Source organism: Campylobacter sp. IFREMER_LSEM_CL1846 (assembly GCF_025772105.1).
In the GTDB taxonomy this organism is placed as follows: domain Bacteria; phylum Campylobacterota; class Campylobacteria; order Campylobacterales; family Campylobacteraceae; genus Campylobacter_D; species Campylobacter_D lari_D.
This window is the reverse complement of sequence record NZ_JAKMRM010000003.1, coordinates 1-57671: the sequence shown is the minus strand read 5'-3', so window position 1 is coordinate 57671 and position 57671 is coordinate 1. Positions and strand designations below refer to the sequence as shown.

Sequence of the window (57671 nt, the reverse complement as noted above, 5' to 3'; positions counted from 1 at the left end):
ATGCTAAAATTTTCTTAACACCAGGTGGAGCTGTGCCAAATATTTGGGTTGATAGCAAAGATAATAAAAGAACAAGTTCAGTAGCAAATTAAAAAATAAAGAAGTGATAATGAATGTTCAACATATCCGAGAGCAAATGATCTTTTATACAGCTCATTTGCACTTGATCGATTTTTTGTTAATGGCTTTAGTTGTATTCTTTTTCATTGTCACTTTATTTATTGCTTTGATTGTTAGAAACAAACCTACTTTTGCTTTTATTATAATTTTTTTAGGAATTTTATGTTCACTTAGTATTGCGTATTTGGGATATTTTTTAATTGATACTAAAGTTAGATCCAGAATAGCCAGCTTAGATAATGCTCAATTTTTTGTATATGATAATTCTTTAAGTGTTGATTATAGCTTGACAAATACTTCTAAAAAAAGTTTTAAATTTTGCAAAATAAAAGTAGAAGTATTTAGAAAAAGCGATGAAAATAATACTTTTAAAAATTTAATACATTTATTAAAACCATTAAGAAGCAAATCTACCACTATCGAAAAAACAATAAGTCCCAACCAAACTATTAATCTAAAAACCAAATTTTCCGATTTTAATGAAGGTCAAGATTTTGATATTAAAATTAATTCAAAGTGTTTTTAATGGGATATTTTACTTTTTTTCATATTCTTATCATTTTTATTATGCTAGCTTCAACTTTCCTTACTTGGATTTTATTCTATTTAAAAATACAAAACAAAAAATATATGATAATTTTTTGCATAATAAGTTTTATATTAGCCTCAATCTTAACTATTTCTTTATTATTAACTATAGATCAATACACAAAAAAAGCTAGTTTGAGTAATTTTTCAACCTACAGACGCTTAGCTACAGAAAGTATTATTATAAAAGGTAGAGTAACCAACGATACTAATTTTAAAATTTCAGAATGCTTTTTAGAACTTAGAATTATTGATAATAATAAAAAGCATGAAATCAGTGGAGAAATTTTTAATCAACAAAATTTTGATAGCATAAAAAAAGCAAATCAACAACAAAGAGATGTTTCGTATAATATTAACATTGCAAATCAATTATCAGGTCATACCTACAAAGACTTTTCTTTTGAAGTGGGATTGCCACCTCATTTTCAAAGTTATAAAATTTTTAAACAATTAAAATGCAGATAAGGATTATTTAATAAAATAATCCCCATCAAAACTAATCAAAGAATATTTTCTTTCATTGCCTATGCTTGAAACTAACTCATTAATATCTAAAAAAGTCAAACTATCTGCACCTGTATATTCTCTAACCTCTTCAATACTCTTATTAGCTGAAATTAACTCTTCAAAAGTTGGAGTGTCTATACCATAAATATCAGGAAATTTGATTTCTGGACAAGCTATAGCCAAATGAATTTTTCTAGCACCTGCTTGTCTTAAAAGTGTGATGATTTTTTTAGAAGTTGTTCCTCTTACTACACTATCATCAATCACCACTATATCTTTACCTTCTAAAACTTTCTTCATAGGATTTAATTTCAGTTTTACTTTTAAATTTCTCATTTCTTGAGTTGGCTCTATGAAAGTTCTTCCAACATAGTGATTTCTAACTATGGCCATTTCAAGTGGAATTTTTAAATATTGCGCAAAACCTATAGCAGCACTTACTCCACTATCAGGAACAGGCACTACAAAATCTACTTTTTCTTTAAATTTTTTAGCCAAGGCTTCACCCATTTTTTTACGCACTTCATATACACTTTTACCTTCTATAATACTATCAGGTCTAGCAAAATAAATATATTCAAATGCACAAATTCTTGGATCTGTTTTATCAAAAACTTGAATGCTTTCAAACTCATCACTACCTTGAGTAAAAACTAGCATTTCACCGGGCTTTATATCGCGGATAAATTCAGCTTCTATCAAATCAAAAGCACAAGTTTCACTCGCTACAATATATCCACCATCTTTTAATTTTCCCAAAGATAAAGGTCTAACCCCATAAGGATCTCTTACCACAAAAAGTTGATTTTTACTGGCCAACATAAAGCAATATGCACCCTTACTTTGCATTAGACTTTCTATAAACCTATCTTTTAAAGTTTCTTTTTTGCTTTTTGCTATTAAATGTACAACATTTTCTGTGTCCATATTAGAATGAAAAATAGCCCCATTGTCAATTAACTCTTTTCTAACTTCTTCTTTATTAATCAAATTTCCATTATGCACTAAAGAAATATCACCCAAAGAACAAGTAGCTGCAACAGGCTGTGCATCATGCAAAGAAGAATTTCCGGCGGTAGAATAACGATTATGCCCTATAGCTATACTACCTTTTAAATCTGCTAAAATTTGAGTATTAAAAATTTGTCCTACTTCACCTTTAGCTTTATGAGTTTTGATATTTAAACCATCACTTACACTAATTCCACTTGCTTCTTGGCCACGATGTTGCATAGCAAATAAAGCATAATAAGCCACCGTGCTTGCATTTTTTGAATTAATTACTCCAACTACCGCACACATTTAAATTCCTAAACAATCGTCTATATCATATAAGCCATTTTCTTGAGAAACCAGCCATTTAGCACATCTAATAGCCCCCATAGCAAAAGTAGCTCTTGAAGTAGCACTATGATTTAATTCTATAAATTCACCATCATTATAAAATCCAACTCTATGAGAACCCACTATATCACCACCTCTTAAGCTCATCACTGCGATTTCATCTTTACTTCTTTGACCAATAATCCCATCTCTACCACTTACTCTAACCTTTTCCAAATCTAAATTCCTAGCCTTAGCGACATTTTGTGCTAAAGTCATCGCAGTACCACTTGGGGCATCTTTTTTCTTATTATGGTGCATTTCAAGTATTTCTATATCAAAATCCCTCAAAGCTTCACTAGCTAAATAAGAAAGTTTTTTTAAAATCGCCACACCCAAAGACATATTAGTTGCATAAAGAATAGGCATGGTAATGCTCGCACTTTGCATCAATTCATTTTGCTTAGCATCTAAACCTGTAGTACCTATTACCAAAGGCTTGGGATTGCTTCTTGCGTATAAAAGCAAATCCTCACACCCCTTTGGAGTAGAAAAATCAATAATCACATCACATTTATTAAAAAAATCTTCATAATTTGATCCTTGATAAAAAAATGCACTTGCTTTAGCATCTTTTTGATCTTGTAAACAATTTTCAATTTGTTTACCCATACGCCCATTACTTCCATGAATTCCTATACATATCATAAATTTATCCTTTATATTTGCAGTGAGAAATTGTATCACTAAGTTAATTAATACAATATTACATACCATGAGCAAAAGTTTCCAAAAAGTTTCCAAAAAACTTTAAATTTATAACACATTTTTAAAAGGAGTTTTATGAAAAGAAGAACATTTTTGAAAGGCTCAGCTTTGGGTTCTATGGTAGCATTTTTTGCTAGCTCAAATTTAAATGCGAGTTTATTAAAAGATAAAGATTTGCTAAATTTTAAGAAATACCTGCTAGTGCAGAAGATAAAGTTATCGTACCAGATGGCTACAAAGCAGATATTTTAATCTCATGGGGCGATCCTCTTTTTAGCAAAGCATCTATTTATGATGAAGAAAAAAATATCGATAAAAAAGCTGTGGAAAATGCTAAATTAACTTTTGGAGACAATAACGATGGTATGAGTTTTTTTCCTCTTTCAAAAGATAGGGCTATACTAGCTATTAATAATGAATATATAAATCCTGAAATTATGTTTAAACATCAAGGTAAAAATCTTAGCTTAGAAGATATTTTATATGAACAAGCAAATTTAGGAGTGAGCATTTTTGAAATAAAAAAAGAAAAAGATCAATGGTCTGTGGTGCTTGATTCTAAATACAACCGCAGAATCGATGCAAATACAAAAATGAGCATTAGTGGTCCAGCAAAACAACAAGTACTTCAAAATGAAAATTTTATATATGGAACTTTAAATAATTGTGCCAATGGAAAAACACCTTGGGGGACTTATCTTACTTGCGAAGAAAATATAAATGATTTTTTTGGAAGTTTAGATGAAAAAATTAAATTTTCAAAAGAGCAACTTAGATTTGGATTTAAAGCTCAAAGTCAATATGGGTGGGAAAAATTTGATGAAAGATTTGATTTAAGTAAATATCCAAACGAGGCAAATAAATTTGGATGGGTTGTAGAAATTGATCCATTTGATCCAAACAGCATACCTATAAAAAGAACAGCTCTTGGAAGATTTAAACACGAAAATGCAGAATTAATTGTAGAAGATGATGGAACCGTTGTAATTTATATGGGAGATGATGAAGCCAATGAATTTATTTATAAATTTATAAGCAAACATAAATATAAAAAAGGTCTAGATACTAGCAAAATTTTAGATGAAGGAACCTTATATGTAGCACAATTTAATGGAAAAATAGGAGATTTTAGAGGGAGTGGAAAATGGATTGAGTTAGAATATGGTAAAAATAACCTTAATAAAGAAAATGGTTTTAACTCTCAAGCAGATGTATTAATCAATGCTAGAATTGCTGGATCTATTGTAAATGCAACTCCTATGGATAGATGCGAATGGATAGCAAGCCATAAAGAAAGTGGCTCAAAAGAAGTATTTGCTACCTTAACAAACAATAAAAAAAATAATAACCCAAATCCAGCAAACCCAAGAACAAAAAATATTTACGGACAAATAATTAAATGGGAGCATAAAAATTCTCATAAAGATGATGAATTTACTTGGGAAATTTTTGCACTTGCAGGAAACCCTGATAATCAAACAAGTTTAAATAAAGGCTCAAACAACATTACAAGTAATAATAAATTTAATTCCCCCGATGGATTAAGTTTTGATAGAGATGGTCGCCTTTGGATACAAACTGATGGAAACTATTCTAATCAAGAAGAATTTGAAGGCATGGGAAATAATTGTATGTTAGCAGCTAATCCAAAAACAGGGGAAATAAAAAGATTTTTAACAGGACCAATAGCTTGCGAAATAACAGGAATTGCTTTTAGTCAAGATTATAAAACTATGTTTGTTGGAATTCAACATCCAGGAGAGAAATTAAAAGGCAGTCAATTTCCTTATGGCAAAACACCAAGATCAAGTATAATAGCAATAAGTAAAATTGATGGCGGAGTTATTGGAAGTTAATCAATTTACACTAGAAATTCTAGTGTAAATTTTCAATATAAGCTAAAGCGCTAAGCGCTGCAACCGCTCCATCGCCTGCTGCACATATTACTTGTTTTGGAGCATCTTTTCTTAAATCACCTGCTGCAAATAACCCTGCTATGTTAGTTTGCATTTTAAGATCAACACTAACTTGACCACCTTCTTCCATAGCACATAAAAATTCACCATTATCTTGTTTTAAAATTTCATTTCTTACATTTAATCCAACAAAGGTAAATATTCCAGGCACATCAAGCTCTCTTTTAGAACCATCATTAAATGCTATTTTAATTTTATTAACACCCATATTATCACCGCAAACCTCATCAACAACCGCATTTGTGATTAATTCTATTTTGTCATTATTTTTTACTTTTTCAACTGTTGAAGGTGCTGCTCTAAACTCATCTCTTCTGTGGATTAAATACACTTTTGAACAAATATTAGCTAGATACAAAGCTTCTTCTAAAGCAGTATCTCCCCCACCTAAAACAGCCACTTCTTTATTTTTATAAAAAAAGCCATCGCAAGTCGCACAAGTACTCACACCTTTACCAAAAAACTCATCTTCACCTTTAAAATCAGCACGACGCGGAGTAGAGCCTGTGCAAACAATAACTGCTTTTGCTTGTTCGTTTTTACCGCCTTCCAATTTTATATTAAAACTTCCATCAGAATTTTTACTAATTTGCTCAACACCTACCATCTCATGTTTTAAACCAAAACGCATACATTGTTCATTCCAAGGAGCCATAAAAGAAATTCCATCTAAAACTTGAGCAACTCCAGGATAATTTTCTATCTCTGAACTCGAAGTAATCTGCCCACCAGGCATACCTTTTTCAAACATTACAACATTTTTTAATCCACCTCTTGTAGCATATAAACCTGCGCTCAAACCTGCAGGTCCACCACCTATAATAGCTAAATCTAACATGATATTTTCCTTATAGTTTTATTTACAAGTATTATACAAATTTTTCTTTAATTATAAATAATAAAAATTATTAAATAGTAAAAAATATGAAGAAAAGCCACAAAAAGTGGCTTAAGATTATAAAAGTGAGTTTAGTTTATCTGCTAAAGCTTGTTTTGATTGAGCACCAACTAGCTGATCAACCACTTCACCATCTTTAAAAAAAATGATAGTTGGGATAGATCTTACACCAAATTGTGCAGCCAAATCACCTTGCTCATCTGTATTTACTTTACAAATTTTAGCTTTACCATCAAAATCATTTGCAAGCTCATCAATTACCGGTGCAAGCATTCTGCAAGGTCCGCACCATGGAGCCCAAAAATCTACTAAAGCTACACCTTCTTTTGCTTGTGCAAAATTTTCTGTAGTTAAATCAATATATTTTCCCATTTTTTCTCCTTTGTTTTTTCAAATTCTATTAAAATAGAATAAACATTCCCTTAATAACTAATGTTCTCTAAAAGTTTTATATCATCTTTATATACGCAAAGTAAATCTAGTTGATAATTTTCATCATTTTTATGTTTCATAAAGTAATATTCTATAGTCTTAATAATTTTATTATATTTTTTATTATCTAATCTATATTCTACCTCATAATCACCTTGCGTGCTTTTAACTTCAATAAAATGTAAAATTTTATCTTTTTTAGCAATAATATCAATTTCTCCAAATTTAGAATAAAAATTCCTTTTTAAAATTTCAAATCCTTGTGTTTTTAAAAATTCACACGCTAACTCTTCTCCTTTTTTACCAAAAAGATATTCAAATAATGCCATTACTCTTCTATTCTCATCATAAAAACATCATCTTTTACAAATTCTTGTTCTCTAAGCTTTTGAGTTAAAATTTGTATATTTTTTTCATAAGTTTGATGAGTGATGAAAAATAAAGTGCTATAATCTTGCTTTTCTTTTTTAGGCTTTTGCAAGAAAGTATCGATTGAAATTTGATGTTCACTCATTAATTGTGTGATTTTTGATAAAACTCCTATTTTATCTAATACCTTTAATCTTAAATAATATCTTGTATAAATTTCATCTTTACTTAAAAGTTTATAAGAAGTATCATTTAAATACCCAAAAATAGCACTATTTTTTTCTTTTCTTGCTATATCGATTAAATCAGCTATAACAGCACTTGCAGTTGCCCTGCCACCTGCTCCTGGGCCATAATATAAACTTTCACCCAATACATCTCCATCAATACTAATAGCATTCATTACCCCATCAACTTTTGCTAGTATTTTATCTTTGCTAAGCATGGTAGGATGAACTCTTAATTCTATTTTTTCATCTTTAATCTTAGCAATACCCAAGTGTTTTATGGTATATTCAAATTCTTTTGCAAAATAAATATCCTCATTACTTACTTTGCTAATACCCTCAATCAAAATATCTTCAGGTTTCACTCTTAATCCATAGGCAATATTTGCTAAAATCAAAAGTTTATGCGCTGCATCAAAACCCTCTATATCAAAAGTGGGATTAGCTTCAGCATATCCTAAATCTTGTGCTTTTTTTAACACCTCTTGGAATTTGGTATTATCTTCGGTCATTTTACTTAAAATATAATTGCTTGTGCCATTTAAAATGCCTTTAATAGAAACAATATTATTAGCACTCAAGCCCTCTTTTAAAATTTTAATAATAGGAATTCCACCCGCCACACTCGCCTCATAACCAAAAGCTGTATCTTGTGCTAATTTTTCAAGCTCATAACGATGATAAGCAAGCAAAGCTTTATTAGCAGTTACCACTGCTTTTTTTCTTTTTAAAATTTTTGAAATTATCTCAAAGGGTAAATCAATACCACCCATTAACTCCACAAATACATCAATATCTTCACGCTCTAAAACCTCATCAATATCATTTACCACAGGAATTAACGCATTTGTTTTTGGATTTCTTGCCAAAGCAATTACTGGAATAATTTCTTCATCACATCTTGCTTTGATTAAATCTTGATTTTTTAGCAAAGTTTCTACAACAGCACTTCCTACCGTACCATATCCCAAAATTGCGATTTTCATTTTATTCTCTTAAATATTTTTTTATATTTCTTGCTGCTTGACGAATGCGGTTTTCATTTTCTATTAAAGCTATTCTAACATACTCATTACCCGCTTCACCAAAACCAACTCCAGGACTTACCGCTACATTTGCTTTTTGCAAAAGCTGTTTAGAAAATTCCATACTTCCAAGGTGAGCTTTACCTTGAGGGAGTTTTGCCCAAACAAACATACTTGCATTAGGTTTTTTCAGCTCCCATCCTGCCTGAAAAAATGAATCAAGCAAGACTTCTAATCTTTTTGCATAAGTTGCCTTAATCTCTTCAACACAAGTTTGATCTCCATCTAAAGCTATAGTAGCAGCAACTTGTATAGGAGTATACATACCATAATCAAACCAAGACTTGATTTTTTTCAAAGCCGCAATTAAGCGTTTATTACCCACTACAAAACCTACACGCCAACCTGCCATATTGTAAGACTTTGAAAGTGTATAAGTTTCTACCGCTACATCTTTAGCACCTTCTACTTCAAAAATAGAAGGGGTTTTATAAGAACCAAAAGTCAAATCTGCATAAGCAATATCAGAAATAATATAAAATCTTTCTTTTTTTGCCATTGCAACTAATCTCTCATAAAAACTTCTTTCCACAGTGACTGTTGTAGGATTGTGCGGAAAATTTACTACTACATATTTTGGACGCGGAATACTTTCATGTAGTGTTTTTTGTAAATTTTCAAAAAAAGTATTTTCATTTAATTCATAATTTTCATTAAAATCAAAATTCATAGTTGCTACATTACCACCTGCTATGATAAAAGCTTGAGTGTGTATAGGGTAAGCGGGTGTAGGTACAATAGCTACATCTCCTGGGTTAATAACGGCTCTTGCTAAATTTACAAAGCCTTCTTTAGAACCCATCGTTGCAACTACTTCACTTTCAGGATCTAAACCAACATCGTATTTTCTTTTATACCAATTACAAATTGCAAGTCTTAGTTTATAAATTCCACTCGAAGCAGAATAACCAGAAGTTTTTTCTTTATTTGCACTTTCGCAAAGTTTATCTATAATGTGTTGAGGAGTTTTACCATCAGGATTTCCCATAGAAAAATCTATTATATCCTCCCCTGCTCTTCTTGCTGCCATTTTAATCGCATTAACTTCAGCAAAAACATAATTTGGAAGTCTTTCTATGGTATTAAAATGAATTTCTTCAAACATTTTCCATCCTTTTTAGCGTCTTAAGTAAATTTTTAAACCCCTTTTTATGTTATCAAGGCTAAACATATCGCCAATGATAGCATATTTTGCACCCAATGGGATATTTATATTAATTTCATTTTGTTTGTGTGTGTTTTCTATACCTTGAATAAAATTTAAATTTTTATCTAAAAATTGAATTTTACAAAACCAAGAATCAAGATTGTGCGCACTAAGCTCCATGCTTTTTGCTCCTTGTAAATCAACAATATACTCTCTTAAAGGCTTATTTAATTGAGTGATGGTATTTAGTGGAATTTGAGTATTAACTTTAGGTTTTGCTTTTGAAAAATCTAGCTCATACCCATAATTTAATTCTGAAATTTTAGAAATATCTTTAATAAAAACAGAGCTTGATAACAAGGCTTTATAGAAAACTCCTGGATCAAGCATATATTGAGAATCTACAGCTAACTTATAGGTGATATAATTTTCCCTTAAAGTTAATTCAGTTGGTATAAAATACACATAGCCTAATTCGTTTAAAGTATCATTAATAGTTTTAAAAAATAAAACAGAATCAGCTTGAGCTTTAAAACTAAAAGTTAGAGTTTTTGGCTCATTTAATATAAAATTTGCCAAAGAATTAGTTTTTAAAATTTGAGAAATAGTGTAAATATCTACATTTCCGCGTTCATCTTTATAATCATTCCTTGCAAACAAAAGCTCTAATTTTGCATCTTTAGAATTATCATTAACAATATGTTTTGCAACTTCTAAAGCACTTAGTGCAAAAGCATTAAGAGTAAAAAAAATGGAAAATATTAAAATTCTTACCATAATTTTCCTCTATTTTCTTTGATAAATTCAGCTTTTGTAATTTGTTTGATTTTACCATCTTTAATCATTAAAAATTTAGACACACCGTTTTTAAACTCTAAAGTATTATTATTTTCATCGTTTAAGCTAAAAGCAGCGTGGCCTGTGGTAATTAACATATCTTTATCCAAAGGTAAAACATAATCATTTTTAATAGTTAAAGAGCTCTTTCTAAAAGTTTTTAAATCCACCATACCAAGCCAAAGCTCTGCACTTGGTTTTATAATGCTTTCATTGAGTAAAATGATATTTTCTTCAGGCATATTTGAGCTAGCATTATCTTCTAATGTTTTTTCTGTATTATTGTTCTCGCTTATTGGTTCTAAAATAGTCGCGTTTGTTTCATTATTTTCCATAGCATCATCAGCAAAAAAATTAAGAACTGGTGTTTCATTTTCATCAACTTTTTCTTCTAAAACAACCTGCTCTTGATTTAATACATTGGTAGTATTTTCATCTAAAGTAGAACTTTGAAAAAATCTTGAAACACCCCAGGCCAAAGCTACTATCAAAAGTACTACTACTATAATCACAATATACCATACACTTGAGCTTTCTTTGGTATATGAGTTCATTCTAGGTGAAATATGCACATGATTTTTTTTCTCAATACCATTTTCTTCTAAATAGACATGATATTCTTCTAAAAAATTAGAAAAGTCAAGCTCATACTCTCTTTGTAAAATTTTAATAAAGCCATTTACATTAAAGCGGGATAAAGACTTAAAATCTTTCTTAATGATATATTCAAGACAAGCTATTTCTATTTGTGTTCTTTTTTGAACTTCTAACAAATTTAAATCTTCTAATTTTTTCCAACTATCCATTTTTCATCCTATCGCAAAGTATTGCAAATGCTGCACTAACATTTAAGCTATCAAAATCATTGTGCATTTTTATACCTACGCACTCATCGCATTTTTTAAGCACCTTTGGCGCTATACCAAAACCTTCACTTCCCATAATCAAAACTTTTTTATCTTTAGCCTTGATAGTATGTATATCACTACCTCCGCTTGCACTAGCATAGATATAAAAACCTTTTTGTTTTAACTCATTTATCATGCTTAAAATATCATCATTTAAGACTATTTTCATATCTAAAGCTGCTCCACTACTTGCACGAACAACTCCATCCATAGCCACGCTTTTAGCTACCAAAATAACCCCATCAGCACCTAAAGCATAAGCACTACGCACGATAGCACCTATATTTCCAACATCGCTAATATTATATAAAATAACTATAAAATCTTTTTCTTTTAAACTCTCAAAAGAGCTAAATTCAAATTCATCAATTTCCATTAAAAAACCTTGATGATTTCCACCTCTTGCCAAGCTTTGTGCGGCTTTAAAATCGAGTTTTTTAATTTTTTTTGATGCCCTTGTTATTTTTGAAAAATCAGCTTTTTCACATTCTTTCGCTAAATAAATTTCTTTAATTTTTTCTTCATGCTTTTCTAAGATATAAAAAAACACTTGCTTACCATAAACTATCATTTTTAAATAATAACCAAATTCAACTTAAAAGCAGTTTTTGATAATTTTCTTTTGGGGATTTTGCATTGATTTTCGAAAGAAGTTTTGCCTTTGCCTTTAAAGATAAATCAAGTTCATAAATATCTTGCTCACACAAGGTATTTTGATGAAATTGCTTTTCTTTAGCATTTACCACTACACACCACTCACCGCGTAAATCCATTGTTTTTAATTTTTCCAAAACCTCTAAAGCTTCTGCTCTAAATTTAGTTTCAAATTTCTTTGTTGCTTCTTTTATGATAAAAATTTCTCTTAAAGGATCAATTTTACTAATTTCTTCTACTAAATTAAGTATTCTAGTGGGTGCTTCATAAACTATACTAGGATAAGGATTAAGCATTAAATTTTCAATATCTTTTTGTCTTTGAGGATTTTTATTGGCCAAAAAACCCATAAAAATAAATTCTTTTTTACAAAATGCACTTGAAACCAATGCAAGCAAAGCAGCATTTGATCCTGCTAAGACTTCATAGTCAATATTGTTTTTAATAGCATATTCGATTAAAAATTGTCCCGGATCGCTAATACCTGGCATACCTGCATCACTTAAATATGCAATATCTTGTTTAAAAAAATCCTCATTTATTTTTGCTAAAAAATCTTTTTCATTATGAGTATGCAAAGCTATATATTTATCAGGCTTTATTTCTAAATTAAATTTTTCATTAAGAAGATGAATTAAATATTTGCAAACTCTTGTATCTTCACATAAAAAGAGCTTGCATTTTTGTAAAATTTCTAAAGAATGAAAAGAAATATCGTTTAAATTTCCTATGGGCGTAGGAATAAAATATAACATTATTGCATTGCGTATTTTTTCTTAAATTTCTCTACACGACCCGCAGCATCTACGATTTTTTCACTGCCTGTAAAGAATGGGTGGCAGCTTGAACAAATATCAACTTTAATTTCTGATTTATTTGACTTAGTAGTAAAAGAATTTCCACAAGCACAACTAACTTTACACTCTACATATTCTGGGTGAATTTCTTTCTTCATTGTTTATCCTTTTTCAAAACATTAAGGCGTAATTATATAGATTTTTATATAAAAAATAGCTAAATTTAAGCATGCTTTTAAATTATAAATTTTGAAGCAACCCCTATAAGTGCTGTTTGTGCTTTAAGTATATAGTTGGCTTGTAATTTTGCTCTTTTTATATTTATTTCTCTTTCTTTTTGCGAAAATCCGCCTTCAGCCCCAACCAAAAATACATATCTATCGGGATCAAAATTCATCAAATCTTCACCTTCAAAATCTATCAAAACAATATTTTCATAAGCTTGCTGAAATTTTTTAAAGTCATCAAAACTTTCAAGTTCCATTAAAGAAGCACGACCGCATTGCTGGGATGATTCTATAAGAATTTTTTCCATTCTTTTAAAATCTAATTTAAAATTTTTTTGCGAGTATTCCATATACACAAAAGAAAGTTTTGCTACTCCAAGTTCATTTAAAAAAGGTAAAGTTTTTTCTATAACCTTTGGATCAATCACCGCCAAAGCTAAATGTATATATGTTTTTAATTCTTGTTTTTCTTCTTTTTTGTCAAGTAAATTTAATACGCAAGAGCGTCTAGAAAGCTCTATGCATTCATAAGTGTAAGTATAAAAATCTTTCAAATTCTTTAATATAATTTTATCACTCACTTTAATTCTTCGAGCCTTTAAGTGTAAAAAGGCTTCATTTTCTAGCTCTAAACTTGCAGTACCACTTTGTGGGTGATATAAAAATTGCATTAAAAATAAAACCTCTTAAGTAAATAAGGTACAAAAAGTAAGAATATACCTAAACACAAAATAAAAAAACTTAAAAATCTAAATTTAGCATAGCGTTTAAACAATCTTGCTTTTTTAAATAAAACAAATTGATAAATAGCCAAAGCAAAAATCAAAATCCAACAAAACCACATAGAAAGCACATAGAAATTAAATTCAAAATGCTTTAAAGCCCATAACAAACTTCCAGTAAAAAGTGTAATTGCTAAAAACAAATAATAAATTGGTAAAAATAGACGAATTCTTTTTATAAAGATAAATTCTTGTGAGAAGTTACTTTGAGTCAAATACAAATAAAACAACATTAAAAAACCATTTGTATATAAACTATACACATGCAATGCTAAAAAAAATTCATAACTTTGATCCATTATTGTCCTTGTGTATTATTTTCATCTTGTATATCATCATCAACAGGTATAGGAAGTGTTTCATCATCTATAATGACATTAGAATCACTTTGTTCAATCTGAACTTGCTCGGTTTGTATTTCTTTTTTTATATTTTTATTCTCTTGATTTGAACAAGCCATAAAAAGCGATATTGGCACAATCAATAAAATCTTTTTCATTACACCTCCTTTTGATTGATAAAAACAAAATTTACATCTTGAAGTTTTTCAAAAAAATCTTTATCTTTCCATTCATCTCTTATAGCTTGCGAAAAGTCAATATCTGCCAAATCAATCTTTGGTAAAAATTCACTATAAGCATCTTCTCTAAAACCTTGTGCATAACCCGTTCTTGTTTCATGTACAATAATGCTTTTTAAACTAACACCTTGCTCACCATTGACCATCTTAGTCTTTAAAAGCAAAGTATCAATCAGTACAAAAAATATGCGTACAAAATTTTCCGCACTTACATTCACAGGTAAACTCACCCATCTTTGCGAGTGCTTTTTCATATCTTCCAAATAAGCTTTATCATCATCTTTAAAAAGCGTAATAGCATGATCAAAACTATCAATAATTTGTTTTATCTCATCTTTTAACAAACCAAAATCATACACCATTCCAGCATTATCAAGGTATTTACTCTCAAGTAAAATTTCTACTTTATAAGAGTGGCCATGTATGCTTGTTTTACATCGCTTGGAGCTACAAAATCTAACAATATGAGCATTTTCAAATTCAAATATTTTTCTAATAATCATACGCCTTCTTTATCTCCCCAAATTCTAATATGCAATCTATCGGAGTAATTATATCCATTTTTTATACAAAATTCAGCAACACTTAAGGCGTTTTTGGAAATTTCTTCTTCATTTGACCCCATAGGCATACAAAAAACATCATTTTTACAAACTTGTAAAATTTCATTGATTTCTTCTAAGGCTTTATTTTCTTGTAAAAAATCCTTATCCAAAACAAATTTATAAAAACTTTCCTTAGCATAATTTTTAAAAGCTTTCAAAGCTTTTTCATTAATTCTTTTTTCTTTTTTTACACCACTATTACTAAGCTTTACCCCTAAAGCAAAATAACATTTTTTATACAAAGGATATTTTTCAAAATCAATTTCAATACTTGCATTCGTTTCAAAATGCACCATAAAATCATTTTCTAAAAGTAAATTAATAAAACACAAAAAATCTTTATTTTGATAATTTAACAAAGGCTCACCGCCCGTAATTACAACTATAACTTTGCGTGAATTTGCTAGCTTCAAAACCTCATCAAAAAGCTTTGTTGAAGTATATGTTTTATAACAAGTTTTAAATTCTTTAGTAAAAACAGCTCTTATAGTATCACAGCCCAAAAGTATTTTAGAATCTTTTTCTTTTTTTACTCCAAAGCCTGCGCAGTTAAAATTACACCCGGCAAATCTTACAAATATAGCCAAATTTCCACTATATTTTCCCTCACCTTGCAAGCTTAAAAAAGTTTCAACAACTTCCATTATCCACCTGTTTGATAAAAGGCTCTTGTAGAACTTTGATTGGCTTCATTTTCTGCCCATCTATTTTTTTCTGATTTATTTTTTATCACGGTTTTTAAAACTTCACAAGCACCTGCTATGTCTTTATTGCGTATAGCTTTTTTAATGCTTAAAGCCTCATCATAATATAAACAAGGTATTAAAAGCCCTTCGGCTGAAAGCCTTATACGGTTACAACTATCACAAAAATCATGGCTATGTGGATCAATAATGCCAAACTCATATCCATCTTCAAGTTCATAAATAGTCGCAGGTGCATTTGGACTTTTTTGTCCTTGTTTAAAAGAATACTTTTGAGCAATGATATTTAAAATTTCTGTTGATTTTAAGCCTTTTAAATCTCCATAAGCATGATAATTTTCCATAAATTCTATAAAGCGAATTTGGCTTTTGCGTGCTTTGGCAAATTCTAAAAGATCGATAAATTCACTATCATTAATTCCTTTAAGCGCTACGGTGTTAAATTTAATATTAAAACCTAATTCTAAAGCCTCATTAATACCATTTAACACATCTTTGAGTATGTTTTTTTGAGCTAATTTAAAGGCCACTTCTTCTTTTAAAGTATCCAAAGAGATGTTAATTCTTTTTAAGCCCGCTTGTTTTAAATCCTTTGCTTGTTGTTTTAATAAAGAAGCATTAGTAGTAAGCGCTAGATCTATATCTTGCTTATACTCACTAATCATAGTAATAAATTTATGCAAATCTTTTCTTACTAAAGGCTCACCACCTGTAATACGAATTTTTTTAACTCCTTCATCAATACAAACCTTAACAAACATAAAAAGTTCTTCAAATGATAAAAGATTTTCCTTAGCACTCCATTCAAATGGAGTTTTTGGCATACAATAAAGGCAACGGAAATTACATCTTTGTGTTACTGAAATTCTTAAATAATCAATCACTCTTCCATAGCTATCTACTAACATCAAAGGCCTTTATAATAATTTATTAAATTTTAAAATAAGCTCAACCCTGCCCATGCCTATACGCAAATCTTTTGCAATTTGCTCAATGGATTTTTTTTGATTAAAAAGTTCGATAACTTTTTGCTCTTCATTATCATAGCTTGGGCTTAATTTTGTAATACTTTGGGTTTTTTGTTCTAAATTTAATAAACGATTTTTTTGCTCACTTTGAAATTCTTCAATTACTTCCTCTACTTCTTTTAAAGCACTTAAAATAGGAATAATATTTTGATTGATTTTTTGTTCTAGCACCTGCAAAAGTTCTTCTTTTAATTCTTCTCTTATGGCTTCAGTGTCTATTTCTTCTTTTTCTTGCTCTTGCTCATCTAAACTTTCTTTTTTTAAATAATGATATTGTTTATTTAAATCTTCTATCATTTTACCAAGCTCATTAATCTTAACAATACTTTCTTTTTCTTTAATCATCATATAAGCAAACATAGCAAAAATTAATAAAGCTACAACTAGCCACAATAATAAATCACTATCCATTTTCTTGCTCCTTTAAAATTTTAATCATTGCTCTTTGCATATTTGCTACAAAATTATCATACACAAGCTCATCTTCTGCTTTTATTTGCGTGATTTTTGCTTCATTCTCATTTAATGCTTTAAAAAAAATACTAATTTTTTGACCATTTAAATTAAATCTAGCATAATAATCTTCATCTTGCATTAAACACCTATCTTTAAATTGAATATGTGTAAAATTTACCCCAATCACAAAAGATTTATATTTTAAATTAACAAATAATTTTGTTTTATTAATATCATTTTTTATCAAATACAATTCTTGCTTTAAATCCATAAGCAAATCAAAAATCAACTGCTCACCCTCGCTAAATTCTACCCTTGAAGCAAGCTTTTTCCATTTGCTTAAATTGACATAATTATTACTTGAAACATATTCTTGCAAAAACTCTTCATATCTTTCTTTGCTCTCTTCAAATTCTAATTCCAAAGAGCTTTTAAAAAATTTCATCTCCATAAAAGATCAACCCATATAAAAATAAAAAACACTATACTTAAATACCCATTTAAAGTAAAAAATACTTTGTCAATTTTTGCAAAATTCTTTCTAACAATGCGGTGCTCAAAAAATAAAATAACAGCACTAACAATCACACCTAAAAATGCAATATTTCCTGTTGGAGCTACCCAAACAAATAAAAACCAAAAAAGCACTGCTAAAACATGACAAAATGCTGAGATGAACAAGGTTGCTTCAAGCCCAAATTTAGCAGGTATAGAGTGCAAGCCTGTCTTTTTATCATACTCCATATCTTGCAAAGCATAAAGTAAATCAAAACCAGCTGTCCAAAAAGTAACACCCAAACACAAAATAACACTATAAATTTCAATACTTCCCAAAACCACAATACTGCCTGCAATAGGAGCAAGTCCTAAGCAAAATCCTAATACTAAATGCGCTAGGGATGAAAATCTTTTAAAGGCTGAATAAATAGCTAAAATAAACAATACCGGCAAAGAAAGAGCAAAGGCTAGTTTGTTGATAAAATAACTTGCCAAAACAAAAATAATAGCATTTAAAATAATAAAAAGTAAAATGCTAGTTTTACCTATACGACCATCGATATTAGGTCTATTTGCACATCTTGGATTGTTTTTATCAATGTCTTCATCCATCAAACGATTGATTGCCATTGCAAAATTTCTTGCACTTACCGCGCAAATAACACCCAAAAACAAAGCTTTAAAACCAAACCAAGTGCTATCATTTAAAATAACAGAAGCTACAATCATAGAAACAAACAAAAATGGTAAAGCAAAAATAGAATGCTTAAAAACAATCAAGTCCAAAATATCTTTTAATTTTTCTTTTAATAAAGGCATTTTTTCTCTTTATAATATATTTTTGTTATGATTTTACTAAAATAATTTTAAATTTAGGATATTTTTACGATGTTTTTTGAATTTGCTCTTATTGGAACTACTGCAAGTGGCAAAACAGAACTTGCTAACAAACTAGCTTATGAATTTAATGCAAGCATTTTAAGCCTTGATAGTCTTTGCGTGTATAAACAAATCAACATCGCTTCAGCCAAAACAGAGCAAAAAACCTTAGATGAGCTTGATTATTTTGGCATAAATTTATTAAATATCAATGAGCATTTTAACATTGCTTTATTTTTTGAAGAATACAAAAAAGCAAAAGCCTTTGCTCAAAAAAACAATCAAATGCTTATCATCACAGGTGGAACTAGTTTTTATTTAAAAGCTTTAATGGATGGCTTGAGTGAAAATTTCAAAGAAAGTCAAAGCACGCTAAGTAATGATGAAATTTATTATTTAATGATAAAAATTGATCCACATACCAAAATAGAAAAAAACGACACCTATCGCTTAAAAAAATGGCTTGGAATTTATGAGCAAACTAATAAAATCCCAAGCGAAGTTTTAAAAGAAACAAAACAAGAAGCTTTAATTAAAAAACTTGATATTTTTGAAATTTCTTGGCAAAAAGATCTTTTGGAAAAACGCATTATTAAACGCACTAAAAATATGCTTGATGAGGGTTTAATAGATGAAGCTAAAATGCTATATAGTAACTACGATCATCATTTAAAAGCACTAAATTCCATAGGCTTAAAAGAATGTAAAGATTTTTTAGATAAAAAAATAAATTTAAACGAGCTTGAAGAACTCATCATCATTCACACAAGACAACTTGCCAAAAGACAAAGAACTTTTAATAAAAAATTCAACAAAGAAATTTTAGATTTTCAAAACGCTTATGAAAATTTAAAAGCTTATATTTTAAAAAAACATCAAGGCTGAGTGTTTAAGACATTTAATTTATCTTTACATAAATTTTGCCAATTGCTTGTTGTGTTAATATCTATACAATTTTGCAAACTTTGCTTTTGATTTTGCATATCTTTTAAATCTTCATAAATATTACTTTGCATATAAAAAGCTCTTGCGCGCTCATCGTCTTTTAAAGGATTAGCAAGCAAATCTTTAAACAAAGTTAAGGCTTGTTGAGCTTGATTGTTTTGTTTTAAGGCTTTGATATAGATAAATTCTAAATCCGGACTAAAAAGATTTACTCCTTTTAAATTTTGATAATCAATAGCCTTTGGAGCATAAGTTAAAATACTTGTTAGAAAATTATTTTTTTCACAATAACGCAAAAACTCATAATATAATTCCACCATACGATAATTCATAGGAAATTGCTCTAGTTTTTGCAAAGTTCTTATCATGGCATTATAATCTTGCAATTTAAGTTCAGCAAAAAATTTAATATAATTTGCTTCAAATTTTTCATCATCGCTAATAATAGTTCTTGTATTTAAAATATCATTAATTGTTTTTACAACAAAACGATAACGCTTATCTTTAAGCGCCAAATCTGCACTTTGGAGTTTATAAAAAATAATATCATCATTTTCATTTTCAACTATATATTTTTTAGCTTCTTCTATACGAGTAGTACGCTTAAAGCATTCAAGCATTTGTTTTTTATTTTGTATTTTATTTCCCACATCATATACCTTAAAATCATCATATATTTTAACAGCAGCTAAGCACTCATCATTTTTTAAATTTTGTTCTAAAACTAAGATAGCAGCTTGTTCTAAAAGATTTTTGATTTCTTTGTTGGAATATTTTTCTATGTCTTTTTGATAACTTACAACTTTTTCATAATTTTTTTCTTGAAAATATAATCTCACATTATCAAATAAAGCCATACTAGAAATTTCTCCAGCATACTTTTGCATGATCTCTTCATATCTTTGATGTAAAAAACTTGCATTATTATCTTTTAAATATAAGAAATTTTTATCTTGAGCTTCTTTTATTAAACTCACATATTCACCCAAAGGAAAATCTTCTGTGTAAAGATCTAAATACTTTTGAGCTTTAGTATGTTCATTTGCATTTAACAAAGCCAAAGAAAGATCTTTTAATACTCTTTCATATTCTTTATCGACTTTAGTCAAATGCGTAAAAATATACTCATAAATTTTAGAACTTAAATCATAAATTCTATGATTACTAAAAGCCTTAGCTAAAGATAAAGAATTTTCTAAATCACTCATAAAAAATTCAGGATTTGATTCTAAAATTTTACTTGCTAACTCCTTGGCTTCTTTTGTATTTTGCGCTTCTAAATAATTTTTAGACAAAAATAAAGCAGCTCTACTAGCTAAATCTGCATTCGGAGTAGAATAGTATACATCTTGATAAATATTATTTGCTATATTTTTTTTACCCAAATGATATAAATAATCTGCATAATCAAGTAAAGCAATTATGGTATATTTATCATCTTTATGCTCAGTACTTAAAGTATCAATAATATAATCAACATTAGACCTTTGAGATAAGCCCATATAAACTCTCATCATGATATACATTACTTCCGTATAATCTTTATCATTAATATAAGTTCTCACCCATCTTTTAGCATCATCTAGCATTTGCTCTAAAATTTGCTGATCTTTATCAAGCTCATAAGTGTAAAGCTTATTTTGCGCTCTTAATTTATAAAGCTCAAATTCATTCATAAATACACTACCTTGATAACGCTTAATAGCATTAACAGCATCTCGTAAAACTTGATCGTATTTTTTGGCTTCATATTCTTGTTTGATATTAAAATATGCATTAAAATCTGCACTTTTTGAAGTTTCCATAGGATTAGAATTTAAATCCAATGCTCCAATATAAGGCATTAATGCATCATCGAAATAAATATCAAAATCAAGTCCATCGCTAGGTTTATAATACCTTAAATCCTTAGTAAAAATAAACACAAAATGTTTAGAAGTATCTCCATTTTGACTTTGAATTTCTTTAGCATTAAAAATATCTTGAGAATAATTAAACATTTTAGCTAAAATTTTAGGATATATTTTAATTGTCAAAAAAGTTTGGTGTTTTTCAAAATAAATTGTAAAATCATCAAATTCTTTATTTTGAAATTGCATATTACTAACGCCCAAAACATTACACTCAAAATGAGTTTTTTCAAATTCAAAAATACTCTTGCAAGTAAAATCTTTATTATCTTTTAAATGCAAAAGTGTAAAGGGACGATTTTGTTCTTCCCCTTTATTAACAATAACCTCAAAAGAAAATATATAATTTATGCTTAATAATAATAAAAATAAAATCCTTATCATGAGCGTGATTATAGCAATATTATTTCACAAAAGCAAAAACGCACATGATAAGCTTCCGATAAAACATAAACTTAAAATAATCTTTTGCTTAATATCTAAATTTATACTCTTTATAGATTGACTTTTTTTAAAAAAGATATAAATTAAAATTTTCAAATAAGCATAAAGCATGATCATGGAACTTAAAGCTATAGCAAATATAAGCACATAATAGCCCGAATTTAAAATAGAAGCTAAAATTAAAATTTTACCCCAAAAAATCCCAAAAGGTGGAATTCCTGCTATACATAAAATAAACATAGCTAATATTATAGATAATACGGGTCTTTGATCAAATAAGCCAGAAAAACTTTCAAATGAGCTTTTTTGAAATAAACTTAAGATTAAAAAAATTCCATAGTTTGCAAAAGCAAAAGAAACCCAATAAACGAACAAGGCAAAAATTGAAAGCAGGTAAGAAGTTCCATCTCCTTGAGAACTCACACTCATACTAGAAACAATAACAGCCAATATAAAAGAAGAATGAGTAATAGAGCTATATGCAAGCATTTTTTTTGCATCTTTTTGAATTAAAGCTACTATGCTTACAGCAAGCATAGAAAAAATTGCTAACGATGCGACTATGTATTCAAATTTTACTCCACCGCCTAAAGCAGAAAAAATTCTTAAAACTACTATTATCATAGCAATTTTTGGAACAATAGATATGAAAGCTATAAAATTTGTATGAACTCCACAATATACATCTTTTAGCCAAAAATGAAAAGGAGCGATAGAAAGTTTTACTCCAACAATAACCAAAAACATTACTCCAGCACATAATAATATAGGATCTGAAATATATTCAGAATGCAATAAATTATCCAAATCCAAAGACTTTGTTTTTAAATACACAAAAGCACAAGCAAAAACAAAAAATCCAGCCCCTACTGCAGCTAAGGCAAAATATTTTATGCTAGAACTAATAGCATTATGAGTTCCTCTTAATGCTATTAATGTATAAAGAGCTAAAGAAGATCCTTCTAAAGCTAGGAAAATCACAATCAAATTAGTACTTGAAACCATTAATATTAAGGAAGCAACCATAAACAAAAATAAAGAAAAAAATTCTGCTCTTTGCTCATCTTTGTCTATAAGCAAATAAAGCATAGAAAAAAACAAAATAATTATTTGTGCAAAAATTGCATAATTATCGCTTACAAATAAACCAAAAAAAGCATGAGAATCATCTAAAACAAAACCATTATAAAGCAATAAAAAACACAAAGTGCTAAGCAAAGCTATAACACTTGCTCCTATATAAAAATTTCTAGAAAGTTTTTTAAACGCACTCAATAAAAGTAATGCAATAGCCCAAAAAAGCAATGACAACACAGGAAATAATAATACAAAATTTAATTTTTCTAAACTAAAACCACTCATTAAAAACCTCTTATACTATCTATGATTTTTTGATTTTCTATGGCGATATTTCTTGTTTGCATAACTTCAAGAATACTATTTACATTAGAAGCAATTTGATCTAGCATAGCACTTGGAGCTACCCCTAAATAAATCACTAATGCACTTAAAATACTTAAAACAAAAATTTCACCTTTTTTAAGCGTAAATTTACTACACACTTCTTCTTCGCAAGTAGTAAAAAACATATTTCTATAAATATTTAGCATATAAATAGCTCCTAAAACGATTACACCGCCTGCAAATAATGCATACCATAAATTTACACTTGCCACACCTTGCAAGATCAAAAACTCACCTACAAAGGAAATAGTCAAAGGTAATGAAATAGATGAAAACAACAATACTGCAAAGAAAAAGCTAAATAATGGGGCTGTTTTAGCTAAATTTTTATAAAAGTCTAAATCAAAAGTATGATATCTTTTGTAAAGCATATAAGCGGCTAAAAATAAGCCACCTGTTACTATACCATGTGCAAACATATAAAATACAGAACCACTAACCCCATTATAAGTAAAAGTTACGATACCTAAAATTACCACACCCAAATGCGAAATTGAGCTATAAGCAATTAATTCTTTTAAATCCTTGGCTTTAAAAGCAATTAAGGCTGCATATAAAATTCCAACTATACATAAAATAGCAAGTAAAGAATAATAATGATTCAAAGTATCAGGCGCTAAAGGCAAAATAAATCTTAAAAACCCAAAAGGCGCCATTTTAAAGCTTACAAGCATTACAGATACTAAAGTCGGACTTTTGGTATAAACCTTTGGAGCCCAAGTATGAAAAGGAAATAAAGGACTTTTAATCGCAAAAGCAATAAAAAATCCTACAAATATTAGATTTTGTGCATTCTCAGGTATAAAAAATTCACTCTTATACCAAGCTAACAAATCAAAACTCCAATATCCAAAACTTTGATAATACAAAAATCCCACATAAATAATAGCTAAAAGCATAAGCATAGAACCGCAAAATGCATAAATGAAAAATTTAATCCCTGCCTTATAATTATCTGAATATCTACCTATTAAATAAATAAGCGGTATAAGAGAAAACTCCCAAAATACATAAAACAATAAAGCATCTAATGAAGCAAAAAGTCCTACAATGCAAAATTGTAATAAAAATATACTTATTACAACACTTTTATCTTGAATATCCAAACATATAAAAGATAAAAAAATCATAATAGAACAAAGTAATATTAAATAAAGCGCTATAGCATCTACACCTATGTGAAAATTAACTATCAAAGAATTTAAACTAAATTCATAAGCCATGCCACCATCGTAGTTAAATAACAAAAAAACATTAAAAACTAAAATCAAAAAACTAACTAAAATAGCAAAGGACTTGCTATCTTCTTTTTGTAAAAATAAAGCTATAAAAGCCGCAAAAAATGGAAATAACATTAATAAACCGAGCATATTACACCGCCAAAGCTAAACAAAATAAACACACAAAAGCCAAAACTACAATTCTTAAAGCCAAAGAATAATCCTTACCCATACTAAGAACCCTAGCAAATGTTTTAAGGAAAAATGCAATACTATCTACCAAAGCATCTAAAATTTCTTTATCAGCTTTTCTTAAAAATTCACAAAATAAAGCATACTTACTAACAATAAATTGATGATAAAATTTTGGTATGTAGTATTCATTAAACAAAAGTTTGTAAATACTTGTTTTAGAAAGTGATGGTTTAAACCAATTTTTCCAATAAGCTATGATAGCTAAAAGCACTCCAAGTACCGCAGAAACACTTGCAAGTATCATAACTAAAGAATTTTGACCATCAATAAAAGCTAAATTTTTACTTACAAAATCCATAAAGCCATGCTCAAAAAATCCTGCTATAATAGCAAGTAAAGCCAAAGGACTCATCGCAAGCAAAGCTATTTTACTAGCTTCATGGGGATGTTCTTCATGTCTTTTTGGAGTAAAAAATACAAGCATTAAAAGTCTAAAGCTATAAAAAGCTGTCATAAAAGCTGCTATTAAAAGTACTAAAAAAATTCCATGATGATGGCTTATAAAAGAAAATCCTAAAATTAAATCTTTAGAGAAAAATCCTGCAAAAGGATAAATTCCTGCTAAAGCTAAAGAACCTATAAGCATTAAAATAGCACTAAAACGCATACTTTTATAAAGTCCACCCATTTTACTAATGTCAAGCTTATCATTCATAGCATGCATAACATTACCCGCACCTAAGAATAATAAAGATTTAAAAAATGCATGAGTTGCAAGATGAAATAAAGCTATTGCATAAGCTCCAAGACCTGCTGCTACAAACATATACCCAAGTTGAGAAAGCGTCGAATATGCAATAATTCTTTTTAAATCTTTAGCTACCATGGCCATAGAAGCAGCAAAAAGCGCTACAAAAGCTCCAAGTATAGCGATAAAATACCCTACTTCAGGAACTTGTAAATAAAGCTCCCCTGCGCGAATTACCAAATAAACTCCCGCAGTAACCATAGTAGCAGCATGGATTAGAGCTGAAACTGGCGTAGGTCCTGCCATAGCATCAGCAAGCCAAGTATGGAAAGGAAATTGTGCTGATTTACCCATAGCACCTACAAAAAGTAAAAGTGCTATTAAAATCAAAATCACATCATTTTCATGCCCTAAAGATAAAAGGGTAAAAAATTCATCATATTTTAAAGAGTTAAATTCTATATAAATTAAGAAAATTCCTAAAAGCAAAGCCAAATCTGCAATTCTATTCATGATAAATGCTTCATTAGCAGCAAAAGTGTATTTTTCATTATGATACCAAAAACCTATCAAAAGCCATGAGCAAAGTCCAACACCTTCCCAACCTATGAAAAGTCCTAAGAAATTATCACTCATAATCAAAAACATCATAGAAAAAACAAAAAGCCCCAAATAGCTAAAATAGCGATTAAACCCTTCATCATGCTCCATATAAAATATACTATATAAATGCACAAAAGTCGCTACTATACTTACCACATTCATCATAATCAAAGTAATAGAGTCTATTTTAAAACCAAAACTAACATCTACTAAAGATATCCAAGTGCCAAGTTCAAAATTAAAATGTACTCCATTATTTAATAAAACAATTGAAGCAAGAGCTGAAAAAGCTATAAATAAAGAAGCTAAATAACCTAAAATAATTTTCTTAGCACTAAAAGCAAAAATACCTAAAATAACAGCTGAAGCCAAAGGAGAAAAAAGTGCAATTAAAGCTAAATTTTCCATTTTATCTCTCCTTTTTCAGCTAAAGAGCTAAGCTCTAGTGTTCCTGTTTTTCTGTACCATAAAACACAAAGCGCTATCCCAACAGCTACTTCACAAGCTGCAACTCCCATTACAAATAAAGCAAAAATTTGACCTTCTATGTCTTTATGAGAAGCTCCTGCTGTAACTAAAGCCAAATTAGCAGCATTTAATAAAATTTCACTTGAAATAAAAAGCATAATTAAATTTTGGCGTTTTATGATACCTATTAGACCAATGATAAACATCAAAATAGCCACAATGTAGTATTTTTCTAACATCATTGTTCGTCCTTTTTTATATTTTTTTGAGTAAGTGCTATAGCACAAATTAAAGCTATTAAAAGTAAAATTGCCATAAATTCAAAAGCAAGCATATATTTTGTAAATAGAGCAAAGCCTATTTGCTGAGTAGAATCAAGACTATAAACTTCACTAGTTTCATTTAAACCAAACTCATATCCCATAATAATACTAATTAATAAAACAGCACTAAAAATCACGGCAAAAATGAAGATTCTTTTACCTTTTAAACTTTCTTTTACTTTTATAGAAGCATCAAAAAACATCATAGCAAAACTATAAAGACCTAAAATAGCTCCACTGTAAACAATTATTTGAATTGCTCCAATAAATTCAGCATTAAGTAAAAAATAAAATCCACTTAAAAAAACCATAGCCGCAGCCAAAGAACTGATAGCATAAAGCACGCTAGTGCTTAAAACACTAATTAAAAAAAATCCCAACACCAAAACACTTAATAAACAAAAAGCTATCGTTTCAAACATTTTCTTCCTTTGGAGCATCTTGCTGTCTTTGCAAATCTATCTCATAATAATTTGGAGTTTTCTTTACTAAATCATCAGCATCTTTTCTTAAACTACCACTTCCTTCAAACACTACTTGATTTTTAAGCTCATCGATAGGAGTTAAAAAATCTTCCTTTTGACCAAAATAAGATCTTTGCTCTGCGGCATTTTCATATTCTTTACCATGCACAATGGCAAGTTCAGGACAAACATCAGCACAAAATCCACAATAAATACAACGCCCTAAATTAATACTATAATTTTCGACCTTTTTGCGCCCATCTTCACTTAAACTCGTTTCCATTCTTATACAATTACTAATGCAAATTTTTTCACACAAGCCACAACCAATACAACATTCATTTTCACTTTCAATAAAACGCATCAAACGATGAACTGCACGATATCTATCATCTAAAGCAACTTTTTCCATAGGATATTTAATCGTTGCACTATTGTTTTTTTTAAACATTTCTCTTAATACGACAAATAAACCTACAAAAAGCTCCGTATTTAAAGAACGCTTGATTACTTGTATGAATTTTTCATAAGTATTTTGAGGATTTTTACGCTCAAAATCTACTTTAAAATAACCTTTTTTCATTGTTTTTTCCTATATCACAAGCACTAAAGCACTAATTAATAAATTTAAAACCGCTAAAGGTATTAAAATCAAATAACACATTCTCATTACTTGATCAGGACGCAGTTGCGGAAAAGCACCTCTAGCCCAAAAATACCAAAAGAACACAAAAGACACTTTCAAAAGCATCATAATAGCCCCTGGTATAATCCAAAAATCATTAAATCCACCCAAAAATAAAAGCGATATCATAATCGCTCCGGTAATCATGGCTGTATATTCTCCGATAAAAAACATACCCCATCTAAGTCCGCTATATTCAGTGCCATAACCTGAAACAAGTTCAGTTTCGTTTTCACTTAAACAAAGTGGAGTTCTATTAGTTTCTATAAAAATAGCTATCACAAATAAAATAAAAGCTAAAGGTTGTTTAAAAATAAGCCAAGAAAGTATGCCATCACTTTGATAGTTATTAATATCTACTAAAGACAAAGATCCAACAAGCATTACAACACACACCAAAGAAAGCCCTGCAACGCTCTCATAAGAGATAATAGAAACAAGCCCTCTTGCCCCGCCTAGCAGCGACCATTTATTATTACTTGCTAAACCTCCTAAAAAAATCGCATAAAAACTAACTCCACCCATACCTACAACAAAAAGCAAGGCTACATTAATATCAGCGATAATAGGACGAATCACTCTACCAAATAAAGTAAATTCAGGAAAAATAGGTATAGCTGCAATTGCTACAAAAGCACAAATTGCTGCAATCAATGGAGCGATTAAAAACACCACTTTTTGAGCATAAGTTGGTACTATATCCTCTTTAGTAAAAAGTTTAATCATATCAGCAACTACTTGAAGCAATCCAAAAGGACCTACCATATCAGGCCCTAAACGACGATGAAATAAAGCCAAAGCCTTTCTTTCAAGATAAGTTGCCAAGCCTGCTAAAGTAGCAAAAATAGCTATAACAAGCACGCATTTTATAATTGTTTCTACAATAAAAAAAGTAATATCACTCATATTTTAGCTCCTGCTTTTTCAAGCCAAACTTTTACATATCGAGTATTATCAAATAAAGATTTATAATCAATCTTACTATCATAATCCCCTAAATACGCACCATTTTCTAAAGATTCATCACATTTTACACTTATAGCAATTTGAGTTTTTTCATTTTTTAAAATAACACTATCATCTTGGTTTAAATCAAATTTTTGCATTAAATCAGACGATAAAAATAAAGCTCCAACCTCATTAAAAGCTCTATTACTAAGCTTTGAAAACTGATGAATGCTATTTGCATGATATAAAGTTAAATTTCCTTCATTTTGCTCTTTAACTTCTTGAACACTTAATGTTTTTTCAAACTCAAAATGGGAAAAATCGAGCTCATAACCTCTATGATTTACCCCACCATTATCATAATGATTTTCTAACTCATCAAAGTCAATTACCCTAAAGCCTTTATTTTGTGGTAAAAATTTAGTATAGTTGATCGTAAATTCTTCATCAAAACCTAAGGCATTTGCCAAATCATTTAAAAAATAACCTTTAAATTCTAAAGCCGCATTTGTAGGAACTAATCTTTTATCATAATTTACAAAGCTACCTTCTTGTTGATTTAAACTAGAACTTGCAAGATCAAAATGCCCATCATAAGAAAAAGTAAAATCGCCTTTTTCGTTATAACCTAATGTTTTTCCTGCTTGAAAATCTTGACTTAAATCACAAATTAAACTCACACCTAAGGTATTAGTGCAAGTTGGATTTAAAAAGACTTTAAAATCAGTATATTTTTGCACCAAAGCACAAAGTTTTGCTAGCTTGACACTTTGCTCATCATAGTAAAAATCACTTCCTATAATAAGTGTAAATTTTTGCTTTTTTGCGAGTAAAGTTTCTAAAATATCCTCATCTATGCCAAAATTTTTCGCATAATTTGATCTTTGCACCTCTATGCTTTTTTTAATTTTTTTAGGCACAAGTTTTTTAACTTCTTCTATAATAGTTTCGCCGTTTTCATTTTGCTTTTCTATCTTTTCAGTAACTTCTTCATTGATAGTTTCTTCTATTTCTTTTGTATCTTGATAATACGCATTTTCTAATGTGTTTTTAAAATCCTGCGGAAGCTCTTTGGCAAATTTTTGCAAGATAAATAATAAAATACTTTCATTATCTTTAATATCATGATTAATCTGCAAGAAATTTTTAGAATATTTATCCACGCCTTTATCTTTTATAGGGTGAAAATATAGCCCTGCACCTTTATTCATTACCAAAGCGTTATTAACTTTATATCCTAGCGTTGGCGCATCATAGCGTAAAAATGAACCTACGATGATTAAAAAATCACTTTGAGTGATATCGTCTGTATTTGCATTATACATTGCATTTGCATTTTGATAAAAACAAGCTAGGAAATCTTGGAATTTTTTAGCTTCATGATTTATAAGATTAAGATTAAATTTTTTACTTAAATTTTGCAAGATTAAAGCTTCTTCATTAGTAATAAAACTATTAAATAAAATATTTTTTATTTCATTATTTTTTATCATATTTACTAGTTTTTCAAAAGCTTTTTCGTCTTTACCTTGAACTTCATTTTGGGTATTAAAACCATATCTTGCAGCTTTATTTAGCGTAGCAAAAGCAAAATCATTGCTCACTCTATAAATTTTTTCTTTTTGATTATTAATACTAGTTTGTTTAATATCATAATACATCAACTCACAATCACTTGAATGTGGATTACTAGCTGGAATTTTCTTTAACTCCCAAGCATTAGATGTATATTGAAAAGCCGAACCCACCAAAGCTCCCGTTGGACATACACTTGTACATTCTCCACAAAAAGAACAGTCAAGTATATCGCCACCATTTGGCGCAATTAAACTCTTTTGAAATTTAGTCCAAATAGCTAATGCATCTTTACTCATACTTTCTTTAAAGCTTGCATCGGGCGCGCTTGCCCCTCTTGGAGTAGTTTTTAAAGCACTTTCTCCTATTTTATCTTTACAAACTGTAATACATCTTTCACACACGATACATAAAGCTGGATCATAATTAATCTCGCCCCATTTTTTATGCTCTTTATGGGTATCTTTAATCCAATAATTTTGCACATTTACTCTTGCTTTGTGTGTAAAGTTTTGAAGCTCGCACTCACCGGATTTATCACATACCCCACATTGCAAAGGATGATTAATGCAATATGCTTGCATGATAGCATTACGCTCATCCCATAAATTTGATAAATCACTCTCTACTACCATACCTTCTTTAACTTTAGTATTACAAGAATAAACCTTTTTACCATCAGCTTCTACCATACACATACGACAAGCAAGTGTTGGAGAACAACCATTTAAATAACAAATTGCAGGAATGAAAATATCATTTTTTCTTGCGACATTTAAGATATACTCACCCTCATTTGCCTCACATTCTATACCATTAATGATAACTTTCATTTTATAACCTTAACTTGAGCTTTTGAAAAAGCAAAATCAGCGCTTTCATAATCAAACAAAGCCACCGTGCCTTTCAAATCATGATTGATTTTTACTATAGTTGTAAATTCTTGAGTGTTTATTTTTAAATTAATTTTATCCTCATCCTTAACCTTAGCAATTAAAGCAAAGGAAGAAGAGCAATGCAAATTTTTGTCTCCCAAAGGTGCTTGCATGATAATAGTTCCATCAAAATTATCAAGTTCTAAAAGCTCACTAAAAGAATTTTGTATTGATAAATTTTCTTCATTTTCATTAGAGCAAATTAGCAAAAGATTAAATTTATGACAAAGTTTTTCTAAAAAATACTTAATATTTTCAAAATCTTTATGTTGATATAAATTTTCATCAAAAATAATACATTTTGCTTCTTTTAAAAACTCTAAAATCTCTAAAGCTTCTTCTTCACCAAAGCAAGATTCAGCACTTAAATACCCCTCATCAAATTCGTCAAATTCAGTCTCCAAGCTCATCTTACAAAGCAAAGCAAGCACGAAAGGCACACTTGCAATCTCACATTTATAAAAGTTTGCTTTTAAATTTTTATCCTCTAAACAAGAAATATTATAATTTTTACTTTTGTTAAGCTTAGCGCAAAGTGAAGGATTTTTTAAAGAAAGCAAATCCACAAAACACAAAGCATTTAAGCCTTCTTGATATTTTGCTAATTTCATTGTCCTACCTTTTTAAAAACTATAGTCCAATCTACTTGATTAAATTTTAAAGAATTTAAAAGTTCACAATTTTGCTCTTTTATGAAAGCAAAACTTTTTTCTACATTAGAAAAATCTCCTATTTCAAATAAAACTACTAAAACTTCACCCATGTAAGAATTTTGAATGATTTGTTCTAAATCCTTAAACAAATCTTGACTTTTTCTTAAATCCACGCGTCTCATCGGTCTATCTCGCCTAAAACTATATTAATACTTCCTAAAATTGCCACTGCATCAGCCAAATATGATCCAACAAGCATTTCTTCTAAAAATGCACAATGAAAAAAGCTTGGGGTTCTAGCTCTTAATCTATATGGCCTGCCGCTACCATCTGAGTGGATAAAAAATCCAAGTTCGCCTTTTGGACTTTCAGTTGGCACATACACCTCTCCTTTTGGTGGTTTTAGACCTTGGGTTACTAGGACAAAATGTTGCATAAGAGAATAATTTTGCGTCATGATTTGCTCTTTTGAAGCACTTACATACTCAGGATGATTGCATAAAATTTCAGGCGGAGTATCTTGATAAAGCTTAGCACATTGAACTAAAATTTTTAAACTTTCTCTAAATTCTTGCATATAAACCTTATATCTTGCATAAGAATCACCCATTTTGGCCACAGGCACGCCAAAATCTACCTCATCATAAAGCAAATAAGGCTCTTCTTTTCTAACATCATAAGCAATACCACTTCCTCTTAGCATAACCCCACTACAACCCCAACTTAGCGCTTGTTCTTTGCTTACAACTCCTACATTTTCAGTTCTTGCGCGCCAAATTCTATTATCATCAAGCAAAGCTTCATAATCTTTTATATCATTTGGAAATTTATTACAAAATACCAAAAGTTCATCTAAAAAACCTTCAGGTAAATCAAGCATTACCCCGCCTATTCTCATAGATGAATGCGTAAGTCTTGCCCCGCAATATTTTTCTATTAGATCAAGCACATACTCACGCTCTCTAAAGCAGTATAAAAATACTGTCATCGCACCAATATCAAGCGCATGTGTAGCAAGCCATAACAAATGCGAAGCAATACGGTTTAACTCAAGTAAAATCATCCTTATCACACTTGCTCTGCGTGGAATTTCCAAACCACAAAGTTTTTCCACAGCAGCTACATAGGCATAATTATTTGCACTAGCTGCGATATAATCCATTCTATCAGTAGTTGGGATAAACTCTTGATAGATCATATTTTCAGCCATTTTTTCCATACCACGATGCATATAACCTATACAAGGAGCAGCCTTGGTGATTTCTTCTCCATCAAGCTCTAAAATAAGGCGTAAATTTCCATGAGCACTTGGATGTTGAGGGCCAAGATTTACTATCATGGTGCCATCTTCACGCTCAAAGCTTATATTTTCATAATAAGGTTTTAATTTAGTAGAAATTTGCATTTTATCTTCTCTTATCTAAAATTTTTACTTGCGTTCTTTTGGCTTTTTTAACAAAAGGCACGCCACCTTCTTCTTGATATTCTTGTAGGTATTTATCCTCTCTTGGAGCTTCGCCTTTACCAACCTCATGATAAATTCTACTAAAGTTTAGCGTGTCTTTTTCATCTACAAAACCTGGATCTCTATTTTCTTCACCTACAACCTCGCGGTATTCTTTACCAAAAATTTTATCTATCTCATACCATTTAGCAAATTCATCACCATGCAAAGGATAGCTTTTTAAAAAAGGATATCCATACCAATCATCAGGCATTAAAAGTCTTTTTAAGTTCGGATGATTGATGATGAAAATTCCAAACATATCATATATTTCTCTCTCACACCAATTAGCACCCTTAAAAACGCTCATAACACTTTGAAGCCTTTCTTTTAAACCAACGAAAGTTTTTATTCTCACTCTTAAATTTTTCTCCATATTTAAAAGCTGATAATATACTTCAAAACCCTGTTTTTGAGCGACAAAATCAATCGCACTTGCGTCAGTAAAACAGCTATAACCTAAATTCTTAAGCTTATCAAGAATAGCAACATTATCATCTTTGTTTATCTCAATCACCCAAAAATCAAGCTCTATAAAAGAATTTTTTAACTCAAATTCTTGGCTTAAAATTTGATGATCACTCTCAAAAATACTGCTTTCTATGCTTAGTTTTTTAGTTGCAGGTGCATGGTAAAATCTATCCTCATAATAATTTTTTAACTGAGCATTTTTCTTATCGCTATATTTTCTCATCATATAAGCCTTTTTGGAGCTATTTTTCTGCTTGCTTTTTCTTTACGAATTCTTTTTTGCAAAATCATCAAAGCAAATTGAAAAGTTTCAGGACGCGGGGCACAGCCTGGTACATAAATATCAACAGGAATAATCCTATCCACTCCTTGGACAGTAGAATAGGTATTAAACATACCGCCGGTATTTGCACAAGAACCCATAGAAATAACCCATTTAGGATCAGGCATTTGATCATAAAGTCTTCTTGTAAATTCAGCATGTTTTTTACTTAAAGTACCCGCTATAATCATTACTTCAGATTGTCTTGGACTTGCTCTAAAAATTGTTCCAAATCTATCAAAATCATATCTTGCACCACCTGCTGCCATCATTTCAATAGCACAACAAGCAAGTCCATAAGATAGTGCCCATAAAGAATTACTTCTACCCCATTGCACTAACTTATCAACCGTAGTTAAAACAACTGGCGCATTACTCATTTTTTGATACTCTGCCATGCAAATGCTCCTTTTTTATAAGCATATAAAAAGCCTACTGCAAGTAATAAAATAAAAACAAACACTTCCACTAAGGCAAATAAAGATAAGCCATATTTTGAAAGTTCTGCGGTTAAATCTTTAAAAATCACCGCCCAAGGAAATAAAAACACCACTTCAATATCAAGCAAAATAAAAATCAAAGCAAAAACAAAAAATTGAGAATTGATTTTATTTGCTTGTTTAGAAGCCATAGGCCCGCACTCATAAATTCCTAGTCCAAGTTTTTTTCTATTATGAGAGGCTAGCTTAGAACCTATTTTAGAAGAAATATACACCAAAGTAAAAAATATAACACTTGCAATAACAAGCATTGCAAAGATGCCAAAGTATTGATGCTCTATAGTTGCGTGCGTCATAATAAACCTTTTATTTAAGCATAATTAAATTTATTTTACTTCAATTTAGCTATATAAAAACTTATTATCAAAAAAATAAATTTTTATGTATTTCAAAATGAAACAGTTTTTATCTTTATTATAAATACATTTTTTTATGGCAAATATTTTGTAAGATTTTTTCCTGATGAGAAATAAAAATATAAGTAATATCGTATTTTTTTTGAAAAACATATAAATAATTTAGAATTTTACAAGCAGTTGGTATATCAAGTGCTGCTGTGATTTCATCTAAAATAAGCAATTTTGGTTTTAAAAGCAAAGCTCTAATCAAACCTAATCTTTGGCTTTGACCGCCACTTAATTTAGAAGGTTTTAAATTTAAAATATCTTTTTCAAGCTCAAAAGCATCAAAAAGTTTAAAAAGCTCTCCAAAATCGGGCTTAAGTTTAAAATTTTCATACACATCAATCAAAAGTCTTTTGGCACTTTTGTAAGGATTTAAAGCTAACTTTTGATCTTGGAAAATATATTGAATTTTTTGGCGTAATTTTCTTTGAGCGTTAAAATCTAAATTTAATATATTTTCATTTTCAAACAAAACTTCTCCAGTATTTGCACATTCAAGCATACAAAGAATTTTAGCCAAAGTGCTTTTACCGCTACCACTTTCCCCACAAAGCAATAAATTTTCATTTTGATTTAGAGAAAAACTCACATCTTTAAAAACAAAAATTTCCTCTTCCTTTAAATACCAATGTTTTTTAAATTTATAAGATTTGCTTAAATTTTTAACTTCTAAAAACATTCTCATTCTCAAAATAATTTAACAATTCTTTAGCAAAAACACCTTTTGGATTGCTTAAAAACTCTTTCACGGGCATTTGATAAATCAAAGTTTTATCTTCTATGATAGCCACCTCATCACAAAGCTCTTTAGCTAAATTTATATCATGAGTAATGAAAATGAGATTTTTAAATTGTGTTTTTAACTCTTTTAAAATAGCGATGATTTTTTCTTCATTAGCTCTATCAAGTGAGCTTGTAATCTCATCACACAATAAATACTTAGCCTCGCTTAGTAAAGCTAGAGCTATTTGAATGCGTCTTGCCATACCACCACTTAGCTGATATATAAAAGAATGCCATAAAAGATCATGATTTTTAAGCCCTAAACACTCAAAATAATAAAAGGCCTTTTCTTTAATCTCTTTTGTGCTTAAATTAGTATGAGTTTTTAAAACTATATTAAAATAACTCCCTATATCAACAAGAGGATAAAAACTCCCATAAACATCTTGAAAAAGTAAATTTACCTTAGTTCTTAAAATATTTAGCTCTTTTTCTTTTAAAATTAAAATATCTTTTTGATCTATCCTAAATTTTTGTGCATTGAGTTTATAGTGTTTATCAAAAAGCTTAATCATGCTTTTTAAAAGCAAGCTTTTTCCCGCTCCACTTTTACCCATGATAGCCAAAGCTTTACCATCTTCTAAATTAAGATTTATATCTTTTAATAAGATCTTATCTTTAAAGCTAAGATTTAAATTTGCAATTTCTATCATGCTTTAATCTCTTCTTGTAAGTCATTACCCAAAGCAAGCAAAGGTAGGATAAGCATAAGTATAAAGGCTACTGGAAAAACTATCATCCACCAAAATCCTAAAAACACAGCCTTACTTGCTTCATTTAACATATTTCCTAAACTTGGAGTCCAAAGCTCTACACCCAAGCCAAAAAAGCTTAAAGTAGCTTCACTTGTAATAGCATGGGCGATATTTAAAACAAAAAGCACAAAAAGCAAATTCCAACAAGCAGGTAAAAGCTCACTAAATAAAGCTTTCATCTTACTAGAGCCTAGAATGATAGCATTTTGATAAAACTCAAGTTTTTGAAATTTATTAAGCTGAGTATCAAATACTTTTGCCACAAAAGCAAAATGCCCCAAAGCGATGATAAAAATCATACTCCACAAAGATCCCGCCAAAAAACTTTGAAAAAACATAATCACAAGTAAAGAAGGTAAAGCCAAAAGCATATCAAGCACTCTAGCAAAAAAAGCATAAGCAAAAAATCTTGTTAAAAACACATAAACACAAGCAAAAAGTACGCTAAAAAATGCCGCCATTACCCCTACAAATAAAGAAATACGCAAGGCATATAAAATACGCGTAAAAACATCTCTACCAAGTAAATCTGTGCCAAAAATATGACTTAAATTTGGGGCTATTTTAGCCTTGCTTAAATCCACTAAATTAGGATCATAAGAGCTTATTAAAGGTGCAAAAAGTGCTAAAATAAAACTTAGCAAAATCATCATCACGCAAAACTTACGCATTGGCAAACCTTGAATTAATCATCTTGCAAATTATCTCTACGATCAAATTTACAAGCACTACCACTAAAATGCTAAAAATTACCACAGCTAGCACCACAGGATAGTCTTTAAACAATATACTTTTAATCACTAAATTTCCAATACCCTCATAAGAAAACACACTTTCTACTATATAAGTTCCCATTAAAAAACTCACAAAGGAAGCACCAAAATACGCGAGTATAGAAGCAAAAGCATCTTTTAATACAAAATGCAAATAAATTCTTTTTTTACTAAGCCCTCTTGCAAAAGCACTTTCTATAAAGCCCTGATTTAAACTATCAATCAAACTTGTCCTTATAAAACGCACAAAAACAGCTAAATGTGAAAGCACTAAAGCACACACTGGTAAAAACAAATGCCACAAACGATTAAATATATCATCTTCAAAGCCAATATCAGCAATAGCCGAACTTGGAAAAAGCTTAAAAAATACAGTAAAAACTAAAATAAGCATTAGCGATAAAGAAAAAGTAGGCAATGCAAAAAAACTCATCGTTGAAAAGGTAATAATTTTATCCAAAAAACTATCTTTATAAAGAACGCAAAAAAGTGCCAAAACCAAAGACAACACAAAAAGCACCAAAAAAGCCAAACTTCCTAGTATGATGGTATAGGGAAGTTTTTCTTTTAAAATTTCACTAACCTTTTCTCCGCTGATTAAAGAGTAGGAAAAGTCGCCTTTCATGGCATTAAAAAGCCAATTTTCATACTGCTCTAATAAAGGCTTGTCTAAATTTAAATTATGCTCAATTTCTTCTTTTATTTTAAGGCTAGTTCCTTGAGGCACACTAGCAAAAACCACACTTCCTTTAGCATGATAAATCATCACAAAACATAAAAAACTTGCAAAAATCATCAAAAAAAACGCCCATAAAAGGCGTTTAAAAATGAGTTTTAGCACTAATTTTTGCTCCACTCATAAGCATTCCAAGTAAAACCTACCCCATGATGACCTAAAATATGAGGTTTTATACCTTGGATATTTTTAGCAAAAACTAAAGGATAATCGATATAAGCTATAAATAAAAATGCAGGATCTTTATATAAAGCGTCAATAAATTCTTTATAGTATTTTTTTCTTTCATTTACATCAAGTGAATTTCTAGCTTTTATCAAAGCTTCATCAACTTTAGCATTTTGATAATGACCAAAATTCCATCCACTAGAGTTTAAAGCACTATCTTGAGAGCTTTCAAAAACTCTAAAAGTATGAAAATCAGGATCATAAGGACTACCCCAACCTACCAAAAAGCTGTCAATCTTAGTATAGTCAAAACTTCCACTTGGCTTAGCAACCGCCTTTGCTTTAATGCCAAGCTTTAAAAACTCACTTTGTAAGATATTTACCAAAGCTATTCTTAGTGGATCTTCGCTCATAGCATACATTTCAAAGCTAAATTCTTTGCCATTTTTTTCTAAAATTCCATTTTTGTTTTTCACAAAGCCTGCTTTTGCTAAAAGCTCATTTGCTTTTTTTACATCATAAATATAAGTTGCAAATTCTTTAGGATTTGCCCATGATTTTTCCAAAGGATGATTTGCTACTTTTCCAAAAGAATGCAAAAGAGAATTCACAATAGCTTTTTTATCGATAGCATAATTTAGCGCTAAACGCACATTTTGATCTTTTAAAAACTCATGATTAAAATTAAACATCAAAGCACGATAATCAGCCGAAGGCTCTATAAGCATTTTAAAGTTTTTATCATTTGCAAAATTTGAAGCTAGAGCAAAATCAACTAAAGCTACATCAATAGAACCATTTTTAAGCTCAATAGCACTAATACTTGGATCTTTAATATGTTTTAGTATGAGTTTTGGTGTTTTTACCTTAGCTAAATGATAATTTTCATTTGCTTCTAAGATCATGTATTGACCTTTTTTCCATTGTTTTAGCTTATATGGTCCTGTTCCTATAGGCATTTGATTAAATTTAGTAGTATTTAAATTTTCTTTTTCAAGTAAATGTTTTGGTAAAATTCCCACACTCAAAGCGTCTAAAAATGCAGGAAAAGGCTTTGAAAGTGTGATAATCAAATGATAATCATCGATGATTTTTACTTCTTTAACTGCGTCAAAATTTACCTTTGAGGGTGAATTTAACTTCTCATCTTTTAAAGCATTTATACTAAATTCCACATCTTTGGCACTAAATTTAGTCCCATCATGCCACAATATATCATCTCTTAAAGTAAATTCATAAACAAGCCCATCTTTACTAACTTTCCAAGATCTAGCAAGATCAGGCGCTAAGCTCATATTTTCATCAAAGCGTGTAAGTCCTGAAAACACAAGAGCAATTGCCACATCATGATCTTCACTAAAAAGCGGATTTATACGCTCTGGCTCATTTTCCACTGCTATAACGATCGTATCTTTTGGCGTAATAGCAAAAAGATTTAAAGCACAAAAAAACATTAAAAAAAATCTCAACATAAAAGGCCTTTCTTATAAGAATAAAGTGTAATTATAACGCTTTTTAATCATAAGCTTTGGTAAAAATTTCATTTTTATCATCAAATAAAAGTTGCAAATACCTCTCATATTGCTTTAGTATATCTACGATGATTTCTTGCTCGTTTAAATACTCTATATTATAACCATTACGCGAATCAGCAAAGAAAGTTTGTGGCTCAAAGATAAATTCTTTAGAATAAGTTGGCATAAATTTATCATCGATTATGCTTTGGCTTGCTTGTTTTTTTACCACTTGCACTCCATAGATAAAATCTTTTGCAAATTCTTTTTTTATAATCAAACTTATACTTGATTTTTCTTGAACGATCTGTGTTTTCAAGCCGTAGTTTTTTAGACTTTGACTGAGTGATTCCATAGCATTTTTAACTTTGGTATTTAAGAAATTTTGTATGTCTTGTTCTTTGCTTTGTTTTAAAATTCTAGCAAGTCTTTCTTGCCAAAATTCTCCTGTAAAATACACACTGCTTTGACTAAGCTTAGTTAAAGAGTAATTCACATCTACAATTAAGCCTTTAAGCAATGAAAAACACATCAAACAAAGCAAAAATGCAAAAGGTAAAGCCACTATCATAGTGATACTTAAAATCGCCCCCAAGCCGCCTGAATACAGCAAAGAAGTAGCTAAAAGCGCAAGCACAAAACCCCAAAGGATATTTTGCCATTTGTATGGCTCATGAGCGCCACCACTACTTAAAGAATTTAACACAAATATCCCACTATCTGCTGAAGTGATGAAAAACAAAGCTAAAACCAAAAGCGCAAGCAAAGAACTAAAATAAGAAAAAGAAAAATTTTGTAAAAAATAAAAAAGCAAACTTTCAGGTGCTGAAGTAAAAGGACTTAAAATATCATTGAAATTTAAAGCACTATTGCCAAAAATGCTAAACCAAAGTATATTAAAACTAGTAGGCACTACAAGCACGCCAAAAATAAATTCCCTTATCGTTCTACCACGAGAAATCTTAGCAATGAAAAAGCCCACAAAAGGCGCCCAACTAAGCCACCAAGCCCAATAATAAATAGTCCAATTATTAAACCATTCTATATGTTCTTTTTCATAATAATAAGTCTTAAAGCTCAAAGAAATTAAATTTTGCAAATAATTTCCAATATTAGAGCTAAATTGTGAAAGAATTTGGATGGTATTTGTTGAAAAAAGCACAAAAAGCATTAAACACACTGCAAAAACTAAATTTGCTTCACTTAAAATTTTTAAACCCTTTGTTAAGCCACTAATCGATGAGAGTGTGGCTAAAGAAATAATGATGATTATAATCACGCTTTGTTCTAAAAAGCTTTGTCCGTTTAAAATACCCAAATTTGAAAAGCCCGCATTTAGTTGAGATGCACTATAACCAAGTGTAGTGCTAATGCCAAAAACCGTGACAATTAAAGCAAGCATATCAACCAAATTTCCCCAAAAACCATAAATTTTATCTTTAAGTAAAGGGTAAAAAGCACTACGCAAACTAAGAGGCATTTTATATCTAAAACCAAAATACGCCATAGCCAAAGCACACACCCCATAAATAGCCCATGGGTGAATTCCCCAGTGAAAGATAGTATGTAGCATAGCTTCTTCATCGCTTGATTGTAAGGCTTTTTTATGTATGAGGGGTTCAGCCACACCAAAATACATAAGCCCCACACCCATACCCGTAGCAAAAAGCATAGCAAGCCAAGAAGTAAATTTAAAATGAGGTTTTTCATCATCATCGCCGAGTTTAATATCGCCAAATTTTGAAAGTGCGAGTGCAAGCATAAAACACACAAAAAAACTCACGCTTAATATGTAAAACCATGAAAAATTTGCAAAAATTCCACTTTTTATATGATTGATAAAATCATTTGTAAGTTTAGGCAAGAAAATACAACTAAGGCTTAAAACAACTATAATACTAATACTTGGTAAAAATACTGCCTTTTTAAAACTTGTTTTTAACATGATTTTCCTTTTTATAGTTTTAAAATTTAAGTTAATACCTTTTTTACTATGTCAAAAAATATCTTAAATATAACTAAAATCAATAAAATAGCAAAGGTTGATAAAAATATAATTTAATTAATGTTTTAAAAACCAAGAAGTTAATTTTTGATTTGAAGGTGATTTTAGAATTTACACTAAGTGCAAATTCTAAATAAATCAATAAAGTATAATATGAACCTTTTGAGATCCATGAACTCCAAAAACAGTGATAAGTTCAATATCTGCAGTTCTTGATGGCCCTGCTATAAACAAAATATTGCTAGGTAAAATTTTATTTTCTTCTTTTACTAAATTCAATGCTTGACTAATGCTTTTTACAATATTTTCTTTTTTTAATAAAACAATACAAAGCATAGGAGCCAAAGAAAGCATTCTTGGTTGAGTTTTATCAGACAAAACTAAAGCAACGCCATGTGAGCTTACTCCAACTCTTGCTTGGATGATAGAAAAATCACTATGAAAAACTTCTTTTCGTATTTTTTCAATCTCTTGATTAAAACAAGTCTTTTTTTCGGCTTCAATTTTATTTATATCTAAATTTAAATTATCAGGATAAATAAGACTTTTATAGCCATAACTTTTAACAATTTGATTGATTTTTTCTTCTAATTCTTCTAACGAGCTTTCTTCTACTATGTATTTATTTGCACTCATTTTTTCTTTTAACTCACTATACATATCATCACTTGTTTTGATATGCTCTATAGGATCCATAGTCGGGATTTTTTCAAAAGATAAATGTGTATTTTTAATCTTATCCAAAATAGTTTTTTTGCTTTGTGAAGAAATTTCATTTATTCTACTCACACTTTACTCCTTGCATATTTTCAAGTTCTTTATAAAGATCAAGTTTTATTTGTGGAAATTCCTTATAAGCACTCCATTTTTTAACTACTGGTAAAGAATTTTTTCCTTTTTGCAAAAGCCAATTAAAATTATGTAAATTTGCTAAAGTATTTTTCCAAATAATAGGAGTTGTAGCTACTTTTTCAAAAATCTTAAATGCCATAGCTTCAGCAGTATTTGGAGTGATATTATCAAAACTTCCTTGACCTATTTTTGCTGCTCTTAATTTGCGTATTAAATCCGCAAGAGGAATTCTTACTGGACAAACTTCAGAACATCTTCCACAAAGCGAGCAAAAAGTAAGAATATCACCATTTTCTTGCATACCAAAAAGATTAGGACTTATGACTTCTCCAATCGGCCCTGGATATACACTTTGATAAGTATGGCCGCCTATTTTATCATACACAGGACAAAAATTCATACAAGCCCCACATCTTATACAACGCAAAGCTTCATAATAATCTTCATCATTTAGCATTTTGCTTCTATTATGATCAAAAAGAATAATATGCACTTCTTTTGGGCCATCTAAATCTCCATTTTTTCTAGGTCCTGTAATGATATTGTTATAAGTTGGTATAAATTGACCCGTAGCTGATGGAGTAAGTAAAGACACCATAGTGGCAGCATCTTCAAAGCTTTCCATAACTTTTTCTATACCACAAAGTGCTACATGTATATCACTTGCTGTGGTGCACATCCTACCATTTCCCTCATTTTCTATAAGCCAAAAAGCGCCTTCTTTAGACATAGCAAAATTTACTCCGCTAAGTCCCATTTTAAGCCCTTCAAATTCATCTCTTAAATGCTTTCTTGCAATAGAATTTAGCTTTTCTGGCTCACTTTCTAAATTAGAGCCTAATTTTTCTTGAAAAATTTTACCAATTTCATAGCGGTTCTTATGTACCGCTGGAACTACAATATGCACGGGAGTTTCATCATTTAACTGCAATATAAGTTCGCCTAAATCTGTTTCTATGGCTTTTAAGCCTTTGGATTCTAGGTAGTGGTTTAAACCTATTTCCTCACTAGCCATAGATTTACCTTTTAGAATTTTACCGATGTTTTTTTCTACCATTAATTCATATATAATCTCACAGGCATCCTCATCAGAACTCGCCCAATGGACATTTATGCCATTTTTAGTGGCATTTTGTTCAAATTCTAAAAGCCTATCGTGTAAAGTTGATAAAGCATTGTTTTTAGCTTGCTTAGCTTTAGATCTTAGTCCTTGCCAATCATTAAATTTCTCATCTATAACTTTTAAACGATTTTTTTGCAAAGTATGCATGGCAGATCTTAAATTCTCTCGCATTTGCTTATCATGAATTTTCACATCCACAATTTGTTCATGTGTCATTTTCATATCACAACTCCTTCAAGACGCTTGTTTAAAAAATCATACAAATGAATTCCTTTTATATCAAGCCCCATTTTACTCATCGTGCCTGCAATATTCATCAAACACCCACCATCAGAACTTAATACATATTTTACGCCTGTATTTTGGATATCTTTGATTTTTTCTTGTGCCATAGAGTTTGAAATTTGAGGCTCTTTCACAGAAAAAGTTCCTCCAAAACCACAGCATTCTTCTTCAAATTCTAGAGGAATTAATTCCACATTTTTGAGTTTTTTTAGCAGATTTTTGCTCGCTTGTATGCTTTTTTGAATTCTTAATGCATGGCAATTAGAGTGCCAAGTCACTTTTATAGGTTCGCCTTTGTCTTCATAATCAACCTTTAAAACCTCATCTAAATACTGGCTAAGATCAATCACCCTAGAGCTAAATTCCTTTACCAAGTTAAAATGCTCATCATCTTTGAAAAGCTCTAAATAATCATGACTCATCATCCCCGCACAAGAACCGCTTGGCACTACTATAGGATAATCTTGAGTAAAAAGTTTTATATTATGCAAAGCTATATTTTTACTTTCTTTAAAATACCCTGAATTAAATGAGGGTTGAGAGCAACAAGTTTGCTGCTTTTTAAATATAACCTCAACTCCCTCTCTTCTTAAAAGTCTAACCGCGTTTAAAACACTTTCTTGCATTATCGCACTACCCAAACAAGTAGCAAATAAATACACTTTTTTCATCATCAATCCTTATTTTAAAAGCACTGCTTCAGGGATGATCCCGTGGAAGAAAAATGCTATAACAAAAGTCCAAATTCCTATTAGAATTATAAAACCTATTGAGTATTTTAAAGTAAATCTAAACAATTCAGATTCTTTTCCTACAAGTCCAACTGCTGCACAAGCTACCGCTATACTTTGAGGAGATATCATTTTACCCACAACTCCACCAACAGAATTTGCTGCTAAAAATAAAGTTTCTGAAATTCCTAACTTTTGAGCACTAACTTGCTGTAATGTCCCAAAAAGCAAATTTGAACTAGTATCAGAACCTGTTAAAAACACACCTATCCATCCTATGATGGGAGAAAAAAATGCATAAGCATCGCCTGTATTTGAAAAAGCAAGTCCTAAAGTAGTACTCATACCGCTATTTTTAGCTATAAAGGCAAAAGCAACTACTAAGCCTATAGTTAAGCATGGAGTGGCCATTTCTTTTAAAGTTTCCCAAAAACACTCGGTAGCTTCGTTGATTTTTATTTTCAACACAACAATGCTCATTAAAGCAGCCACTAAAATAGCAGTTCCTGCTTGTGCTACTAAATCTATAGTATGTGATGGAATCATTGTTTTTGTGATTTGTGGATTAACTATATCAGGACTTATGATAGCTCCTAAGGCTTCATTAAATTTCAAAGTAAATTGCATAAAATTTAATATTCCATCTTTAGCAAATAAAGCCTTAAACCAAGGTTGAGTCCATATAATAATGCAAATAATCAAAAGTATAAAAGGAATCCAAGCTAAAAATACTTTTTTAAATTCTAGCTTTTGTGAGTTTTCAAAGTCTTTTACATCATCTAATCTAAAAATATTTTTTGGCTTCCAAAATTTTAAAAATATCGTAGTAACAGACAAAGAAACAACCGCTGAAATAATATCTGGAAGTTCTGCGCCTAAATGATTTGAACTCCAAAATTGTGTAGCAGTAAAAGAAACGGCTGCGACAAAAATAGCAGGAAAGGTTTCTTTAACCCCTTTTAAACCATCCATTAAAAATACTATAAAAAATGGTATAGTCAAGCTAAGAGGCACAAGCATTCTACCCACCATAGCTGAAACACCGTGCTGTTCTATACCTGCTAGATTACTCATCGCTATAATAGGAATTCCAACTGCTCCAAAAGCTACCGGAGCGGTATTGGCTATGAGACAAAGTCCTGCAGCGTATAATGGTCTAAGCCCAAGTCCTACAAGTAATGCAGCGGTAATAGCCACTGGCCCTCCAAAACCTATAGCACCTTCTAAAAAAGAACCAAAACAAAATCCAATCAAAATCACTTGAATTCTATGATCTGGAGTGATACTCATAACACTTTGTTTTATCACTTCAAACGAGCCTGATTTGATAGAAAGTTTATATAAAAATATGGCCGCGATGATGATCCAAGCTATAGGCCAAATACCATTTGCAAAACCTTGTATAAAGCTAGCACCTAATAAAGAAAACGGCATATCATAAGCAAACAATGCCACAACACTTGATAAAATAAGAGTTAAAAAGCCTGCTTGATAGCCTTTGAGTTTGAAAACTACAAGAGAAAGCAAAAAGCACAAAATAGGCAAAAAAGCCACCAAAGCACTTAAAAGTATGTTGTCAAATGGATTATATATTTGTTGCCACATATTTTTCCTTTTGATAAAAATTTCCAAATATCTAGCTTAACAAATATTTTTATTTTTGTGTATTTTTGTTAGAAAAAATTAACTATATGAGTATAAGAGTAACATTTAGTATAAAAATTCTCTTTTAATAAAAACAAAAATTTACACTTTACAAATGAAATATAAAGTATTGTTTATATTTGAAACAAAATATAAATATAATAAAAATATTTATATCAAAAGTATTTTTAAATCAAATTTTTCATCACACTTTAAAGCTAAAAGCATGATTTTGCTTTTAGCTTGGCACTATGGAGTTTTTGCGTGCGGTTTTTTGGAGTGAGAATATACAGAGTAAAAGTATTACGATATCAAAATACTAATTTTTATACTTATATTTTTTGGATAATTCTTCTAAAATATTTCTATTCTTAAAAAATACTTTAATTTTATTATCTTGATGAACTTGAGTATATATTTTGATAATATCTTTAATATCCTTTTTATTTAAAAGTTTTTCTTTTTCTAATCTAACGATAGTATCAATCACTTTTGGAAGCATTATTCCGCTTGTAACAGAAACACGCTCGATAAGAAAAAACGATTGTGCTTTTGAAGGATTTTTAATACATTTATTATAAAAATGTCCCATTGCTTGTTTTATTCCAAATACTTTTTTATCAAAACGTACAGCATTTAAATAGATTTCAATTTGCTCTTCTTTATTTAAAATTTTATTAAACCAAAAATAACTCAATAAAATTTCAGCTATCTTCCTTCTCAATACTTTTTTATCCATATCTTCAATAAACAAAGTCCTAAAAAGCTGTTGAGTAATAGTAGAACCACCAGTAAATGGAATTTTTTTAATAAAAGGTATTTTTTTAATAAAAGGTATTTTTCTACAACGAGATAACAAAGCTCTACACAATGCCCTAAAATCTACTCCTTTATGTTGATAAAATTTTTGATCTTCAATCGCAATCAGTATTTTTTTAAGACTATCTAAATCTATCTTTTGTCTTTTACACTCATAAACTGACAATTTAGCTCTATATAGAATATGCTCAAAATTATCTACAAAACTTATACCAAGAGTTGAAAACAAAAATCTTAAAATAACCAAAGATAATGTTTCATTTACATCTAAAATACAATAAATATAAAACAGGTACAACATAACAAACACTGCACAATTAAAAACAATAGTAAAAATCAAGAGATACTCTAAAAAGGACCTTATTATAATAAATAATGTTATAAAACATAAAATAGGTATAATGGAGTACAGATAACTAACATTCAATCTAATACTAAAAGGCATGTTAGCACCTTCAAACATACCCTTTTTAAACAAGAATTCTTGAGTTCCATAATCCATGCCAAGCATTCTTCTTAATATAATAATTTTTCTTTTTGCAAAAATAATGGATTTTTGCCTTTCTGCAAAATTTTTTGTCATAAAAACAAAAAACAATATCGCTAAAACAACAATGCAAAACCATAAATGATTAGGATTATCTGTTAAATTTTCAAATATTTTTTTTAATCTCTTTATTTGCTCCTGATAGAAGAGAAACAATCACTGCCCCAAATGCAAGCATATACTTAATCAAGTTATCAAAAATTCTTTCTTCACTTTCGAGAATCTTACAGCAAAATTTATACTCTTCTAGAGCAATATCTCTGTTTTTATCTTCATTAAAATGATAAGTTGGAAAATACTGTTGCCAATCCATCATATACTCCTTGTAATTTTACTCATCATTGAACCTATAATTTTCTGCACTTATATTCTTTGACTTCATAAATTTGTTATATTTTATTCAACATCTTTCAACTTGGCACTATGGAGTTTTTTCTAATCGTTTTTATAAAAGAATACACAACAAAACCAAAAATAATTGTGTAAATTCCACCAAGCACACTAAGTGGATCTAACATAACTCTTTTATCTGTAAAAATCCCCATAGCAGGAATAAGAATTTTCGGTGAAGTTACCATGATAAAGAAAGTTATCACATAAGATATAGTTATAAAAAATTTTCTTATATATTTTTCACACAAAGCAAAACCAACTAAAATCAAATAGACAAAAAGTATTATAAAATTTACAAACATTATAAACAAATGATTATTTTCTATGAGAGGTTTTATATGAAAATTATAAAAGTCTAATGAAAAATACAAATGCTCTAAAATAGGCTTATAACCAAGATAACAATTAAAACCTATAATTATCGCTAAATTTAGCACACCGAAAATTCCTATCACTAAAATAAGCGAATTTAAGCTTTGTAAAATATCTGTATGATGATCACAAAGCTTGCGATAAAAAACAAGTTGCCATTTGTCTATCCATTCTTTAGAAAATATCTTGGACTTTTTCTCTTCTAGTTCTATCTCTTTACAATAAAGCTCGTATTTATGAAACTTTGAAGCATCTAAAAGATTATTATCTTTTATTAGTATATTTTTAAAAATCCTAAAATAGTCTCTAAAGTCATTCGCTGCTTCATCCTTTAACTTGTTTATATTCTTTATAGCAATATTTAAATTTCTAAAATCAAAATTAGCTTTCACATTTACTAGATTTGTGTTATCTTTAAAAACTACTTGAGAAAAATTTGGAATTTTTTCAAATGATACTCCATAAAAGCAAGCTATTTTTTCAAATTCACATGCGCAAAAATCAACATAATCTTTAAAATGAGAATTGTTAAAAAAAGCATTTTCTTTAAAAACACCTGAAAAATAAACTTTATTGTGAAAATAGCAATTTTCCATAATTAAAAGTTTAAAATTTTTTTGAAACCAAAAATAAACTTCTTTATAAAAATTACAATTTTCAAAACTTAAATTTTCACATTCTAAATAATTCCAAAAAGTATTTTTTATTTCACACTGAAAATCACACTGAATAAAATGCAAAGGAAACTGTGAAAATAATCGTATATCTGCTTTTTCTATAACTAATCTTTCATCTGATTGTTTTTTTATAAGATTTTCTGTATCTTCATCATGGGGGAAGGATTCTTGAGGCGAGATTATTATAATATCTGTTCCGACAAAAATATATCTTTCTTTAATTCCAAACTCTCGTGATAATATTTTCTTGGATGTTATTTCATATGATATTTTTTTTGCCTCTTCTTTTAATGTGTCTTTATTGATATCTTTTTTCATTCCATATCGTTGATAGCCTTCAAATGCATTCACAACTCTATCGTAAATATCTTTTTTTAATATTTCTTTGTTTACTTGAGTGTCTAAAAATATTTCTAATGGTATTTCTTTTTCAATTTGTTGTAATAAAAAATCTTGCATATTTTTTTCTAAAACTATTTTACACATCACTTACCTTCAATGATTTTTATTTCTTCTTCGTTTAGGTTATAAAGTTTGTAAACGATAGAGTTTATTTTGTCTTCTTGGGTTTTGGTGTTTGCGTTTTTATCTTGCTCTTTTAAATTTAAAATCTCATCGACTAAGCTTATAAGCTCGTTTGCTAGTTTTTCATTTTTAGAATTTATTTTTGGTATAGGAAGTCTTTCTAAAAATGCTTTTTTGTATCTAAATCCATTTTCACCTAAGTTTCCACCGGCATAAAACATTTTAAACATAAAAGCCACAAAATCGTTGTTTAAAAAAGCAATGAGATATTTTAGATTTTCCCCTGTTAAAATAAAACTTGTTGCTTCTGCGTAAAAATTTGACTTTGTATCTAAATAAAATTGTGGTTTTCTTACTATTTCACTATACACTATCTTTTCTTTTTCAAATTCTTCCAAATAAGCACAATTTCTAAGGTTATAAGGTGTTTTTCCTTTGTCAGTTCTTTTTTCTAAAGTTTTATAATACGGCTTTAAATGCTGTTTTAAGCTAGGGTACTCATCTATGTTTATCGCTTCTATCTTTTCTCCACTTTTGCTTTTATAGCCATTGTGAGTGTTGATCACCCAAAGCCCTGCCCACTCATAACTATATCTTTTTATATCTCTACCGCGTAGCATTTTGCGTATGAGTTTGGCGGTGCGTTCTTTTTCGACCTCATCTTTGCATTTAGCTAGAATTTCATCTCTTTTTTCAGTAGTGATGATAAAGGCTTCATTATAGCCCGTTTTTATGCCATAGTTTATATTAAGCCCATGCCAGTCTTTAAGTGGAGTGCCGTGCTTTTCTATCTTTGCTTTTAGTGCATTTGTGCTTTCATCATTAAAAGTAAAGCTTTCTTTGCTTAAAGAATTTTGTGCGATTTTGTTAAAATCTAAAATGCTTTCTATATTAAAATCATTTTCTTTTAAAAGCTCGGTGTTTGGGGCTAGGTATTTGAAGCTATTATCTTTAGTTTTTGCTTTTTCAAAGCTTAGTATGGAAGTATCTACCGTAGCACTTTCAAAGACTTTTATACCATTTAAATCGATGTATTCTAAAAGTGTGGTATTTTTGAGTAAAAACTCTCTTAAAGCTTCTCCATAACCTGCTCTTGTGTATTTGTTTGAAGTGATGAAAGACAAAACACCATTTTGTTTTAGCACATTAAACCCAAGCTCATAAAAGTAAATATAAATGTCGCTTGTGCCTTTATATACTTTATAGTTTTTGGCTAAATTTGGCTTTAACTCTTTGATGTCTTCTTGTCTGATGTAAGGTGGGTTACCGATGATGAGATCAAACCCTTGAAAATTCCCGCCCTCATCAAGCACTTCGCTAAATTCAAAACGCCATTCAAAAGGATTTGCACTTTCTAAGTCAAATATACTCTCATAAAGCTTTTTAAGCTTTTTAAATTCTTTCTTAGCAGCACTTTCATCAAAGTCAAATTCAAACATATTTTTAGAGAAAAATGCTCTAAAATTCTCATCTTTTTCATCTTGTGCTAAAAAATCGCCGTATTTTTTAGAGTATTCATTAGTGCCGTTGGTAAGTTGCTTGATTTCTTTGGCAAATTTGTCTTTTAAGCAGAAATTTTTAAAAGACTCTTTGAGGTTTTTGATCTCTTTTGCGATGAGAGTTTTGTCGGTGTAAAAGCCTTCTTTGTAGTCTTTGACTATGCGTTTGTATTTATCCATGCGTTCTTTGATGTTTGGGTAGTGAGAAAGGCTTTTGTGAATTTCAAAATAACTTATAAGCGAATTCCCGCATTTTATGTTGATATCAATGTTTGGCAGGGTTTTAAGATCATGATAGTTTGTATCATCAAAGCTTTCATAAAAGCTGTGTTTTAAAAGCTCTATCCAAAGTCTTAGTTTAGTGATCTCGCATGAGTTTGGGTTGATATCTACTCCAAAAAGGTTGTTTTCTATGATGTCTTTTTTACGCTCAAAAAGTTCTTTTTGGCAAAGGTGGGTTTTGTCTTTGTCAAAATCAGGGCGTTTATACTCTAAAAACTGGCCTTTGTGATTTTGCACTAAAATTTCATCATTTTGCACGCTTAGGTAAAAGTCCTCTTCAAACAAACCAAGCTCATAATGCACCATAAGCATGGCATTTAAAACTGAAACTAAAAAATGCCCACTTCCCACCGCAGGATCGCAAATGCGTATGGAATTTAGCAAAGCTAGTTTTTGCTCTTGAGAAATTTTTTCTTGGCGTAGCTGGGTTCTTAGCTCGCTTAGCTTGGTGGCATTTAGCTTAAAAGTATGGTTAAACTTATCTAGCACGACTTTTTCTATGCTTGCTTTACACATATATGAAGTGATAAAACTTGGGGTATAAAAACTACCTTCTTTGTAGCCATTTAGTTTTTCAAAGACATTTCCTAAAACGCTTGAGTTGATGAGTTCTTTTTGCTTGATGAGTTCTTCGCTTTGCTCATCTGCTCCAAAATCAAAGCTATCTAAAAACTCAAACAAATACTCAAGCAAACCTACTTTGCCTTTTTTACTTTTGCCTTTGTCATCTTTTAACTGCGTGTGTGGGTGATACTCTAGCAAAGCATCATTTTCTAAAGTAGCGATTTCTAGTGTGGTTTTTTCGATGGCTTGTTTTTCAAAAAGTGATGAATTTAAATAAGGCAAATAGCTAAATTTACTCTGCGTCCTTGTGTGCTTTTCTTTAGCTAAGATATCAAAGAAAAGATGTGAAAGGGTAGTAAAATTTGGAATTTTTTCATAGTTTAGAAATTTAAGGGTTTTATCATCATTAAATCTAACTAAATTAGACTCGATAAGCTTTAAAAATAAAATGCGGTTTAGCCAAAGTATGATGAATTTTAACACCTCTTCAAAGTCATGCTTTGGAAGCTTGCTCGCTATGAGATGATAAAGCGTGCCTTGGGCTTGTTTGCTTTGCTCACTTTGTGTGATGATGAATTTAGAAAGTTGTTTGCTCTCGCTTAAACCTAAGATGTATAAAAGCTCTTTATAGAATGCGTTGTTTAATGAGTTTGCGTCATTTGGGCTAAATTCATTTAGCAAAAAGTCTCTATGAAAGGTTTTAAAAATGCTTGCTAGGTTTTTGAAATTTGACTTTTGCTTGTCTTTTAAAAATGCTAAATCGATAAAAAAGCCTTTTAAGCTTTCTTTGGAATTTTCTATGAGTTTGCTTGCTTCTTTGTAAAATTCATCGGTGTTGCCTTTAAAAAGTGAATTTGGGCTTTGAAATTCTTCAAAAAGCTTTTTAAAGCTTGTGTTTTTATAAAAAAGCTCTTCAAATTCACTAGCTTTGAAAATGTAGAATTTATAAAAGTCTGTGATGATGATAAATTTCAAACTAAAGCTATGCTCTCTGTTTCTAAAATAATACAAAATGGCTTCATGCAAGGCTTTGGAATTTGGCTTTGTATGGGTGATGAATTCTTTTGAGTTGGGCTTTTTAGCTTCGATGAGAACTTCTAAGTCTTTGCTAAGCTCATCTTTAGCGATGGCTAAATCAATCTCACTTTTGCCTTTTTGCTTGGTTTTGATGTGGGTTTTGAAATTTAGAGTGGTTAAAAATGGACTAAGTGTGTTAGCTACAAGATAATCTTCATTTTCACTTTGTGAGCTTTCAAGCCTTTCTAGATACTGCATTAAAGCCTTGCTAAAAGTGTCAAATTCATTTTGTGTAATTTGCTTTTTGCGGTAGTAGGGGTTGAAAAAATCTTTTTCATTTAGCAAAGTAAAGTGCATTTTTAACCTTTATAAAGAATATTTTATATTTTACTAAAATTTACTTTAAAGGATTGAAAAGACTTTATGAAAAAATAAAAACAAATAAATTAAAAATTAATAAAAAATTATTAGATAATATTTATTATTGCATTTTTTATATTTTTATACTAAGAAAATTTTAATACTAAAGTTATACAATAAGTTTATATTAAAAATATCAAGGAGGCAAAATGGGAAAAATTTTAGTTTTCTGTTTAGCGCTTGTTTCTTTTGTTTGCGCTAAAAATGAATTTTTTACAAGTGAAGTAAGCTCACTTTACTTAAGCAAAAATGACACAAAAGCTGTTGGTAGATTGCTACCCACAAATCCTTTTGAAGTATTAAAAACTGATGGAAATAAAGTTTTAATCAAGATCACAGGCTATGTTAATCCTGCTTCGCCTTCTGTGCTTTATTACAACGATAGTCAAAGAATCATAGTTGCTGCATTTTCTAAAAATACAAAACTTGATTTTAAAACTTATACTAAAAGCAAAAATGGAAAATGGGATAAAGCTACCATAGAAGTTTGGACTGACAAGAAAGATTTTGCAAAAAGCAACAAAGAAATGTTTATAAAAGCTAAAGAGCTTTATATGAATAATTGCGGAATTTGTCATAGCGTTCATAAAGAAAGTGAATTTAGTGCTAATGGCTGGCCTGCTACTTTTAGATCAATGGTAAATAGAACAGGAATTGATAAAAAAGATCATTGGCTAGTGATACAGTATTTGCAAAAAAATGCAAAAGATTTTAAGGAGGTAAAATAAAATGGGACTTGATAGAAGAAAATTTTTAAAAATCGGAGCAGGGTTAAGCGTGTTGCCTTTAGCTCCTAGTTTAGCCATGAGTAAAAATATAGAAGTTTCTCAAATAAATTCTGGTTTAGTAAAAAATGGAAGTGTGATAACAGCAGCACATTGGGGAATTTTAAAACTTACCATTAAAGATGGTGTGGTAATTAAAAGTGAGCCATGGGAAAAAGTAACACAAATTGACAATCCTTTACAACACTATACAGCAGATATGATCTATAAATCGCGCGTGAAATATCCTTATGTTAGAAAAAGCTATCTTGAAAATCCCGACAGTCCAAAACCTGAACTTAGAGGAAAAGATGAATTTGTGCGTGTAAGTTATGATGAGGCTATAAAACTTATAGCAAAAGAACTTAAAAAAACAAGAGAGCAAAAAGGAACTCAAGCTATATTTGGTGGAAGCTACGGATGGAAATCTAGTGGAAATATGCAAAATTGTAGAATATTGCTCCATAGATTTTTAAATGTCACAGGTGGTTTTGTAGGGACTACCGGAGATTACTCAACCGGAGCTTCTCAAATAATAATGCCTTATGTTGTAGGCTCTATTGAAGTATATGAACAGCAAACTTCATGGGAAAACATTTTAGAACATTCTAAAATAGTAGTTATTTGGGGTGCTAATCCTATCGCTACTTTAAGAATAGCTTGGACTTCAAACGATCAAAGAGGTCTTGCTTACTTTGAAAAATTAAAAAATAGTAAAATCAAGGTTATTTGTATAGATCCTAATAAAACCGAAACTGCTAAATTTTTAAATGCACAATGGATCTCTCCAAAACCAAATACAGATGTTGCTATGATGATAGGCATGGCTAGTCATTTGATCGAAAAAAATAAAGTCAATTATGAATTTTTAGAAAATTATACAAGTGGATTTGATAAGTTCAAAGCTTATTTAGATGGCAAGAATGATGGTATTAAAAAAGATACAAAATGGGCAAGTAAAATTTGTGGAATTGATGAAAAAATCATCAAAACACTAGCTGAAAGTTTTTATGATAACCCTACTATGATCATGAGTGGTTGGGGTATGCAAAGAGCTCATCATGGCGAGCAACCTCATTGGATGTTAATAACCCTAGCTTCAATGCTTGGTCAAATTGGCACTAAAGGTGGTGGATTTGGCTTAAGTTATCACTATAGTAATGGCGGTGTTCCATCATGCAAAGGTGGTGTTATAGGAGGTATTACAGCAGGAGCTGTGGGAATTTGGGAAAATGGTAAATTTAAAGGTATGCCAAAAAATGGAGAATCTCAAGGTGGTGCTGAATGGCTACAAAATACTGCTAGTTATTCTTTTCCTGTAGCTAGAATAGCTGATGCTTTATTAAATCCTGGGAAAGTTATAGACAATAATGGTTCTAAAATAACCTATCCTGATATTGACTTTATTTATTGGGCAGGTGGAAATCCTATAGTCCATCATCAAAATACAAACACTAACATCAAAGCATGGCAAAAACCAAGAACTATAGTTGTAAATGAAATTTATTGGACTCCAACTGCCAAAATGGCAGATATTGTAATGCCTACCACAAGTTCTTATGAACGAGATGATATTACCATGAGTGGAGATTATTCTAATATGAATATAGCTCCAATGAAACAAGCAGTATTACCAATAGGCGAGAGTAAAGATGACTATGAAATTTTTGCTGATATTTGCAAAATATATGGAAATGATGTATTTAATGCTTATACCGAAAATGGTAAAAAAGCAAAAGATTTTATTAAAGAATACTACAATAGCGCTTTAAAACAAACTCAGGCTTATGGGGATGTATTTGAGCCAAAAATGCCAAGTTTTGAAGAATTTTGGGCCAAAAATGAGCCTATAACTTTTTCTCCAACCATAGAAAGCATGGAATGGGTGAGATTTTCTGAATTTATTGAAGATCCTATCTTAAATGCTCTAGGCACTGAATCAGGCTTGATAGAAATTTACTCAAAAACTATCGAAAAGTATAACTATAAAGACTGCAAAGCACATCCAATGTGGATGGAGCCGATAGAATGGCTAGGAAATGCTACTAAGGAAACACCTTTTCATCTACTAACTAATCATCCAACAGATAGGCTTCACTCTCAAATGTGCCATACCTCATTGCGTGAAAAATATGCAGTAAATGATAGAGAACCTATCTTAATCAATCCTATTGATGCTAAAAAACTTGGAATCAAAAATGGTGATATTGTAAGAGTTTTCAATAAAAGAGGTCAAGTTCTCGCAGGTGCTGTGGTAACTAAAGATATTATGCCAAATGTTGTAAGATTATGCGAAGGTGGCTGGTATGATCCAAATGATGAAGGAATGTGCAAATACGGAAATGTAAATGTCTTAACTATTGATATGCCAACTTCTGAATTAGCAAACGGAAACATTTCTCATACAGGCTTAGTAAATATAGAAAAATATAAGGGATTACCGCCTAAAATAACAGCATTTACAGCTCCAAAAGGCGCTGTATAAACATTCTCTTTCTTAGAAGATAATTTCTTCTAAGAAACCAATTATCTACCAATACAATGACTTATTATAAACTTTATTATAAACAATATCACACATCACACTTTACAATACCATTTCAATATAAAACTAAAAAGTAAAAACAAATTTATCAAACTCACTATAAGCATTTTAAAATTAAAAACAACCAAACTAATAAATTACTAAAAATAAAGAATAGTAAAACCAAGTCAAACACCCAAACAACATAAAACTAAATAAATTTCTAAAAAGCATAAAAAATAAAAAAACTATAAATTAATTAAAAAACGCAATATAAGAAATATAAGAAATATAAGAAATATAAGAAATATAAGAAATATAAGAAATATAATCTAAAAAATTAAAACATATTTAGCAAACCACTAAAGAACAAAAATAATTTTAGCAAATTGATAAAAAAGTCAACAAACAATTAAAAATAAACCACCAATAAATTATTAGAATACTTCAACATAGATTAAAAACCAAATCTAAAAACTATACTAAAAATAAAAAAACCTAATTTATCAGATTAATAAAAAACCAAAAACATAAGCAATAAAAAACTAAAAAACAAAAATTTATCAAACTCACTATAAACATTTTAAAGTTAAAACGACTAAATCCCCAAACCATACATCCCAAACCATATAAAACTAAAAACTAAAAATTATAAATAATTAAGAACTACAAGAAAGAAATATAATCTAAAATAATAAAAAATATAAAAATAATATCACA

General features: G+C 29.8%; 56 protein-coding genes and 1 pseudogene (1 of these 57 running past the window's edge). 7 read left to right on the top strand and 50 right to left on the bottom strand.

Going from position 1 to position 57671, the window contains the following annotated elements; genetic code table 11:
- The 3 genes in view from L8W40_RS02325 to L8W40_RS02315 are tightly spaced (at most 17 nt apart) and all read left to right on the top strand, a layout consistent with a single transcriptional unit that may run on beyond the window.
- Positions 1 to 92 carry the 3' end of a prohibitin family protein gene (locus tag L8W40_RS02325; RefSeq protein WP_133319506.1) on the top strand. It extends 979 nt beyond the left edge of the window, so the window shows 92 of its 1071 coding nt (coding positions 980–1071); its start codon lies beyond the left edge, outside the window; it ends in the stop codon at positions 90 to 92.
- 17 nt (positions 93 to 109) lie between these two features.
- Positions 110 to 646 carry a DUF2393 domain-containing protein gene (locus L8W40_RS02320; RefSeq protein ID WP_263664566.1) on the top strand — a complete coding sequence of 179 codons (537 nt, stop codon included), beginning with the start codon at positions 110 to 112 and terminating at the stop codon, positions 644 to 646.
- A complete protein-coding gene (locus L8W40_RS02315) occupies positions 646 to 1176 on the top strand; it encodes a DUF2393 family protein (protein ID WP_220566554.1) in 531 nt (176 codons plus the stop codon). Before L8W40_RS02320 ends, L8W40_RS02315 begins: the two co-directional genes overlap by 1 nt.
- Positions 1177 to 1179: 3 nt before the next feature.
- Here the strand turns inward: L8W40_RS02315 and purF are convergent, their stop codons facing one another.
- Together purF and dapB are read right to left on the bottom strand one after the other, a co-directional pair.
- Positions 1180 to 2520, bottom strand: coding sequence for an amidophosphoribosyltransferase (purF, locus tag L8W40_RS02310; protein WP_220566553.1), 1341 nt, complete (start codon positions 2518 to 2520; stop codon positions 1180 to 1182).
- Positions 2521 to 3249, bottom strand: a complete 729-nt coding sequence (dapB, locus tag L8W40_RS02305) for a 4-hydroxy-tetrahydrodipicolinate reductase (protein ID WP_263664565.1) — start codon at positions 3247 to 3249, stop codon at positions 2521 to 2523. It abuts the gene before it with no gap.
- A gap of 135 nt (positions 3250 to 3384) precedes the next feature.
- Here dapB and L8W40_RS02300 point away from each other — a divergent pair.
- Positions 3385 to 5165, top strand: a pseudogene (locus L8W40_RS02300) (PhoX family protein).
- 19 nt (positions 5166 to 5184) lie between these two features.
- Here the strand turns inward: L8W40_RS02300 and trxB are convergent.
- The 19 genes from trxB to mqnP form a co-directional block, all read right to left on the bottom strand.
- Entirely contained in the window at positions 5185 to 6123 is a 939-nt protein-coding gene (gene trxB, locus L8W40_RS02295) for a thioredoxin-disulfide reductase (protein ID WP_263664564.1), read from the bottom strand.
- A 117-nt stretch (positions 6124 to 6240) separates the two neighbouring features.
- A complete protein-coding gene (trxA, locus tag L8W40_RS02290; protein WP_039619298.1) occupies positions 6241 to 6555 on the bottom strand; it encodes a thioredoxin in 315 nt (104 codons plus the stop codon).
- Between the two features lie 50 nt (positions 6556 to 6605).
- Positions 6606 to 6944, bottom strand: a complete 339-nt coding sequence (locus tag L8W40_RS02285) for a YraN family protein (RefSeq protein ID WP_133319499.1) — start codon at positions 6942 to 6944, stop codon at positions 6606 to 6608.
- Positions 6944 to 8197 carry a homoserine dehydrogenase gene (locus tag L8W40_RS02280; protein ID WP_220566551.1) on the bottom strand — a complete coding sequence of 418 codons (1254 nt, stop codon included), beginning with the start codon at positions 8195 to 8197 and terminating at the stop codon, positions 6944 to 6946. The genes L8W40_RS02285 and L8W40_RS02280 overlap by 1 nt, the downstream gene beginning before the upstream one ends.
- 1 nt (position 8198) lies before the next feature.
- The gene (locus tag L8W40_RS02275) at positions 8199 to 9401 is read right to left on the bottom strand and encodes an LL-diaminopimelate aminotransferase (RefSeq protein WP_263659524.1); all 1203 of its coding nucleotides are present in this window, start codon (positions 9399 to 9401) and stop codon (positions 8199 to 8201) included.
- 12 nt (positions 9402 to 9413) lie between these two features.
- On the bottom strand, positions 9414 to 10220 hold the full coding sequence (locus L8W40_RS02270) for a hypothetical protein (RefSeq protein ID WP_263664563.1): 807 nt from the start codon (positions 10218 to 10220) through the stop codon (positions 9414 to 9416).
- Positions 10214 to 11086 (bottom strand): hypothetical protein, encoded by an 873-nt coding sequence (locus L8W40_RS02265; protein WP_133319495.1) that lies wholly within the window; start codon positions 11084 to 11086, stop codon positions 10214 to 10216. The genes L8W40_RS02270 and L8W40_RS02265 overlap by 7 nt, the downstream gene beginning before the upstream one ends.
- Positions 11079 to 11759 carry a 23S rRNA (guanosine(2251)-2'-O)-methyltransferase RlmB gene (rlmB, locus tag L8W40_RS02260; RefSeq protein WP_263664562.1) on the bottom strand — a complete coding sequence of 227 codons (681 nt, stop codon included), beginning with the start codon at positions 11757 to 11759 and terminating at the stop codon, positions 11079 to 11081. The genes L8W40_RS02265 and rlmB overlap by 8 nt, the downstream gene beginning before the upstream one ends.
- Before the next feature lie 19 nt (positions 11760 to 11778).
- Positions 11779 to 12597 (bottom strand): 16S rRNA (cytidine(1402)-2'-O)-methyltransferase, encoded by an 819-nt coding sequence (gene rsmI / locus L8W40_RS02255; protein ID WP_263664561.1) that lies wholly within the window; start codon positions 12595 to 12597, stop codon positions 11779 to 11781.
- Positions 12597 to 12797, bottom strand: coding sequence for a 50S ribosomal protein L31 (rpmE, locus tag L8W40_RS02250; RefSeq protein WP_039664588.1), 201 nt, complete (start codon positions 12795 to 12797; stop codon positions 12597 to 12599). Before rpmE ends, rsmI begins: the two co-directional genes overlap by 1 nt.
- A gap of 77 nt (positions 12798 to 12874) precedes the next feature.
- Positions 12875 to 13537, bottom strand: a complete 663-nt coding sequence (locus L8W40_RS02245) for a 16S rRNA (uracil(1498)-N(3))-methyltransferase (protein WP_263664560.1) — start codon at positions 13535 to 13537, stop codon at positions 12875 to 12877.
- A complete protein-coding gene (locus L8W40_RS02240) occupies positions 13537 to 13947 on the bottom strand; it encodes a hypothetical protein (RefSeq protein WP_220566545.1) in 411 nt (136 codons plus the stop codon). Before L8W40_RS02240 ends, L8W40_RS02245 begins: the two co-directional genes overlap by 1 nt.
- Positions 13947 to 14147, bottom strand: coding sequence for a hypothetical protein (locus L8W40_RS02235; RefSeq protein WP_263664559.1), 201 nt, complete (start codon positions 14145 to 14147; stop codon positions 13947 to 13949). The genes L8W40_RS02240 and L8W40_RS02235 overlap by 1 nt, the downstream gene beginning before the upstream one ends.
- On the bottom strand, positions 14147 to 14731 hold the full coding sequence (locus L8W40_RS02230; RefSeq protein ID WP_263664558.1) for a 6-pyruvoyl trahydropterin synthase family protein: 585 nt from the start codon (positions 14729 to 14731) through the stop codon (positions 14147 to 14149). Before L8W40_RS02230 ends, L8W40_RS02235 begins: the two co-directional genes overlap by 1 nt.
- The gene (locus L8W40_RS02225) at positions 14728 to 15477 is read right to left on the bottom strand and encodes a 7-carboxy-7-deazaguanine synthase QueE (protein WP_263664557.1); all 750 of its coding nucleotides are present in this window, start codon (positions 15475 to 15477) and stop codon (positions 14728 to 14730) included. The genes L8W40_RS02230 and L8W40_RS02225 overlap by 4 nt, the downstream gene beginning before the upstream one ends.
- Positions 15477 to 16445, bottom strand: coding sequence for a GTP 3',8-cyclase MoaA (moaA, locus tag L8W40_RS02220; RefSeq protein WP_263664556.1), 969 nt, complete (start codon positions 16443 to 16445; stop codon positions 15477 to 15479). Before moaA ends, L8W40_RS02225 begins: the two co-directional genes overlap by 1 nt.
- Before the next feature lie 9 nt (positions 16446 to 16454).
- Positions 16455 to 16976, bottom strand: a complete 522-nt coding sequence (locus L8W40_RS02215) for a DUF6115 domain-containing protein (RefSeq protein WP_133319486.1) — start codon at positions 16974 to 16976, stop codon at positions 16455 to 16457.
- Positions 16969 to 17466, bottom strand: coding sequence for a hypothetical protein (locus L8W40_RS02210; RefSeq protein ID WP_263659526.1), 498 nt, complete (start codon positions 17464 to 17466; stop codon positions 16969 to 16971). The genes L8W40_RS02215 and L8W40_RS02210 overlap by 8 nt, the downstream gene beginning before the upstream one ends.
- Entirely contained in the window at positions 17463 to 18338 is an 876-nt protein-coding gene (gene mqnP, locus L8W40_RS02205) for a menaquinone biosynthesis prenyltransferase MqnP (RefSeq protein WP_263664555.1), read from the bottom strand. The genes L8W40_RS02210 and mqnP overlap by 4 nt, the downstream gene beginning before the upstream one ends.
- Positions 18339 to 18407: 69 nt before the next feature.
- Between mqnP and miaA the strand changes: the two genes are divergently transcribed.
- Positions 18408 to 19283 (top strand): tRNA (adenosine(37)-N6)-dimethylallyltransferase MiaA, encoded by an 876-nt coding sequence (miaA, locus tag L8W40_RS02200; RefSeq protein ID WP_263664554.1) that lies wholly within the window; start codon positions 18408 to 18410, stop codon positions 19281 to 19283.
- Here the strand turns inward: miaA and L8W40_RS02195 are convergent.
- The 29 genes from L8W40_RS02195 to L8W40_RS02055 all read right to left on the bottom strand — a co-directional run bounded on the left by L8W40_RS02195 (position 19274) and on the right by L8W40_RS02055 (position 53600).
- On the bottom strand, positions 19274 to 21637 hold the full coding sequence (locus tag L8W40_RS02195) for a tetratricopeptide repeat protein (RefSeq protein ID WP_263664553.1): 2364 nt from the start codon (positions 21635 to 21637) through the stop codon (positions 19274 to 19276). The genes miaA and L8W40_RS02195 overlap by 10 nt on opposite strands.
- Positions 21638 to 21661: 24 nt before the next feature.
- Complete coding sequence (locus tag L8W40_RS02190) at positions 21662 to 23059, bottom strand: NADH-quinone oxidoreductase subunit N (RefSeq protein ID WP_133319481.1); 1398 nt, start codon at positions 23057 to 23059, stop codon at positions 21662 to 21664.
- Positions 23059 to 24531, bottom strand: coding sequence for a complex I subunit 4 family protein (locus L8W40_RS02185; RefSeq protein WP_263659531.1), 1473 nt, complete (start codon positions 24529 to 24531; stop codon positions 23059 to 23061). The genes L8W40_RS02190 and L8W40_RS02185 overlap by 1 nt, the downstream gene beginning before the upstream one ends.
- A gap of 1 nt (position 24532) precedes the next feature.
- Positions 24533 to 26335, bottom strand: coding sequence for an NADH-quinone oxidoreductase subunit L (gene nuoL, locus L8W40_RS02180; RefSeq protein WP_263664552.1), 1803 nt, complete (start codon positions 26333 to 26335; stop codon positions 24533 to 24535).
- A complete protein-coding gene (gene nuoK / locus L8W40_RS02175; RefSeq protein WP_263664601.1) occupies positions 26323 to 26634 on the bottom strand; it encodes an NADH-quinone oxidoreductase subunit NuoK in 312 nt (103 codons plus the stop codon). Before nuoK ends, nuoL begins: the two co-directional genes overlap by 13 nt.
- Complete coding sequence (locus tag L8W40_RS02170) at positions 26634 to 27140, bottom strand: NADH-quinone oxidoreductase subunit J (protein ID WP_263660448.1); 507 nt, start codon at positions 27138 to 27140, stop codon at positions 26634 to 26636. The genes nuoK and L8W40_RS02170 overlap by 1 nt, the downstream gene beginning before the upstream one ends.
- Complete coding sequence (nuoI, locus tag L8W40_RS02165) at positions 27133 to 27765, bottom strand: NADH-quinone oxidoreductase subunit NuoI (RefSeq protein ID WP_133319477.1); 633 nt, start codon at positions 27763 to 27765, stop codon at positions 27133 to 27135. The genes L8W40_RS02170 and nuoI overlap by 8 nt, the downstream gene beginning before the upstream one ends.
- Positions 27766 to 27774: 9 nt before the next feature.
- Positions 27775 to 28773 carry an NADH-quinone oxidoreductase subunit NuoH gene (nuoH, locus tag L8W40_RS02160; protein ID WP_133319476.1) on the bottom strand — a complete coding sequence of 333 codons (999 nt, stop codon included), beginning with the start codon at positions 28771 to 28773 and terminating at the stop codon, positions 27775 to 27777.
- Entirely contained in the window at positions 28770 to 31223 is a 2454-nt protein-coding gene (locus L8W40_RS02155; RefSeq protein WP_263664551.1) for an NADH-quinone oxidoreductase subunit G, read from the bottom strand. Before L8W40_RS02155 ends, nuoH begins: the two co-directional genes overlap by 4 nt.
- Positions 31220 to 31936: a hypothetical protein gene (locus L8W40_RS02150; RefSeq protein ID WP_133319474.1), complete on the bottom strand. Its 717-nt coding sequence runs from the start codon at positions 31934 to 31936 to the stop codon at positions 31220 to 31222. Before L8W40_RS02150 ends, L8W40_RS02155 begins: the two co-directional genes overlap by 4 nt.
- Positions 31933 to 32160, bottom strand: coding sequence for an NADH-ubiquinone oxidoreductase subunit E family protein (locus L8W40_RS02145; RefSeq protein WP_133319473.1), 228 nt, complete (start codon positions 32158 to 32160; stop codon positions 31933 to 31935). Before L8W40_RS02145 ends, L8W40_RS02150 begins: the two co-directional genes overlap by 4 nt.
- On the bottom strand, positions 32157 to 33383 hold the full coding sequence (gene nuoD, locus L8W40_RS02140; RefSeq protein WP_133319472.1) for an NADH dehydrogenase (quinone) subunit D: 1227 nt from the start codon (positions 33381 to 33383) through the stop codon (positions 32157 to 32159). Before nuoD ends, L8W40_RS02145 begins: the two co-directional genes overlap by 4 nt.
- Position 33384: 1 nt before the next feature.
- On the bottom strand, positions 33385 to 34176 hold the full coding sequence (locus tag L8W40_RS02135) for an NADH-quinone oxidoreductase subunit C (RefSeq protein WP_133319471.1): 792 nt from the start codon (positions 34174 to 34176) through the stop codon (positions 33385 to 33387).
- The gene (locus L8W40_RS02130) at positions 34176 to 34673 is read right to left on the bottom strand and encodes a NuoB/complex I 20 kDa subunit family protein (RefSeq protein ID WP_039619352.1); all 498 of its coding nucleotides are present in this window, start codon (positions 34671 to 34673) and stop codon (positions 34176 to 34178) included. The genes L8W40_RS02135 and L8W40_RS02130 overlap by 1 nt, the downstream gene beginning before the upstream one ends.
- On the bottom strand, positions 34652 to 35071 hold the full coding sequence (locus L8W40_RS02125) for an NAD(P)H-quinone oxidoreductase subunit 3 (protein ID WP_220566531.1): 420 nt from the start codon (positions 35069 to 35071) through the stop codon (positions 34652 to 34654). Before L8W40_RS02125 ends, L8W40_RS02130 begins: the two co-directional genes overlap by 22 nt.
- 118 nt (positions 35072 to 35189) lie before the next feature.
- Positions 35190 to 35858 carry an ATP-binding cassette domain-containing protein gene (locus L8W40_RS02120; protein ID WP_263664550.1) on the bottom strand — a complete coding sequence of 223 codons (669 nt, stop codon included), beginning with the start codon at positions 35856 to 35858 and terminating at the stop codon, positions 35190 to 35192.
- Positions 35842 to 36615, bottom strand: a complete 774-nt coding sequence (locus tag L8W40_RS02115) for an ATP-binding cassette domain-containing protein (RefSeq protein WP_133319468.1) — start codon at positions 36613 to 36615, stop codon at positions 35842 to 35844. The genes L8W40_RS02120 and L8W40_RS02115 overlap by 17 nt, the downstream gene beginning before the upstream one ends.
- Positions 36612 to 37388, bottom strand: a complete 777-nt coding sequence (locus L8W40_RS02110) for an ABC transporter permease (RefSeq protein WP_263664549.1) — start codon at positions 37386 to 37388, stop codon at positions 36612 to 36614. Before L8W40_RS02110 ends, L8W40_RS02115 begins: the two co-directional genes overlap by 4 nt.
- Positions 37381 to 38319 (bottom strand): ABC transporter permease, encoded by a 939-nt coding sequence (locus L8W40_RS02105; protein ID WP_412175453.1) that lies wholly within the window; start codon positions 38317 to 38319, stop codon positions 37381 to 37383. The genes L8W40_RS02110 and L8W40_RS02105 overlap by 8 nt, the downstream gene beginning before the upstream one ends.
- 11 nt (positions 38320 to 38330) lie before the next feature.
- Entirely contained in the window at positions 38331 to 39866 is a 1536-nt protein-coding gene (locus L8W40_RS02100) for an ABC transporter substrate-binding protein (RefSeq protein ID WP_263664547.1), read from the bottom strand.
- Positions 39867 to 39909: 43 nt separating this feature from the next.
- The gene (locus tag L8W40_RS02095; protein ID WP_263664546.1) at positions 39910 to 41853 is read right to left on the bottom strand and encodes a BCCT family transporter; all 1944 of its coding nucleotides are present in this window, start codon (positions 41851 to 41853) and stop codon (positions 39910 to 39912) included.
- A 198-nt stretch (positions 41854 to 42051) separates the two neighbouring features.
- On the bottom strand, positions 42052 to 42702 hold the full coding sequence (locus tag L8W40_RS02090; protein WP_263664545.1) for a LutC/YkgG family protein: 651 nt from the start codon (positions 42700 to 42702) through the stop codon (positions 42052 to 42054).
- Positions 42695 to 44110, bottom strand: coding sequence for a LutB/LldF family L-lactate oxidation iron-sulfur protein (locus L8W40_RS02085; RefSeq protein ID WP_263664544.1), 1416 nt, complete (start codon positions 44108 to 44110; stop codon positions 42695 to 42697). The genes L8W40_RS02090 and L8W40_RS02085 overlap by 8 nt, the downstream gene beginning before the upstream one ends.
- Positions 44107 to 44847 carry a (Fe-S)-binding protein gene (locus L8W40_RS02080; protein WP_263664543.1) on the bottom strand — a complete coding sequence of 247 codons (741 nt, stop codon included), beginning with the start codon at positions 44845 to 44847 and terminating at the stop codon, positions 44107 to 44109. The genes L8W40_RS02085 and L8W40_RS02080 overlap by 4 nt, the downstream gene beginning before the upstream one ends.
- Positions 44848 to 44853: 6 nt before the next feature.
- Positions 44854 to 46509, bottom strand: coding sequence for an L-lactate permease (locus L8W40_RS02075; protein ID WP_012662153.1), 1656 nt, complete (start codon positions 46507 to 46509; stop codon positions 44854 to 44856).
- A gap of 358 nt (positions 46510 to 46867) precedes the next feature.
- Complete coding sequence (locus tag L8W40_RS02070) at positions 46868 to 47950, bottom strand: biosynthetic peptidoglycan transglycosylase (protein WP_263664542.1); 1083 nt, start codon at positions 47948 to 47950, stop codon at positions 46868 to 46870.
- A gap of 70 nt (positions 47951 to 48020) precedes the next feature.
- Positions 48021 to 48227 carry a hypothetical protein gene (locus L8W40_RS02065; protein ID WP_263664541.1) on the bottom strand — a complete coding sequence of 69 codons (207 nt, stop codon included), beginning with the start codon at positions 48225 to 48227 and terminating at the stop codon, positions 48021 to 48023.
- Positions 48228 to 48324: 97 nt separating this feature from the next.
- Positions 48325 to 49842 (bottom strand): pentapeptide repeat-containing protein, encoded by a 1518-nt coding sequence (locus L8W40_RS02060; protein ID WP_263664540.1) that lies wholly within the window; start codon positions 49840 to 49842, stop codon positions 48325 to 48327.
- Positions 49842 to 53600 (bottom strand): Eco57I restriction-modification methylase domain-containing protein, encoded by a 3759-nt coding sequence (locus L8W40_RS02055; RefSeq protein ID WP_263664539.1) that lies wholly within the window; start codon positions 53598 to 53600, stop codon positions 49842 to 49844. The genes L8W40_RS02060 and L8W40_RS02055 overlap by 1 nt, the downstream gene beginning before the upstream one ends.
- Positions 53601 to 53812: 212 nt before the next feature.
- On the opposite strand from L8W40_RS02055, the gene L8W40_RS02050 reads away from it, so the two are divergent.
- Together L8W40_RS02050 and L8W40_RS02045 are read left to right on the top strand one after the other, a co-directional pair.
- Positions 53813 to 54391 carry a cytochrome C gene (locus L8W40_RS02050; RefSeq protein ID WP_220566522.1) on the top strand — a complete coding sequence of 193 codons (579 nt, stop codon included), beginning with the start codon at positions 53813 to 53815 and terminating at the stop codon, positions 54389 to 54391.
- Position 54392: 1 nt separating this feature from the next.
- Entirely contained in the window at positions 54393 to 56912 is a 2520-nt protein-coding gene (locus L8W40_RS02045) for a molybdopterin guanine dinucleotide-containing S/N-oxide reductase (RefSeq protein ID WP_263664538.1), read from the top strand.
- Positions 56913 to 57671: the final 759 nt, after the last annotated feature.

What these genes read in the sequence shown, in the direction of transcription:
- L8W40_RS02320 (WP_263664566.1), top strand. Translation starts at nt 110, where the DNA reads ATGAATGTTCAACATATCCGAGAGCAAATGATCTTTTATACAGCTCAT.
- L8W40_RS02315 (WP_220566554.1), top strand. Translation starts at nt 646, where the DNA reads ATGGGATATTTTACTTTTTTTCATATTCTTATCATTTTTATTATGCTA.
- purF (WP_220566553.1), bottom strand. Translation starts at nt 2,520, where the DNA reads ATGTGTGCGGTAGTTGGAGTAATTAATTCAAAAAATGCAAGCACGGTG.
- dapB (WP_263664565.1), bottom strand. Translation starts at nt 3,249, where the DNA reads ATGATATGTATAGGAATTCATGGAAGTAATGGGCGTATGGGTAAACAA.
- trxB (WP_263664564.1), bottom strand. Translation starts at nt 6,123, where the DNA reads ATGTTAGATTTAGCTATTATAGGTGGTGGACCTGCAGGTTTGAGCGCA.
- trxA (WP_039619298.1), bottom strand. Translation starts at nt 6,555, where the DNA reads ATGGGAAAATATATTGATTTAACTACAGAAAATTTTGCACAAGCAAAA.
- L8W40_RS02285 (WP_133319499.1), bottom strand. Translation starts at nt 6,944, where the DNA reads ATGGCATTATTTGAATATCTTTTTGGTAAAAAAGGAGAAGAGTTAGCG.
- L8W40_RS02280 (WP_220566551.1), bottom strand. Translation starts at nt 8,197, where the DNA reads ATGAAAATCGCAATTTTGGGATATGGTACGGTAGGAAGTGCTGTTGTA.
- L8W40_RS02275 (WP_263659524.1), bottom strand. Translation starts at nt 9,401, where the DNA reads ATGTTTGAAGAAATTCATTTTAATACCATAGAAAGACTTCCAAATTAT.
- L8W40_RS02270 (WP_263664563.1), bottom strand. Translation starts at nt 10,220, where the DNA reads ATGGTAAGAATTTTAATATTTTCCATTTTTTTTACTCTTAATGCTTTT.
- L8W40_RS02265 (WP_133319495.1), bottom strand. Translation starts at nt 11,086, where the DNA reads ATGGATAGTTGGAAAAAATTAGAAGATTTAAATTTGTTAGAAGTTCAA.
- rlmB (WP_263664562.1), bottom strand. Translation starts at nt 11,759, where the DNA reads ATGATAGTTTATGGTAAGCAAGTGTTTTTTTATATCTTAGAAAAGCAT.
- rsmI (WP_263664561.1), bottom strand. Translation starts at nt 12,597, where the DNA reads ATGTTATATTTTATTCCTACGCCCATAGGAAATTTAAACGATATTTCT.
- rpmE (WP_039664588.1), bottom strand. Translation starts at nt 12,797, where the DNA reads ATGAAGAAAGAAATTCACCCAGAATATGTAGAGTGTAAAGTTAGTTGT.
- L8W40_RS02245 (WP_263664560.1), bottom strand. Translation starts at nt 13,537, where the DNA reads ATGCAATTTTTATATCACCCACAAAGTGGTACTGCAAGTTTAGAGCTA.
- L8W40_RS02240 (WP_220566545.1), bottom strand. Translation starts at nt 13,947, where the DNA reads ATGGATCAAAGTTATGAATTTTTTTTAGCATTGCATGTGTATAGTTTA.
- L8W40_RS02235 (WP_263664559.1), bottom strand. Translation starts at nt 14,147, where the DNA reads ATGAAAAAGATTTTATTGATTGTGCCAATATCGCTTTTTATGGCTTGT.
- L8W40_RS02230 (WP_263664558.1), bottom strand. Translation starts at nt 14,731, where the DNA reads ATGATTATTAGAAAAATATTTGAATTTGAAAATGCTCATATTGTTAGA.
- L8W40_RS02225 (WP_263664557.1), bottom strand. Translation starts at nt 15,477, where the DNA reads ATGGAAGTTGTTGAAACTTTTTTAAGCTTGCAAGGTGAGGGAAAATAT.
- moaA (WP_263664556.1), bottom strand. Translation starts at nt 16,445, where the DNA reads ATGTTAGTAGATAGCTATGGAAGAGTGATTGATTATTTAAGAATTTCA.
- L8W40_RS02215 (WP_133319486.1), bottom strand. Translation starts at nt 16,976, where the DNA reads ATGGATAGTGATTTATTATTGTGGCTAGTTGTAGCTTTATTAATTTTT.
- L8W40_RS02210 (WP_263659526.1), bottom strand. Translation starts at nt 17,466, where the DNA reads ATGAAATTTTTTAAAAGCTCTTTGGAATTAGAATTTGAAGAGAGCAAA.
- mqnP (WP_263664555.1), bottom strand. Translation starts at nt 18,338, where the DNA reads ATGCCTTTATTAAAAGAAAAATTAAAAGATATTTTGGACTTGATTGTT.
- miaA (WP_263664554.1), top strand. Translation starts at nt 18,408, where the DNA reads ATGTTTTTTGAATTTGCTCTTATTGGAACTACTGCAAGTGGCAAAACA.
- L8W40_RS02195 (WP_263664553.1), bottom strand. Translation starts at nt 21,637, where the DNA reads ATGATAAGGATTTTATTTTTATTATTATTAAGCATAAATTATATATTT.
- L8W40_RS02190 (WP_133319481.1), bottom strand. Translation starts at nt 23,059, where the DNA reads ATGAGTGGTTTTAGTTTAGAAAAATTAAATTTTGTATTATTATTTCCT.
- L8W40_RS02185 (WP_263659531.1), bottom strand. Translation starts at nt 24,531, where the DNA reads ATGCTCGGTTTATTAATGTTATTTCCATTTTTTGCGGCTTTTATAGCT.
- nuoL (WP_263664552.1), bottom strand. Translation starts at nt 26,335, where the DNA reads ATGGAAAATTTAGCTTTAATTGCACTTTTTTCTCCTTTGGCTTCAGCT.
- nuoK (WP_263664601.1), bottom strand. Translation starts at nt 26,634, where the DNA reads ATGTTAGAAAAATACTACATTGTGGCTATTTTGATGTTTATCATTGGT.
- L8W40_RS02170 (WP_263660448.1), bottom strand. Translation starts at nt 27,140, where the DNA reads ATGTTTGAAACGATAGCTTTTTGTTTATTAAGTGTTTTGGTGTTGGGA.
- nuoI (WP_133319477.1), bottom strand. Translation starts at nt 27,765, where the DNA reads ATGAAAAAAGGTTATTTTAAAGTAGATTTTGAGCGTAAAAATCCTCAA.
- nuoH (WP_133319476.1), bottom strand. Translation starts at nt 28,773, where the DNA reads ATGAGTGATATTACTTTTTTTATTGTAGAAACAATTATAAAATGCGTG.
- L8W40_RS02155 (WP_263664551.1), bottom strand. Translation starts at nt 31,223, where the DNA reads ATGAAAGTTATCATTAATGGTATAGAATGTGAGGCAAATGAGGGTGAG.
- L8W40_RS02150 (WP_133319474.1), bottom strand. Translation starts at nt 31,936, where the DNA reads ATGAAATTAGCAAAATATCAAGAAGGCTTAAATGCTTTGTGTTTTGTG.
- L8W40_RS02145 (WP_133319473.1), bottom strand. Translation starts at nt 32,160, where the DNA reads ATGAGACGCGTGGATTTAAGAAAAAGTCAAGATTTGTTTAAGGATTTA.
- nuoD (WP_133319472.1), bottom strand. Translation starts at nt 33,383, where the DNA reads ATGCAAATTTCTACTAAATTAAAACCTTATTATGAAAATATAAGCTTT.
- L8W40_RS02135 (WP_133319471.1), bottom strand. Translation starts at nt 34,176, where the DNA reads ATGAGAAAATATAGCGATAAGAAAAATGCTCAGTTAAAAAATTATTAT.
- L8W40_RS02130 (WP_039619352.1), bottom strand. Translation starts at nt 34,673, where the DNA reads ATGGCAGAGTATCAAAAAATGAGTAATGCGCCAGTTGTTTTAACTACG.
- L8W40_RS02125 (WP_220566531.1), bottom strand. Translation starts at nt 35,071, where the DNA reads ATGACGCACGCAACTATAGAGCATCAATACTTTGGCATCTTTGCAATG.
- L8W40_RS02120 (WP_263664550.1), bottom strand. Translation starts at nt 35,858, where the DNA reads ATGTTTTTAGAAGTTAAAAATTTAAGCAAATCTTATAAATTTAAAAAA.
- L8W40_RS02115 (WP_133319468.1), bottom strand. Translation starts at nt 36,615, where the DNA reads ATGATAGAAATTGCAAATTTAAATCTTAGCTTTAAAGATAAGATCTTA.
- L8W40_RS02110 (WP_263664549.1), bottom strand. Translation starts at nt 37,388, where the DNA reads ATGCGTAAGTTTTGCGTGATGATGATTTTGCTAAGTTTTATTTTAGCA.
- L8W40_RS02100 (WP_263664547.1), bottom strand. Translation starts at nt 39,866, where the DNA reads ATGTTGAGATTTTTTTTAATGTTTTTTTGTGCTTTAAATCTTTTTGCT.
- L8W40_RS02095 (WP_263664546.1), bottom strand. Translation starts at nt 41,853, where the DNA reads ATGTTAAAAACAAGTTTTAAAAAGGCAGTATTTTTACCAAGTATTAGT.
- L8W40_RS02085 (WP_263664544.1), bottom strand. Translation starts at nt 44,110, where the DNA reads ATGAAAATGACACATGAACAAATTGTGGATGTGAAAATTCATGATAAG.
- L8W40_RS02080 (WP_263664543.1), bottom strand. Translation starts at nt 44,847, where the DNA reads ATGATGAAAAAAGTGTATTTATTTGCTACTTGTTTGGGTAGTGCGATA.
- L8W40_RS02075 (WP_012662153.1), bottom strand. Translation starts at nt 46,509, where the DNA reads ATGTGGCAACAAATATATAATCCATTTGACAACATACTTTTAAGTGCT.
- L8W40_RS02070 (WP_263664542.1), bottom strand. Translation starts at nt 47,950, where the DNA reads ATGACAAAAAATTTTGCAGAAAGGCAAAAATCCATTATTTTTGCAAAA.
- L8W40_RS02065 (WP_263664541.1), bottom strand. Translation starts at nt 48,227, where the DNA reads ATGGATTGGCAACAGTATTTTCCAACTTATCATTTTAATGAAGATAAA.
- L8W40_RS02060 (WP_263664540.1), bottom strand. Translation starts at nt 49,842, where the DNA reads ATGTGTAAAATAGTTTTAGAAAAAAATATGCAAGATTTTTTATTACAA.
- L8W40_RS02055 (WP_263664539.1), bottom strand. Translation starts at nt 53,600, where the DNA reads ATGCACTTTACTTTGCTAAATGAAAAAGATTTTTTCAACCCCTACTAC.
- L8W40_RS02050 (WP_220566522.1), top strand. Translation starts at nt 53,813, where the DNA reads ATGGGAAAAATTTTAGTTTTCTGTTTAGCGCTTGTTTCTTTTGTTTGC.
- L8W40_RS02045 (WP_263664538.1), top strand. Translation starts at nt 54,393, where the DNA reads ATGGGACTTGATAGAAGAAAATTTTTAAAAATCGGAGCAGGGTTAAGC.